The 43,970-nt window shown below is 63.6% G+C and carries 42 protein-coding genes, 1 other RNA gene and 1 pseudogene; 27 read left to right on the forward strand and 17 right to left on the reverse strand.

All coding sequences use genetic code 11. The features are described from left to right. Window positions 1-271: 271 nt before the first annotated feature. Window positions 272-1,552 (forward strand): 4-aminobutyrate--2-oxoglutarate transaminase, encoded by a 1,281-nt coding sequence (gene gabT, locus GSQ95_RS16720; protein WP_158891761.1) that lies wholly within the window; start codon window positions 272-274, stop codon window positions 1,550-1,552. 113 nt (window positions 1,553-1,665) lie between these two features. Continuing rightward, window positions 1,666-2,862 (forward strand): HDOD domain-containing protein, encoded by a 1,197-nt coding sequence (locus GSQ95_RS16725; RefSeq protein ID WP_158891763.1) that lies wholly within the window; start codon window positions 1,666-1,668, stop codon window positions 2,860-2,862. Here the strand turns inward: GSQ95_RS16725 and GSQ95_RS16730 are convergent. From GSQ95_RS16730 to oscA, 6 genes are all read right to left on the reverse strand, one after another. Next, entirely contained in the window at window positions 2,859-4,409 is a 1,551-nt protein-coding gene (locus GSQ95_RS16730) for a methyl-accepting chemotaxis protein (protein ID WP_158891765.1), read from the reverse strand. The genes GSQ95_RS16725 and GSQ95_RS16730 overlap by 4 nt on opposite strands. Window positions 4,410-4,552: 143 nt before the next feature. After that, window positions 4,553-5,521, reverse strand: a complete 969-nt coding sequence (locus GSQ95_RS16735) for a sulfate/molybdate ABC transporter ATP-binding protein (protein ID WP_158891767.1) — start codon at window positions 5,519-5,521, stop codon at window positions 4,553-4,555. Window positions 5,522-5,527: 6 nt separating this feature from the next. Then, window positions 5,528-6,394, reverse strand: a complete 867-nt coding sequence (gene cysW / locus GSQ95_RS16740) for a sulfate ABC transporter permease subunit CysW (RefSeq protein ID WP_158891769.1) — start codon at window positions 6,392-6,394, stop codon at window positions 5,528-5,530. Window positions 6,395-6,404: 10 nt separating this feature from the next. After that, a complete protein-coding gene (gene cysT, locus GSQ95_RS16745; protein WP_158891771.1) occupies window positions 6,405-7,217 on the reverse strand; it encodes a sulfate ABC transporter permease subunit CysT in 813 nt (270 codons plus the stop codon). A 106-nt stretch (window positions 7,218-7,323) separates the two neighbouring features. Continuing rightward, window positions 7,324-8,325: a sulfate ABC transporter substrate-binding protein gene (locus tag GSQ95_RS16750; protein ID WP_158891773.1), complete on the reverse strand. Its 1,002-nt coding sequence runs from the start codon at window positions 8,323-8,325 to the stop codon at window positions 7,324-7,326. Between the two features lie 77 nt (window positions 8,326-8,402). Next, entirely contained in the window at window positions 8,403-8,588 is a 186-nt protein-coding gene (gene oscA, locus GSQ95_RS16755) for a sulfur starvation response protein OscA (RefSeq protein ID WP_133861339.1), read from the reverse strand. A gap of 250 nt (window positions 8,589-8,838) precedes the next feature. On the opposite strand from oscA, the gene desA reads away from it, so the two are divergent. The 3 genes from desA (at window position 8,839) to GSQ95_RS16770 (ending at window position 13,269) form a co-directional block, all read left to right on the forward strand. After that, complete coding sequence (gene desA / locus GSQ95_RS16760) at window positions 8,839-10,032, forward strand: delta-9 fatty acid desaturase DesA (protein ID WP_158891775.1); 1,194 nt, start codon at window positions 8,839-8,841, stop codon at window positions 10,030-10,032. Window positions 10,033-10,145: 113 nt separating this feature from the next. Beyond that, window positions 10,146-11,123 carry a sensor domain-containing diguanylate cyclase gene (locus GSQ95_RS16765; RefSeq protein WP_158891776.1) on the forward strand — a complete coding sequence of 326 codons (978 nt, stop codon included), beginning with the start codon at window positions 10,146-10,148 and terminating at the stop codon, window positions 11,121-11,123. Window positions 11,124-11,904: 781 nt separating this feature from the next. Further along, window positions 11,905-13,269, forward strand: a complete 1,365-nt coding sequence (locus tag GSQ95_RS16770) for an OprD family porin (RefSeq protein WP_158891778.1) — start codon at window positions 11,905-11,907, stop codon at window positions 13,267-13,269. A gap of 60 nt (window positions 13,270-13,329) precedes the next feature. Here GSQ95_RS16770 and aguA read toward each other — a convergent pair whose 3' ends face one another. Then, window positions 13,330-14,427, reverse strand: coding sequence for an agmatine deiminase (gene aguA / locus GSQ95_RS16775; RefSeq protein WP_158891780.1), 1,098 nt, complete (start codon window positions 14,425-14,427; stop codon window positions 13,330-13,332). Between the two features lie 142 nt (window positions 14,428-14,569). Beyond that, window positions 14,570-15,946: a glutamine synthetase family protein gene (locus GSQ95_RS16780; protein WP_133861334.1), complete on the reverse strand. Its 1,377-nt coding sequence runs from the start codon at window positions 15,944-15,946 to the stop codon at window positions 14,570-14,572. 406 nt (window positions 15,947-16,352) lie between these two features. Between GSQ95_RS16780 and GSQ95_RS16785 the strand changes: the two genes are divergently transcribed. The 9 genes from GSQ95_RS16785 (at window position 16,353) to GSQ95_RS16825 (ending at window position 26,282) form a co-directional block, all read left to right on the forward strand. After that, the gene (locus GSQ95_RS16785; RefSeq protein ID WP_158891782.1) at window positions 16,353-17,102 is read left to right on the forward strand and encodes a gamma-glutamyl-gamma-aminobutyrate hydrolase family protein; all 750 of its coding nucleotides are present in this window, start codon (window positions 16,353-16,355) and stop codon (window positions 17,100-17,102) included. A 34-nt stretch (window positions 17,103-17,136) separates the two neighbouring features. Next, window positions 17,137-18,495, forward strand: coding sequence for a glutamine synthetase family protein (locus GSQ95_RS16790; protein ID WP_133861332.1), 1,359 nt, complete (start codon window positions 17,137-17,139; stop codon window positions 18,493-18,495). 22 nt (window positions 18,496-18,517) lie between these two features. Next, complete coding sequence (locus GSQ95_RS16795; RefSeq protein ID WP_133861331.1) at window positions 18,518-19,876, forward strand: aspartate aminotransferase family protein; 1,359 nt, start codon at window positions 18,518-18,520, stop codon at window positions 19,874-19,876. 105 nt (window positions 19,877-19,981) lie between these two features. Continuing rightward, window positions 19,982-21,079, forward strand: coding sequence for a polyamine ABC transporter substrate-binding protein (locus GSQ95_RS16800; protein ID WP_158891784.1), 1,098 nt, complete (start codon window positions 19,982-19,984; stop codon window positions 21,077-21,079). A gap of 148 nt (window positions 21,080-21,227) precedes the next feature. Then, on the forward strand, window positions 21,228-22,286 hold the full coding sequence (locus GSQ95_RS16805; protein WP_178118395.1) for a polyamine ABC transporter substrate-binding protein: 1,059 nt from the start codon (window positions 21,228-21,230) through the stop codon (window positions 22,284-22,286). A 55-nt stretch (window positions 22,287-22,341) separates the two neighbouring features. Further along, on the forward strand, window positions 22,342-23,496 hold the full coding sequence (gene potA, locus GSQ95_RS16810; protein WP_133861329.1) for a polyamine ABC transporter ATP-binding protein: 1,155 nt from the start codon (window positions 22,342-22,344) through the stop codon (window positions 23,494-23,496). Beyond that, complete coding sequence (locus GSQ95_RS16815) at window positions 23,493-24,401, forward strand: ABC transporter permease subunit (protein ID WP_158891788.1); 909 nt, start codon at window positions 23,493-23,495, stop codon at window positions 24,399-24,401. The genes potA and GSQ95_RS16815 overlap by 4 nt, the downstream gene beginning before the upstream one ends. An 82-nt stretch (window positions 24,402-24,483) precedes the next feature. Beyond that, on the forward strand, window positions 24,484-25,380 hold the full coding sequence (locus GSQ95_RS16820; protein ID WP_158891790.1) for an ABC transporter permease subunit: 897 nt from the start codon (window positions 24,484-24,486) through the stop codon (window positions 25,378-25,380). A gap of 107 nt (window positions 25,381-25,487) precedes the next feature. Further along, a complete protein-coding gene (locus GSQ95_RS16825; protein ID WP_158891792.1) occupies window positions 25,488-26,282 on the forward strand; it encodes a thymidylate synthase in 795 nt (264 codons plus the stop codon). Between the two features lie 17 nt (window positions 26,283-26,299). On the opposite strand, the gene GSQ95_RS16830 is transcribed toward GSQ95_RS16825, so the two are convergent. The 3 genes from GSQ95_RS16830 to GSQ95_RS16840 all read right to left on the reverse strand — a co-directional run bounded on the left by GSQ95_RS16830 (window position 26,300) and on the right by GSQ95_RS16840 (window position 28,113). Then, a complete protein-coding gene (locus tag GSQ95_RS16830) occupies window positions 26,300-26,794 on the reverse strand; it encodes a gluconokinase (protein ID WP_158891794.1) in 495 nt (164 codons plus the stop codon). A 41-nt stretch (window positions 26,795-26,835) separates the two neighbouring features. Next, window positions 26,836-27,699, reverse strand: coding sequence for an EamA family transporter (locus GSQ95_RS16835; RefSeq protein WP_158891796.1), 864 nt, complete (start codon window positions 27,697-27,699; stop codon window positions 26,836-26,838). 69 nt (window positions 27,700-27,768) lie between these two features. Further along, window positions 27,769-28,113, reverse strand: coding sequence for a hypothetical protein (locus GSQ95_RS16840; protein ID WP_158891798.1), 345 nt, complete (start codon window positions 28,111-28,113; stop codon window positions 27,769-27,771). A gap of 229 nt (window positions 28,114-28,342) precedes the next feature. On the opposite strand from GSQ95_RS16840, the gene GSQ95_RS16845 reads away from it, so the two are divergent. The 8 genes from GSQ95_RS16845 (at window position 28,343) to GSQ95_RS16880 (ending at window position 34,809) form a co-directional block, all read left to right on the forward strand. Beyond that, window positions 28,343-30,787, forward strand: a complete 2,445-nt coding sequence (locus GSQ95_RS16845) for a Lon protease family protein (protein ID WP_158891800.1) — start codon at window positions 28,343-28,345, stop codon at window positions 30,785-30,787. A gap of 161 nt (window positions 30,788-30,948) precedes the next feature. After that, on the forward strand, window positions 30,949-31,290 hold the full coding sequence (locus tag GSQ95_RS16850) for a hypothetical protein (RefSeq protein ID WP_007160783.1): 342 nt from the start codon (window positions 30,949-30,951) through the stop codon (window positions 31,288-31,290). Between the two features lie 80 nt (window positions 31,291-31,370). Continuing rightward, window positions 31,371-31,859 carry a TIGR00645 family protein gene (locus GSQ95_RS16855; RefSeq protein WP_133861321.1) on the forward strand — a complete coding sequence of 163 codons (489 nt, stop codon included), beginning with the start codon at window positions 31,371-31,373 and terminating at the stop codon, window positions 31,857-31,859. Window positions 31,860-32,005: 146 nt separating this feature from the next. Then, window positions 32,006-32,311 (forward strand): DUF6482 family protein, encoded by a 306-nt coding sequence (locus GSQ95_RS16860; protein ID WP_158891802.1) that lies wholly within the window; start codon window positions 32,006-32,008, stop codon window positions 32,309-32,311. After that, on the forward strand, window positions 32,308-33,858 hold the full coding sequence (locus GSQ95_RS16865) for a cryptochrome/photolyase family protein (RefSeq protein ID WP_158891804.1): 1,551 nt from the start codon (window positions 32,308-32,310) through the stop codon (window positions 33,856-33,858). The genes GSQ95_RS16860 and GSQ95_RS16865 overlap by 4 nt, the downstream gene beginning before the upstream one ends. Continuing rightward, window positions 33,855-34,013, forward strand: a complete 159-nt coding sequence (locus tag GSQ95_RS16870) for a DUF2256 domain-containing protein (RefSeq protein ID WP_158891806.1) — start codon at window positions 33,855-33,857, stop codon at window positions 34,011-34,013. The genes GSQ95_RS16865 and GSQ95_RS16870 overlap by 4 nt, the downstream gene beginning before the upstream one ends. 41 nt (window positions 34,014-34,054) lie before the next feature. Further along, on the forward strand, window positions 34,055-34,672 hold the full coding sequence (locus tag GSQ95_RS16875; protein WP_158891808.1) for an FKBP-type peptidyl-prolyl cis-trans isomerase: 618 nt from the start codon (window positions 34,055-34,057) through the stop codon (window positions 34,670-34,672). Window positions 34,673-34,733: 61 nt separating this feature from the next. Continuing rightward, window positions 34,734-34,809, forward strand: a non-coding RNA gene (locus GSQ95_RS16880) — sX9 sRNA. 12 nt (window positions 34,810-34,821) lie between these two features. Here GSQ95_RS16880 and GSQ95_RS16885 read toward each other — a convergent pair. Beyond that, the gene (locus tag GSQ95_RS16885; RefSeq protein ID WP_007160789.1) at window positions 34,822-35,076 is read right to left on the reverse strand and encodes a hypothetical protein; all 255 of its coding nucleotides are present in this window, start codon (window positions 35,074-35,076) and stop codon (window positions 34,822-34,824) included. Window positions 35,077-35,213: 137 nt separating this feature from the next. Continuing rightward, the gene (locus GSQ95_RS16890) at window positions 35,214-36,188 is read right to left on the reverse strand and encodes a polyprenyl synthetase family protein (RefSeq protein WP_133861316.1); all 975 of its coding nucleotides are present in this window, start codon (window positions 36,186-36,188) and stop codon (window positions 35,214-35,216) included. Between the two features lie 400 nt (window positions 36,189-36,588). On the opposite strand from GSQ95_RS16890, the gene rplU reads away from it, so the two are divergent. The 4 genes from rplU (at window position 36,589) to proB (ending at window position 39,658) form a co-directional block, all read left to right on the forward strand. Further along, entirely contained in the window at window positions 36,589-36,903 is a 315-nt protein-coding gene (rplU, locus tag GSQ95_RS16895) for a 50S ribosomal protein L21 (protein ID WP_007160791.1), read from the forward strand. A 26-nt stretch (window positions 36,904-36,929) separates the two neighbouring features. Further along, window positions 36,930-37,190: a 50S ribosomal protein L27 gene (gene rpmA / locus GSQ95_RS16900; RefSeq protein ID WP_007160792.1), complete on the forward strand. Its 261-nt coding sequence runs from the start codon at window positions 36,930-36,932 to the stop codon at window positions 37,188-37,190. 122 nt (window positions 37,191-37,312) lie between these two features. Beyond that, the gene (cgtA, locus tag GSQ95_RS16905) at window positions 37,313-38,524 is read left to right on the forward strand and encodes an Obg family GTPase CgtA (protein ID WP_133861314.1); all 1,212 of its coding nucleotides are present in this window, start codon (window positions 37,313-37,315) and stop codon (window positions 38,522-38,524) included. A 15-nt stretch (window positions 38,525-38,539) separates the two neighbouring features. After that, window positions 38,540-39,658: a glutamate 5-kinase gene (gene proB, locus GSQ95_RS16910; protein ID WP_017640856.1), complete on the forward strand. Its 1,119-nt coding sequence runs from the start codon at window positions 38,540-38,542 to the stop codon at window positions 39,656-39,658. A gap of 68 nt (window positions 39,659-39,726) precedes the next feature. Here the strand turns inward: proB and GSQ95_RS16915 are convergent, their stop codons facing one another. Next, window positions 39,727-40,635 carry a LysR substrate-binding domain-containing protein gene (locus tag GSQ95_RS16915; protein WP_158891810.1) on the reverse strand — a complete coding sequence of 303 codons (909 nt, stop codon included), beginning with the start codon at window positions 40,633-40,635 and terminating at the stop codon, window positions 39,727-39,729. 93 nt (window positions 40,636-40,728) lie between these two features. On the opposite strand from GSQ95_RS16915, the gene GSQ95_RS16920 reads away from it, so the two are divergent. Continuing rightward, a complete protein-coding gene (locus tag GSQ95_RS16920) occupies window positions 40,729-41,691 on the forward strand; it encodes an EamA/RhaT family transporter (RefSeq protein ID WP_158891812.1) in 963 nt (320 codons plus the stop codon). A 19-nt stretch (window positions 41,692-41,710) separates the two neighbouring features. Here GSQ95_RS16920 and GSQ95_RS16925 read toward each other — a convergent pair whose 3' ends face one another. The 3 genes and pseudogenes from GSQ95_RS16925 to GSQ95_RS27220 all read right to left on the reverse strand — a co-directional run. After that, entirely contained in the window at window positions 41,711-43,237 is a 1,527-nt protein-coding gene (locus tag GSQ95_RS16925) for an IS66 family transposase (protein ID WP_158891814.1), read from the reverse strand. Between the two features lie 50 nt (window positions 43,238-43,287). After that, window positions 43,288-43,647 carry an IS66 family insertion sequence element accessory protein TnpB gene (tnpB, locus tag GSQ95_RS16930; RefSeq protein WP_256664619.1) on the reverse strand — a complete coding sequence of 120 codons (360 nt, stop codon included), beginning with the start codon at window positions 43,645-43,647 and terminating at the stop codon, window positions 43,288-43,290. 113 nt (window positions 43,648-43,760) lie between these two features. Then, window positions 43,761-43,946 (reverse strand): annotated as a pseudogene (locus GSQ95_RS27220) (transposase); the annotation flags it as partial. Between the last annotated feature and the right edge of the window lie 24 nt (window positions 43,947-43,970).

Genomic DNA, 43,970 nt, shown 5'->3' on the forward strand with positions numbered 1-43,970 from the left:
GTACGGCATCGAGGACTACCTGGAGATCAAGTACCTCTGCCTGGGGATCTGATCGCTCTCGTTGGGCTTCGCGACTCAACCCAATCTAAGCTCTCGTAGGTTGGGTTGAGACGGCTTCATAGTCGAAGCCCGACAGCCCTTCAGCCTGACCCAAAGCTTTTCCCGGCGCGGACGCCGGGCCGTTGGCAGTCGATCATCGTATGCTGCCCGGAATCCGGTCCGCGCCTTTCCCGTAGCCGGCCGCCACGATGAGCGGCCATCGAGGACTGCAATGAGCCACACCAATGATTCCCTGATGCACCGCCGCAGCGCCGCCGTCGCCCGTGGCGTCGGCCAGACCCACCCGATCTTCGTCGCCCGTGCGGAGAACGCCAAGGTCTGGGACGTCGAGGGCAATGAATTCCTGGACTTCGCCGGCGGCATCGCCGTGCTCAACACCGGCCACCTGCATCCGCGCGTGGTGGCGGCCGTGCAGGAGCAGCTGACCAAGGTCTCCCACACCTGCTTCCAGGTGCTGGCCTACGAGCCCTATGTCGAGGTCTGCGAAAAGCTCAACGAACTGGTGCCGGGCAACTTCCCGAAAAAGACCGCACTGTTCAACTCCGGCTCCGAAGCCGTGGAGAATGCCGTCAAGATCGCCCGCGCCGCCACCCAGCGTGCCGGCGTCATCGCCTTCTCCAGCGCCTACCACGGCCGCACCATGATGACCCTGTCGCTGACCGGCAAGGTCGCGCCCTATTCGGCCGGCATGGGTCTCATGCCCGGCGGCGTCTATCGCGCGCTCTATCCCTGCGAACTGCATGGCATCAGCGTCGATGACTCCATCGCCAGCGTAGAGCGCATCTTCAAGAACGATGCGGCCCCTGGCGACATCGCGGCCATCATCCTCGAGCCGGTGCAGGGCGAGGGCGGTTTCTATGCCGCGCCGAAGGAGTTCATGCAGCGCCTGCGCAAGTTGTGCGACACCCATGGCATCCTGCTGATCGCCGATGAAGTCCAGTCCGGCGCCGGTCGTACCGGGACCTTCTTCGCCATGGAGCAGATGGGCGTCGACGCCGACCTGGTGACCTTCGCCAAATCCATCGCCGGCGGTTTCCCGCTGTCGGGCGTGACCGGTCGCGCCACGGTGATGGATGCCGTCACCCCCGGTGGCCTGGGCGGCACCTATGCCGGCAGCCCCATCGCCTGCGCCGCGGCCCTGGCGGTGATCGAGACCTTCGAGGAAGAGAAGCTGCTGGACCGCTCCAAGGCCGTGGGTGAACGCCTCACCGCGGGTCTGCGCGAACTGGCCACCAAGCATGTGCAGATCTGCGACGTCCGCGGCCTGGGCGCCATGATCGCTATGGAGCTGGGCAAGGGGGGCGACATCGAGCAACCCGATGCCGAGCTGACCAGCCAGATCGTGGTCCGGGCACGCCAGAAGGGGCTGATCCTGCTCAGCTGCGGCAGCTACGGCAACGTGCTGCGCATCCTCGTGCCCCTGACCGCCAGCGACGAAGAGCTGGATCGCGGCTTGGCCATTATCGGCGAGTGCTTCGCCGAATTGGCCTGAGTCCTAGCCGAACCGCCCTCCTGGAGGGCGGTTTTTTTGTGACACGCTTGGCATAAAGTCCGCTTTGACGCATCATCCGCCGCTTCGCTTTCCTCAAGCAGGAGTGGGTTGGGGTGCCGCCCCTGATACTTATCGTCGACGCCAATCCCTGGACCCGTGACCTGCTCAAGTCACTGGTGCTGGCCGTGTGTGCCGATGCCCTGGTGCATGAATACGGCCATGGCTATCAGGCCCTCGCCGAACTGGATCAGCGCAAGAGATGCGCGCTGATCATCGTCGAGCGACCGGCCGATGGCGATGGACTCGACCTGCTGCGCCGCATCCGCCAGCGCGGCGCCCAGCCGCTGCAGCCGGTGATCCTGCTGTCCGAACAGGCCGACGCCGCCTATGTGCGCGCGGCCCTGCGCCTGGCGCCCACCGCCTATCTGGTCAAACCCTATGCGGCGGAAGAGGTGTTGCGTCGTCTGCGCAGTCTGTTGCCACCCGCGGGAGACGCGTCTCAGGTGGCCAGTGCCGCCGTCCTGGGCTCCCTGGACGATCATCTGCAGCGCATGGCCGCCGAAATCGACGCCGTGCCGCTGTTCGCCGATCTGCCGGCCATCATCGAGCGCTGTCGCGAGAGCGAGAGTTGCAGCCTGGGCGAGCTGGAAACCGAATTCGGCCAGGATCCCCTGGTCACGGCGACCCTGATCGCGGCGGCCAACAGCGCTTCCCAGCGCGTCGGCCAATCCTGCCAGACCCTCAGCCAGGCCCTGCCGCGGCTGGGCGTCGGCTTCACCCTCAATCTGGTCCTGGGTCTGAGTCTGCGGCGGGCGACCCGCCTCGCCGAGCCGCTACTGGCCGGACGCGCCGAGGGCTACCTGCGCCTCGCCCAGCGCGCCGCCGACTGTGCCCGACTGCTGGCGCTGCGCTATGTGCGCGAAGACGCCGAACGCTGCTACACCGCCGGCCTGCTGCATCGCCTGGGCGAACTGGCGGTGCTGCAAGGCGTGCAGCGCTGGTGCGACGGAGGTGGCGTTATCGATGAGGCCGCGCTGGAGCGCGCGCTGCTGAGCTACAGCCTGGAGTTTTCCGCGGAATTGCAGCGGCACTGGCGGCTGCCACTGGAGTTGCGCGAGCTGGTGGCCGCGGTGCACAGCCTGCACGGCGTGCTGCCCAAGCCGTCGCTGATCCTGCACCTGGCGGCGCAGGCGGCGAATCCCGCCCCGGGCGAGTCTCTCGACACCCTGCTGGAGCACAAGGCCGGACGCATGCTCGGTCTGGAGGCCGCGGTCTGGCAACTGGCGGTCACCCAGCTCAAGCTGGGCTAGCGCGCGCTGTCGGGGCGATAGCCCAGGCGCAGTCCACCCCAATGGCGGCCGTTCACCAGGATCGGTACCGAGAGGTCGTGCATCACCTCGCCGGTGTCTCTCATGTAGGTCTGCAACAGCAGGCGGCGCTGATGGCTGCCGCAGCGCTTGCCGGTGCGATCGCTGAAGAGGCGCTTGCTGCGACTGCGCGCCGTATCCACCGCCACGTCGCCGGTGGGTGCCTGGGCGAAGGCGCGGTTGTGGGTGGGCACATAGCCTTCCGGCGTGCAGGCGATGGCGAAGACCAGACCGGGATGCTGGTCCAGCAGCGGCTCCTGGATCGCCGGTAGCACGCCATCGGTATAGCTGTCGAAACGGGTGCGGTACTTGGCCGGCTGACTGCCGGGCACGGGCTGGTACTGGCGGTCGAAGAGGGCGTCCTGGGTGATGCGCCCGGCGGCCAGGTCTTCCTCGAAGCGCCGGCCGATGGCATCCGCGCCCTGGCGCGCCAGTTCGAAGATGCGCTGGTGATAGCTGTCCAGGCCGACCTCGGCCAGGCGTTCGCTGCTGGCTTCGGCCATGTCCACCAGTTCGTCGGCGGCGCCGCTGAGCTGGCTGGTCTGGCGCTCGCTGTCGGCGAGGTCGCGGTGCACCTGCTCCACCGCCTGGGCCAGGCTTTCCAACTGGGCGAGATTGGCCGAGGTGCCCTGGGCGATATCCGCGGCCTGGCGCTCGGCGGTCTGCGCCAGCTGGGCGATCTCCTGCAGGCCTTCGCCGGTGCGCTCGACCTGGCGCACGCCGTCGTCCAGCGCCTGGGCCAGCTGCTGGATCTGCGCCACCACGGCGTCGGTCTGCTGGCTGATGTCGGCGACGATCAGCCCCACCTCGCCGGTCGCGCTGGAGGTCCGCGCCGCCAGGCCCCGGACTTCGTCGGCGACCACCGCGAAGCCGCGCCCGTGTTCCCCGGCGCGTGCGGCCTCGATGGCGGCATTGAGCGCCAGCAGGTTGGTCTGGCTGGCGATACCCTGGATGACCTCGGTGACCTGCTGGATCTTGTCGGTGCGGGCACTCAGGCCGGCGATCAGTTCGCGGCTCTGGCGGGCGTGCTCGCTGAGGGCGCGGATAGCGGCGATTGCCGTATTCAGGGCGTCCTGGCCGGCCTCGCTGCGCTGGTGCACCTGCTGCGCCACCGCCAGGGCCTGGCGGGCGCTGCCGGCGCTGTCGTGCTCGGTCTGGGTGAGGGCAGCGGCGCTGCTGGAGATCTGCGCCGCCGTGCTGGCCTGGGATTGCACCCGGGCCGCCAGTTGCTGGGCGGCAAAGGCCACGCCGGCGATGGCCACGGCGTTGCGCACCGTGCTGCGCGAAAGATCGCTGGTCAGCTCGTCGCAGGACGAGGCGGGCGCGGGCGGCGCTGCGGCCTTGCGCAGCAGCAACAAGGGCCAGAGCGCAGCGGCGAGCACCAGTCCCACGCCGGCGGCCATGGGTAGCGCCAGCCACTGCCAGAGCAGCAGCGTGGCCACGAGGAGGGCCAGGTGAAGCGACAACACGACGGGCCAGCGCCTGGGCATGCGACCTCCTTGTTATTCTGCTCGATCGAGGACGAAGTGTGATGGCTGTCAGCTTCGTCGATCATGGAGCTCGCTTTCCGGAGGTTGCAACCGCTGTCTGGTCCCGGCGGCTACGACTTTGGTCTTAGCCGCCGGCGGCGGACTCAGGGCGTACGCGGCAGGAAATGCAGCGGCGCACCCCGTTGCAGCCCGGCCAGCACCGGGTGGTCCCTGACCAGCTCCACCTCGACCACCTCGGTCTGCTCCGGCACCTTCAGGGTGACCCGGGTGGTAGCGCCCCGCGGCCGGATGTCGCGCACTTCGGCGGCGTGATAACCCGCTCGCGGCTCACGCTCCAGCTCCACCTCGTGCGGACGGAACAGCACCTCCTGCTCGCCCAGGGCCAGGCGGTTGGAGTCACCGAGGAAGTGATAGACGAAGTCGCTCGCCGGCTGTTCGTAGACCTCGGCGGGCGAGCCGACCTGCTCGATCTGGCCCTTGTTCATCACCATGATGCGGTCGGCCACCTCCATGGCTTCTTCCTGATCGTGGGTGACGAACACCGAGGTCAGGTGGATCTCTTCGTGCAGCCGTGCCAGCCAGCGACGCAGCTCCTTGCGCACCTTGGCATCCAGGGCGCCGAAGGGTTCGTCGAGCAGCAGGATCTTGGGCTCTACCGCCAGGGCGCGGGCCAGGGCGATGCGCTGGCGCTGACCGCCGGAGAGTTGCTCGGGATAGCGATCAGCCAGCCAGTCGAGCTGCACCATGTTCAGCAGTTCGTGCACCTTGCTGGCGATCTGCGCCTCGCTCGGCCGCTCGCGGCGCGGCTTCATGCGCAGGCCGAAGGCTACGTTGTCGAACACCGTCATGTGGCGGAACAGCGCGTAATGCTGGAAGACGAAGCCGACGTTGCGATCGCGCACGTCACGCCCGGAGACGTCTTCGCCATGGAAGCCGATATTGCCGGTATCCGGCGCTTCCAGGCCGGCGATGATGCGCAGCAGGGTGGTCTTGCCACAGCCCGAGGGGCCGAGCAGGGCGACCAGCTCGCCACTCTCGATGTGCAGGTTGATGTCCTTGAGCGCCTGGAAGGCGCCAAACCTCTTGTTGATACCCTGGATCTCGATACTCATGGCGCCTTATTCCTCGTCACGGTGCTGCAGTTGGCGGCTCAGGCGACTCTCGCTCCACTGCCGCAGCAGCAGGATCACCAGGGCCATCATCAGCAGCAGGATCGCCACGCTGAAGGCGGCGACGATGTTGTATTCGTTGTAGAGAATCTCGATGTGCAGCGGCAGGGTGTTGGTCAGGCCGCGGATATGGCCGGAGACCACTGACACCGCTCCGAACTCGCCCATGGCCCGCGCGGTGCAGAGCACCACGCCATAGATCAGTGCCCACTTCACGTTGGGCAGGGTCACGTGCCAGAACAGTTGCCAGCCACTGGCGCCCAGCAAGCGCGCCGCTTCTTCTTCCTGAGTACCCTGTTCCTGCATCAGCGGGATCAGTTCGCGGGCCACATAGGGAAAGGTGACGAAGATCGTCGCCAGCACGATGCCGGGCACGGCGAAGACGATCTGTACATCGACGCTCTGCAGGTAAGGACCCATCAGCCCCTGGGCGCCGAACAGCAGCACATAGATGAGACCGGCGATCACCGGCGAGACCGAGAAGGGCAGGTCGATCAGGGTGATCAGCAGACTCTTGCCGGTGAACTCGAACTTGGTGACGCACCAGGCCGCGGCCAGGCCGAAGGCCAGATTCAGGGGCACCGAGATGGCGGTGGCGAACAGCGTCAGCTTGAGCGCCGAGATCGCATCCGGTTCGCTGATGGCGTCCCAGAAGGCGCCGATGCCGTTGGCCAGGCCCTGGCTCAGCACCATGTACAGCGGCAGCACCAGAACCAGCAGGAAGATCAGCCAGGCGCTGGCGATCAGGGCGATGGCCACCGGGGTGCGCTGCTTGCTGGCGCGCGCATCGGCCTTGGTCGAAGTCATGAGGCTCATGCGGTCGTCCTTAGATGTTGGGCTGGATGCGGCGCTGCAGGATGTTGATCAGCAGCAGCATGACAAAGGACACCAGCAGCATGAACACGCCGATGCCGGTGGCACCGGTGTAGTCGTACTGGTCCAGCTTGGAGACGATGAGCAGCGGCAGGATCTCGGTCTTGAACGGGATGTTGCCGGCGATGAACACCACCGAGCCGTACTCGCCCACGCCGCGGGCGAAGGCCAGGGCGAAACCGGTCAGCCAGGCCGGCAGCAGGGTCGGCACCAGCACGTAGCGGAACACCTGCCAGGGGCGCGCGCCCAGGCAGGTGGCGGCTTCCTCGATTTCCTTGGGGATGTCCGCCAGCACCGGCTGCAGGGTGCGCACCACGAAGGGCAGGGTGACGAAGATCAGCGCCAGGGTGATGCCGATCGGGGTATAGGCGATCTTGAAGGGAAACAGCGAACCTATCATGCCGTTGGGCGCATAGAGCGCGGTCAGGGCGATGCCGGCCACCGCGGTGGGCAGGGCGAAGGGCAGGTCGACCATGGCATCGATCAGCTTGCGCCCGGCAAACTCGTAGCGCACCAGCACCCAGGCCAGCAGGGTGCCGAGGATGCCGTTGACCAGGGCGGCGAGCAGGGCCGTGCCAAAGGACAGCTGCAGTGCGGCCAGCACCTGGCGCCCGGTGATCAGTGACCAGAATTGCCCGAGGGTCAGCTGGTTGGCATGGAGGAACATGGCGCCCAGCGGGATCAGCACGATCAGCGCGAGGTAGGTCAGGGAGAATCCCAGGGTCAACCCGAAGCCGGGTATGACCGGGGAGAGACGGCGAGACATGAGACGTCCTTCTGCAAGGCGCCCCGGCGATGCATTCGCCAGGGCGCAGAGGGGTGGCACGATACCTGTTCCGGGCCGGTCAGCGTGAGCCGTCCCGGCTGGGGCGCTATTTGTTGATGTCGGCGAAGATCTTGTCGAACACGCCGCCGTCGGCGAAGTACTTCGGTTGCGCCGCTTTCCAGCCGCCGAATTCCTGGTCGATCGTCACCAGCTTGACCGGCTTGAACTGATCCTTAAATTCCGCTGCCACCTTGGCATCGCGGGGGCGATAGAAATTCTGCGCGGCGATGCGTTGGCCCTCGGGGCTGTACAGATACTGCAGGTAGGCCTCGGCCTGCTTGCGCGTGCCCTTCTTGTCGACCACCTTGTCCACCACGGCCACCGGCGGCTCGGCCAGGATCGACAGCGACGGGGTGACGATCTCCAGCTGGTCGCCGCCTTCTTCCTTCAGGGACAGATAGGCTTCGTTTTCCCAGGCGATCAAAACGTCACCCAGCTGGCGCTGCACGAAGCTGATGGTGGCGCCGCGTGCGCCGGTGTCGAGCACCGGAGCGTGGCGATAGAGTTCGGTAACGAACTTGAGCGCCTCGGCATCGCTGCCGTACTTGGCCTTGGCATAGGCCCAGGCGGCGAGGAAGTTCCAGCGGGCACCGCCGGAGGTCTTGGGATTGGGGGTGATGACCTGGACATCCTTCTTCACCAGGTCGTCCCAGTCCTTGATGCCCTTGGGATTGCCCTTGCGCACCAGGAAGACGATAGTCGAGGTGTAGGGGGTGCTGTTGTCCGCCAGGCGCCTCTGCCAATTCGAGTCGACCAGTTGCTGGTGCAGATTGAGGGCATCGATGTCGCCGGACAGCGCCAGGGTCACCACGTCGGCCTGCAGGCCATCGATCACCGAGCGCGCCTGCTTGCCGGAGCCGCCATGGGAATTCTTGATGGTCACGTCTTCGCCGGTCTCGGTCTTCCAGTGCTTGGCGAAGGCGGCGTTGTACTGCTGGTAGAGCTCACGGGTCGGATCGTAGGACACGTTGAGCAATTCGACGGCGTGGACCTGGGTGGCGAACAGGGCTCCGGCCAGCGCGGCCAGGGCGAAACGGCGAATCGACATGAAAAGGCTCCTTGACGTGGGAAAGCCGGACACCGTCTGGCGGGCACCTTGCCCGCTCGTCCGCTGACCGCGAGAACTCAGGGCTTGTTGGCTTGGCCGGTCTGAGGCCGGAATTTTTCCTTGCGCTCGATCTGCACCACCTGTCCGTTGTGCACGGTGATCTCGATGGCGCCGAATCTCAGTCCGCGCAAAGCCTGCTGGATATCGCGGAGCAGTGCGGTTTCGTCCTGGTTTTCCAGGCTGCGGAACGGAACGGAGCTCATGGGTGGCGTCCTCGGGTACAGCGGTGGGCGGGGAGGTGGCGCCATCTTAGAGGGCTGATCTTTATTTCTTAAAATTGCTAATAATGCTTTGTTTATTCACTTTTAGAATTAGCAGTCTGTGAAGGACACGTTGTGTAGCAAAAGGGAGGGCTGGATTTATCGCCCACCCCGGCAATAATGCGCGAACGCCTGTTCACTGAACTTTCCGTGACAGTTGCACCACACAACCCGCGCGAGGTCCTCTGCGTCCATGAGCTACAACGGCCTGCTTGACCTGTCGGTCTGGCAACTGGTGGTGGTCACCCTGCTGCTGACCCACCTGACCATTGTCAGTGTCACCGTCTACCTGCATCGCTACTCCGCCCACCGTTCGCTGGAGTTGCATCCCGCACTCAGGCACGCCTTCCGTTTCTGGTTGTGGCTGACCACGGCGATGAACACCCGTGAGTGGACCGCCATTCACCGCAAGCACCACGCCAAGTGCGAAACCGAAGAGGATCCGCACAGCCCGGTGCACAAGGGCCTCGCCACCGTGGTGCGGCGCGGCGCCGAGCTGTACAAGGCCGAAGCGAACAACGCCGATACCCTGCGCATCTATGGCAAGAACTGCCCGGATGACTGGATCGAGCGCAAGCTCTACTCCAATCCGCGCACCCGCAATATGGGGGTGGTGCTGTTGCTGCTGATCGACATCGCCCTGTTCGGTGCCCTGGGTCTCACCGTCTGGGCCGTGCAGATGGTCTGGATTCCCTTCTGGGCCGCGGGTGTGGTCAATGGCCTGGGCCATGCCGTGGGCTATCGCAACTTCGAATGCCGCGATGCCGCCACCAACCTCATCCCCTGGGGCATCGTCATCGGTGGCGAAGAGCTGCACAACAACCACCACACCTATCCCAACTCGGCCAAGCTGTCGGTCAAGCGCTGGGAATTCGACATGGGCTGGGCCTGGATCAAGCTGTTCACCTGGCTGCGTCTGGCCAAGGTCAACCGTGTCGCCCCCATCGCCCACCGCATCGAAGGCAAGGGGCAGCTGGACATGGACACTGCCATGGCCATCCTCAACAACCGCTTCCAGATCATGGCCCAGTACCGCCAGCAGGTGATCGGCCCGCTGCTGCGGCAGGAGCGGGGCAGTGCGGCGCCCTCCCAGCGTCCGCTGTTCCGGCGCGCCCGGGGTCTGCTGGCCCGCGAGACCAGTCTGCTCAAGGCTCGCCATCAGGTGCGCATCGACGAACTGCTCGAACACAGTCAGGCGCTGAGGCTGATCTACGAAAAGCGCCTGGCGTTGCAGCAGATCTGGGCGCGGACCAGTGCCAACGGCCACGACATGCTGGCCGCGACCCGGCAGTGGATCGGCGAAGCCGAAGCGAGCGGGATTCAGTCCCTGCGCGAATTCGCCGAACAGCTGAAAACCTATTCCCTGCGGCCGGCCGGAACCGCCTGAGAAAGGCTTCACAAAAGCCCACCGAAGCGGTGGGCTGCTCTATGCGGGGATTGAACCAGCCTGGTTTCAGCTGTCTCTAACTCCCTCAGGACCCCGCGTAGGCGCATGTGTATATGGATGAACAACCCTCTCTGTCTACTCTTCCCACTCCGGAAGAGAATCTGCTGGCTCTCCTGCATTCGCGGGCCGAGACAGATCGCCTGCGTGACCGGGAGCAGCTGTTCAGCGCACTGCTGGAAAGCGTCAACGCGGTGCTCTGGGCCCTGGACTGGCGCACTCGCCAGATCATCTATGTCAGCCCCGCCTACGAACAGATCTTCGGTCGCTCCCAGTCCCTGGTATTGAGTGACTACAGCACCTGGCTCAACAACATCTATCCCGACGATCTGGAGTACGCCCAGCGCACCCTGGAGCAGGTGATCGAGCAGGGCGCCGTGGAGTCACGCGAGTACCGCATCATCCGCGCCGATGGCGAGATCCGCTGGCTCAGCGACAAGTGCTTTGTCAGTCAGCGCAGCGAGGCCGGCATGCCGCTGCTGGTGGTGGGTATCGCCGAAGACATCACCGACAAGAAGCGCATGGAGGAGGAGCTGCAACGGCTCGCCACCACCGATGTCCTGACCCGCAGCAGCAACCGTCGACACTTCTTCGAAAGTGCCCAGCGTGCCTTCGAGTTTGCCCAGAGCGAAGGCGAGCCCCTGGCCTTCCTGCTGCTCGACATCGACGACTTCAAGAAGATCAACGACCGCTTCGGTCACCAGATGGGTGATCAAGTGTTGCAGCGTGTTGCCGAATGCGGCGCCCAGACCACCCGCCGCGGGGATCTGTTCGGCCGTATCGGCGGCGAAGAATTTGCCCTGCTGCTGCCGGGTTGTGACAGTGACCTGGCATTGCAGATCGGCGGGCGCCTGCAGCGTGCCGTGCGGCAGTTGGCGGTACCCAGCGCCCAGGGCCCGCTGAAGGTCACCATCAGTCAGGGCGTCACCGTCTTGCGAGAGGGCGATGAGTCCCTCGACACCCTTTATGTGCGAGCGGACGAGGCCATGTACCGCGCCAAGCGCCAGGGCAAGGACCAAGTCGTCCAGGGTTGAATATCCCTTGCCAGACCGCGCCGAGGGCCGCTCGGGCGGCCTGGTTCGCGGTTCCACCCACCGCTGTCACGTCCTCTTGCTCGGTCTTCCGTCCCCTTGCTTCCTTGTCCATCTGACCCGCAGCCGCTCTCTGCTCCTTGTCCTATTGGCCATCCCTGCTGACGCTGCGGCACCCCGTCGATTAGACGGAAGGTTTCTGCGCGACCGACTGGGCAAGGTTGCCCTCGCAGCAGGGCAGGCGCTGCGTCATACCGAGCGGTAGGCGTCGTCTTCAGGGCATATCGACTAGCAGAGCCGTCGCAAAAAATTACAAGTCCTTGAGGCAGATAGGGGATTCCTTCAGATCCTGCTTTTTTAATGCCGAAATTGGCCGTGTTCGAATACTTGGCCAGAGCCCCAGGAAGCCCGTTCCAGAGCCTCGGGGCGTATTGCTTTGGATGACGTCCTCTCGGGGAAAGGCAAGCCTTGCCATAGGCGTAGGCAGCGCAGGTTCCCTTTGGCCATGACCGAACAGTCAGAGCGGAAGACCACAGGGCGGGTTTTCAACCAGGTAGCGCTAGACGAAATGCTTTTTTGCAATTAGCTTTCGCAACGTGGAAGACGGTGGCAGGGGACCTGTGCTTGAAGTCGCAAGTTAAAAAGTCGACCAGGCCAGGGATAATTCTCCAAATTGAAATAAAAGCCCCCTAGCTTTCCCTTCCGCACGGCCCGTCGGGCATACCACCAGCAGGCGCTGACACCTCTGGTGGCCGCATAACAACGATTCACCCCTGGAGCACTCATGGTCAAGAAGCCACTGGTGGTCGCGGTCTCCGCGGCCTGTCTGAACCTGTCCCTCATTGCTGCGGCTAACGCTGCTGGCTTCATCGAGGACAGCAAAGCAACCCTTAGCCTGCGCAACTTCTATTACAACAGCGACAACCGCAACGAGGCTTCCTACGCTGCACGGAACCCCTCCAAGGTTGAGGAGTGGGGTCAGGGCTTCCTGCTGAACTATCAGTCGGGCTTCACCCAGGGCACCGTCGGCTTCGGCGTTGACGCCATCGGCATGCTGGGCCTGCGCCTGGATGGCAGCGGCCATGCCGGTCGTGGCACCAACTCCAACCAGCCGGGCACCATGTTCCCGCGCGAAACCGACAACAGCTCGGTTGATGAATTCTCCAGCGTTGGCGCTACCGCCAAGATGAAGATCTCCGAAACCGAATTCCGCTACGGCACCCTGTTGCCCAAGCTGCCGGTTGTGGTCTCCAACGACGGTCGTCTGCTGCCGCAGACCTATCAAGGCGCTCAGGTGACGTCCAAGGACATCAAGAACCTGACCCTGACCGGCGGCCAGCTGCAGAGCGCGAAGAATCGTAACTCCACCGACCAAGACCAACTGTCCATCGCTGGCTCCAACAGCGGCGCCACGGCGCGTGACAGCAACAAGTTCAACTTCGTTGGTGCTGATTACAAAGTCACCAAAGACCTGACCCTGCAGTACTACTTCGGTCAGCTGGAAGACTTCTACAACCAGCATTTCCTGGGTCTGACCCATGCGGTCAAGCTGGGCGACGGCACCTTCAAGACCGACCTGCGCTATTTCAACAGCAAGGGTAACGGCGACAACAAGGACGCCGATACCCAAGGTGCCTTCTATGGTTCTACCGGCTACTACGGCGGTACCCGTACCCGTGGTGAAGTGGACAACCGTCTCTACAGCGGCCTGTTCACCTACTCCATCTATGGTCACACCCTGGGCCTGGGCTACCAGAGCACCAGCGGCGACAGCAACTTCCCTTATCTGAACGAGGCGGGTGGTGCTTCGACCTACACCATCACCGACATCCAGATCAACAACTTCACCCGTTCGGGCGAAGACACCTGGCAAGCTCGCTACTCCTATGACTTCGGTCAGCTGGGTGTCAAGGGCCTGACCGCCGGCGTCATCTATCAGCGCGGTGACAACATCCGCACCTCCGCTGGTAGCGATTTCATGGAATGGGAACGCGACCTGACCGTCAGCTACGTGATCCCGGAAGGCCAGCTGAAAGGTCTGGGCTTCACCTGGCGTAACGCCATGCTGCGTACCGACCTGCCGGCCGCTACCCAGCGTGATCAGGACGAAAACCGTCTGATCGTCAGCTACACCCTGCCGCTGCTCTAAGCCGCGCTCAGGTCAGAAAAAAGCCCGTCGCAAGACGGGCTTTTTCGTTTCCGCCGGAAATCAGCGACCAGTCGGCTGCTGCTGGGTGATGCAGTGGATGTTGCCACCGCCGAGCAGGATCTCGCGGCCGGGAACCTGTACCACCTCGAGCTCCGGGAAGCAGGCCTGCAGCGTACGCAGGGCTTCGGCGTCCTCGGGAACGCCGAAGGTCGGGGCGATGATGCCGCCGTTGACGATGAGGAAGTTGACGTAGGAGGCGGCCAGCCGCTCACCGGCTCGGCGTGGCTGGGTGCCGAGGCAGGCATCAACGTCGCGGCATTCGTCTTCGCTGGCGAACAGCGGACCCGGGGTGACGATCCGATGCACCTTGAAGGTGCGGCCGCGGGCATCGGTTTCGCGCTCCAGCACGGCCAGGGCCTCGCGGCAGCGGCCATAGTTGGGGTCGGCCTGATCGTCGCACCAGCTCAGCAGCACCTCGCCCGGTCGTACGTAGCAGCAGAAATTGTCCACGTGGCCGTTGGTTTCGTCGTTGTAGAGACCGTGGGGCAGCCAGATGACCTTGTCCACCGCCAGGTAGTCGCTCAGGTAGCGCTCGATCGCCTCGCGATCCAGATGCGGATTGCGATTGGCGTTGAGCAGGCATTCCTCGGTGGTGATCAGGGTGCCTTCGCCATCGACGTGGATGGAGCCGCCTTCAAGGACGAAGTCCGGGGTGCGATAGCCCGGCAGATTCTCGATCGCGAGGATCTTGCCGGCGACCTGGTCATCGCGCTGCCAGGGGAAGTAGAGGCCGCCATCCAGGCCGCCCCAGGCATTGAAGCTCCAGTCCACGCCGCGCACGCCACCCTGGCCGTCGCTGACAAAGGTCGGGCCGGTATCGCGGCACCAGGCGTCGTCATTGCTGATTTCCACCACCCGGATGTTCGGGTGCTGCAGGCGGGCACGGGCATTTTCGTACTGATTCGCCGAGGCGCCGATGGTCACCGGCTCGAAACGGGCAATGGCCTGGGCGACTGCGCTGAAAGCGGCCTGGGCCGGCTTGCCGCCCAGGCGCCAGTTGTCCGGGCGCTCGGGCCAGACCATCCAGATCTGGCGCTGGTCGGCCCATTCGGCCGGCATGTGGAAGCCGTCGGCACGCGGCGTGGTGAGGGTGGTCATGGCGAAGCTCTCCGTCCAGAGTCGTCGTTGGCTGAGAAGGGGGAAAGGCCGGCAGGGCGCCGCGGGCGTGAACACGCGCAGGACTCCGGCGGTACCGCAGAACAGCTGCCGACCGGTGCGGGACCGGTCGGCCGTCAGGCCCCTACACGGTGTGCAGGTACCAGTTGTACTCGAGGTCGGAGATGGAGTGCTCGAACTCCTCCAGCTCGTGCTCCTTGCAGGCGACGAAGATGTCGATGTACTTCGGATCGATGTACTCCGCCATCACCGAGCTGTCGTCCAGGTAGCGCAAGGCATCGCGCAGGTTGTTCGGCAGGCTCTGCTCGTGCTGTTCGTAGGAGTTGCCCTCGGTGACCGGGCCGGGTTCGATCTGCCGGGTCAGGCCATGGTGCACGCCGGCCAGGACGCCGGCCAACAGCAGGTAGGGGTTGGCGTCGGCGCCGGCTACCCGATGCTCGATGCGGTGCGCCTCCGGTGTACCGGTGGGAACGCGCAGGGCGGTAGTGCGGTTGTCCAGGCCCCAGCTCGGCGCATTGGGCACGAAGAACTGCGAGCCGAAGCGGCGATAGCTGTTCACGTTGGGGCAGAGGAAGGCCATGCAGGCGGGTAGGGTCTCGAGCACACCGCCGATGGCATGACGCAATGCGGCGTTCTGCTCGGGATCCTCGCCAGCGAAGATGTTGCGGCCGTCCTTGTCCAGCAGGGAAATATGGACGTGCAGGCCGTTGCCTGCCTGGCCCGGATAGGGCTTGGCCATGAAGGTGGTGTCCATCTCATGGTCATAGGCGACGTTCTTGATCAGGCGCTTGAGCAGCACGGCGTAGTCGCAGGCCTTGATCGGATCGGCAACGTGATTGAGGTTGACCTCGAATTGCGCCGGAGCCGATTCGGCGACGATGGCGTCGGCCGGAATGCCCTGGGCGCGGGCGCCGTCGATGATGTCCTGCAGGCAGTCCGCATACTCGTCCAGATCGTCCATGGAATAGACCTGGACCGACTGGGGACGCTTGCCGGAAATGGGCGAACGCGGCGGTTGCGGGCGGCCGTTGATGTTCTCCTGATCGATCAGATAGAACTCCAGCTCGAAGGCGGCGCAGACGGTGAGTCCGAGCTCGTCGAAACGCTGGACGACCTGGCGCAGGACCTCGCGGGGATCGGCGAAGAAGGGCTCGCCTTCCATCTCGTGCATGGTCATCAGCAGCTGCGCGGTGGGGCGCTTCTGCCAGGGTTCCATGGAGAGGGTGTCGGTGATGGGAAAGCAGACGCGGTCGGCGTCGCCGATGTCGAGCCCGAGACCGGTGCTTTCGACGGTGGAACCGGTGATGTCGAGGGCGAACAGCGAAGCGGGGAGGTTGATTCCTTTCTCGAAGACTTTGGGCAGATTGGTGCGCTCGATGCGTTTGCCACGCACCACGCCATTCATATCCGCAATCAGAAGATCGACGAACTGGACCTCAGGGTGTTCCCTGAGGAAGTCGGTCGCTTCATCCAAACGAACGGCACGCGGGGGTACCGACATGATGAAACACCTTTGCTTTTGGCTGCGCTCGACAAAACGGTTAGCGCCTGATGCGCCTGTTTGCCCAGTGGGCCAACCGCAGTGAGGGCACGAGTGCCCGCTGTCGATCCGACAGCGACCTGAGAGTACGGTCTCGCCTGCGCTCCGACGCTTTGTCAGCGCCCCTGTTAAAAATATCAATCAGCGGAGTTACCACCCTGGAGTCAATCCGAAAGGCCGACCAAAGTCAACTGGAGGCAACCCTGCTCAGGGGTGGTGCGCAGGTGCCTGTTTTTGGCGCATTCAGCGGGGCGGGAGCGCCTCTGTTTCGCCGCTTCTGTGCAGAATCTCGAAACTTTTTGCCGGTGGTTGTGAAAAATAACGAACAAGACTAGGCTCGGATGATTCCTGTTCAACCCGGTGTCCCATGTCCGCGCTGCCCCTCATAGGTGTCACAGCCTGTACCAGGCAACTAGGCCTGCATCCCTTTCACATCGCTGGCGACAAGTATCTGCGCGCGGTGGTGGAGGGCGCCGAGGGCATGCCACTGGTGATTCCGGCGCTGGCCGATCTCATCGCCACCGAGGCCCTGCTCGAGCGCCTGGACGGTCTGCTGTTTACCGGTTCGCCATCCAACGTCGAGCCCCATCACTACCAGGGTACGCCCAGTGAGCCCGGCACCCTGCACGATGCGGCCCGCGATGCCGTGACCCTGCCGCTGCTGCGCGCCGCCGTGGCGGCCGGGGTGCCGGTGCTAGGCATCTGCCGCGGCTTCCAGGAAATGAACGTGGCCTTTGGTGGCAGCCTGCACCAGAAGGTGCACGAGGTCGGCTCCCTCATGGACCACCGCGAACGCGGCGAGACCCTGGAGGAGCACTATGGCCTGCACCATCCGGTCGAGGTCCAGCCCGGTGGCCTGTTCGAGTCCCTGGAGCTGCCGGCACGCTTCGACGTGAATTCCATCCATGGCCAGGGTATCGATCGCCTGGCACCGGGATTGCGCGCCGAGGCCCTGGCGCCCGACGGCCTGATCGAGGCCGTCTCGGTCCGCGAGGCCCGTGTCTTCGCCTGTGGCGTGCAGTGGCATCCGGAGTGGAAGGTGCGCAGTCACCCGGTCTATCTCGCCTTGTTCAAGGCGTTCGGCGAGGCCTGCAAGGCGCGCGCTGCCGAACGCTGATGCTGTTCACCCCGCTCGAACCTTCGAGGTCTTTATGAGCACCCCGCTTGACCGGCTCACCGCCTGGTTGAAAGAACGCAAGATCACTGAAGTGGAATGCCTGGTCGCTGATCTGACCGGCATCGCCCGCGGCAAGATTTCCCCCACCGCCAAGTTCCTCAACGAAAAGGGCATGCGCCTGCCGGAGAGCGTGCTGCTGCAGAGCGTGACGGGGGACTATGTCGACGACGACATCTACTACGAGTTGCTCGATCCGGCTGACATCGACATGCACTGCCGGCCGGACGATCGCGCGGTGTTCCTGGTGCCCTGGGCACTGGAACCCACTGCCCTGGTGATCCACGACACCTACGACAAGCGCGGCATCCCCATCGAGCTGTCGCCGCGCAACCTGCTCAAGAAGGTGCTCAAGCTCTATGCCGAGCACGGCTGGCAGCCCATCGTCGCGCCGGAAATGGAGTTCTACCTGACCAAGCGCAGCGACGATCCCGACTATCCGCTGCAGCCGCCGGTAGGCCGCTCCGGGCGCCAGGAAACCGGACGCCAGTCCTTTTCCATCGATGCGGCCAACGAATTCGATCCGCTGTTCGAAGACATGTACGACTGGTGCGAGGCCCAGGCACTGGATCTGGATACCCTGATCCACGAGGAAGGCACCGCGCAGATGGAGATCAACTTCCGTCACGGCGATCCGCTGCACCTGGCCGACCAGATCTTCGTCTTCAAGCGCACCCTGCGCGAGGCGGCGCTCAAGCACAACGTCACCGCCACCTTCATGGCCAAGCCCATGACCGGTGAGCCCGGCAGCGCCATGCACCTGCACCAGAGCGTGGTGGACCTTAAGACCGGCAAGACGGTGTTTTCCAACCCCGATGGCAGCATGAGCGAACTCTTCCTGCACCACATCGGTGGCCTGCAGAAATACATTCCCGAGGCGCTGCCGCTGTTCGCGCCCAATGTGAATTCCTTCCGCCGCTTCCTGCCCGACACCTCGGCGCCGGTCAACGTCGAGTGGGGCGAGGAGAACCGCACCGTGGGTCTGCGCGTGCCGGATTCCGATCCGCAGAATCGCCGGGTGGAGAACCGCCTGGCGGGCGCTGATGCCAATCCCTATCTGGCCCTGGCGGCCAGCCTGCTGTGTGGCTATCTGGGCATGATCGAGAATGTCTCGCCCAGCGCCCCGGTACAGGGCCGCGGCTACGAGCGTCGCAACCTGCGCCTGCCGCTGACCCTGGAAGCCGCCCTGGAGCGCATGGAGCAGTCGGCCACCCTGGAGCGTTATCTGGGGAGTCGCTTCACCCGCGGCTACGTCGCGGTGAAGCGCGCCGAGCATGAGAATTACAAGCGCGTGATCAGTTCCTGGGAGCGGGAATTCCTGCTGCTCAGCGTCTGACCGCGATTCAAGGAGAGGCTTCGTGACTACCTTTACCACCGCCCATTGGCAGGACCTGAGTCGCCGGCACCTGCTGGCGCCCTTCACCGATTATCGCCAGCTCAACGAGAAGGGCGCGCGCATCATCACCCGCGCCGAGGGGGTGCACCTCTGGGACAGCGAGGGTCAGCGCATCCTCGACGGCATGGCCGGACTCTGGTGCGTCAACGTCGGCTACGGTCGTGAAGAACTGGTCGAGGCGGCCAGCCGCCAGATGCGCGAACTGCCCTATTACAACCTGTTCTTCCAGACCGCCCATCCGCCCGTACTGGAGCTGGCCAAGGCCATCGCCGAGCTGGCACCGGAGGGCATGAACCACGTGTTCTTCACCGGTTCCGGCTCGGAGGCCAACGACACCGTGCTGCGCCTGGTGCGCCATTACTGGGCAACCAAGGGCCAGCCGGAGAAGCGCGTGGTCATCGGCCGCTGGAATGGTTACCACGGATCGACCCTGGCCGGCGCCAGCCTGGGTGGCATGGCGGCGATGCACGAGCAGGGCGGCCTGCTGCCCGACATCGTGCATATCCCGCAACCCTACTGGTTCGGCGAGGGCGGCGAAATGAGTCCGGAGGAATTCGGCATCTGGGCGGCCGATCAGCTGGAGCGGAAGATCCTGGAGGTCGGCGAGGAGCGCGTCGCCGCCTTTATCGCCGAGCCCATCCAGGGCGCCGGCGGGGTGATCATTCCACCGGAAAGCTACTGGCCTCGGGTCCGTCAGATCCTCGACAAGTACGACATCCTCTTCATCGCCGACGAGGTCATCTGCGGCTTCGGTCGCACCGGCGAATGGTTCGGCAGCCAGTACTACGGCAATGCCCCGGACCTCATGCCCATCGCCAAGGGTCTCACCTCCGGCTATGTGCCCATGGGCGGCGTGGTGGTACGCGACGAAGTGGTCAGGGTGCTCGACGAGGGCGGCGAGTTCTATCACGGCTTCACCTATTCCGGGCATCCGGTGGCCGCGGCCGTGGCCCTGGAAAACATCCGCATCCTGCGCGACGAAGGCATCGTCGACCGGGTTCGCAGCACCACGGCACCCTATTTGCAGAAACGCTGGGCGGAGCTGGCCGACCATCCACTGGTGGGCGAGACCCGGGGGGTCGGCATGGTGGCGGCGCTGGAGCTGGTGCGCGACAAGAAGACGCGGGCGCGGTACGAGGGAGGGGCGGGCATGCTCTGTCGCGAGCACTGCTTCCGCAATGGCCTGGTGATGCGCGCGGTGGGCGATACCATGATCATCGCGCCGCCGCTGGTGATCACGCCGGAGTCCATCGACGAACTGGTCACCCTGGCGCGGCTGAGCCTCGATCAGACCCATGAGCTGCTGCGCCAGCGTGGCTAATGGCCGCCAAGGCTTGAGCCTGGCGGCGGACCTTGCCAGACTGCGCGCGGGCGCTGGCCGCGCGCCGAATCAAAAGACCAACGATGACTTGAGGAGCACCACCGCATGAATGTTTTTGGCAAGACTCTTCTAGCGCTGAGCCTGGCCGGCCTCTTTGCCGGTAACGCCTCGGCGGACCCCAAGGTCCTGCACGTCTACAACTGGAACGACTACATTGCCGAAGACACCATCGCCAACTTCGAGAAGGAGTCGGGGATCAAGGTGGTCTATGACGTCTACGACAGCAACGAGACCCTCGAAGCCAAGCTGCTCGCCGGCCGTTCCGGCTACGACGTGGTGGTGCCGTCCAACTCCTTCCTGGCCAAACAGATCAAGGCCGGCGTCTACCAGCCGCTGGACAAGTCCAAGTTGCCCAATTACAGCAACCTGGATCCGCAGCTGATGAAGACCCTGGAAGTCAGCGATCCGGGCAACCAGTACGCCATCCCCTACCTCTGGGGCACCATCGGCATCGGCTACAACCCGGCCAAGGTCAAGGCCGCCCTGGGCGACAACGCCCCGGTGGATTCCTGGGACCTGATCTTCAAGCCCGAAAACCTTTCCAAGCTCAAGGGCTGCGGCGTGGCCGTGCTGGATTCGCCCACCGAGATCATTCCCGCCGGTCTGCACTACCTCGGCTACAAGCCGGATAGCCAGGATCCCACGGAGATCAAGGCGGCCGAGGAGCTGTTCCTCAAGGTGCGTCCGTACATCACCTACTTCCACAGTTCCAAGTACATCTCGGACCTGGCCAACGGCAACGTCTGCGTGGCGGTCGGCTATTCCGGCGACATCGCCCAGGCCAAGGCCCGCGCGGCCGACGCCAAGAACGGCGTGACCGTGGCCTACAACATTCCCAAGGAAGGTGCCGGCACCTTCTTCGACACCATGGCCATTCCCAAGGATGCCGAGAATCCCGAGGGCGCGCTGAAGTTCATCAACTACATCATGGAGCCCAAGGTGATCGCGGCGGTCAGCGACTACGTGCAGTATCCCAACGGCAACAAGGAGGCGACCCCGCTCGTAGCTGAAGCGATCCGCACCAACCCGGGGATCTATCCGACCCAGGAAACCATGGCCAAGCTGTACGCCTTCCCGGATCTTCCGGCCAAGACCCAGCGTCTGATGACCCGTACCTGGACCACCATCAAGTCCGGCAAGTGAGTTCCGCCGCCGCGTGCGGCTGAAAGAACGGCACGCCGGAGTCACTCCGGCGTGCCGTCCGTCTGTATGGACCGCTGAAAGGGTGTCGCCCTGATGCCCACCATGAAAGGAGCCGCCCGTGCTTTCGTTGCGTAAAACCCTGCTGGCCATGACCACCCTGACCGTCATGGGAACCGCCGTCGCCGAGCCGACGGTACGCGTCTACAACTGGAGCGATTACGTCGGCGAGACCACGCTCGAGGATTTCCAGAAGGCCACCGGCATCACGCCGGTCTATGACGTCTTCGATTCCAACGAAACCCTCGAAGGCAAGCTCCTGGCCGGTCACACCGGCTATGACGTGGTGGTGCCCTCGAGCAACTTCCTGGCCAAGCAGATCAAGGCGGGCGCCTTCCAGAAACTGGACAAGAGCCAGCTGCCGAACTGGCAGAATCTCGATCCGGCGCTGCTCAAGCAGCTGGAAAAGAGCGATCCGGGTAACCAATACGGCGTTCCCTACCTGTGGGGCACCAACGGCATCGGGTACAATGTCGACAAGGTCAAGGCCGCGCTGGGCACCGACAAGCTCGATTCCTGGGCCATCCTGTTCGAACCCGAGAACCTCAAGAAGCTGAGCAAGTGCGGCGTCTCCTTCATGGACTCGCCCGACGAGGTCTATCCGGCAGTCCTGCAATACCTGGGACTCGATCCCAACAGCACCAATCCCGACGACTACAAGAAGGCCGAGGCCCAGCTGCTCAAGGTGCGGCCATACATCACCTATTTCCATTCCTCCAAGTACATCTCGGATCTGGCCAACGGCAACATCTGCGTGGCCTTCGGCTATTCCGGCGATGTCTTTCAGGCGCGTTCGCGTGCCGAGGAAGCGAAGAAGGGCGTCAACATCGGCTACGCGATTCCCAAGGAGGGCGCGAACCTCTGGTTCGACCTCCTGGCCATCCCCAAGAATGCCAAAAACGTGAAGGAGGCCCATACCTTCATCAACTATCTGCTGCAGCCCGAAGTCATCGCCAAGGTCAGTGACTATGTCGGCTACGCCAACCCCAATCCGAAGGCGGGCGAGCTGATGAATGCCGAGCTGCGGCAGGACGAGACGGTCTATCCGCCACAGGCGGTGATGGACAAGCTGTACGTCATGAAGGAACTGCCCCCCCAGATCCTGCGCCTGGAAACCCGCAGCTGGACGCGGGTCAAGTCCGGCAAATAACCAACGCTAAAGCGGACCGGCCCGGCCGGTCCCCGATTTTCCTGGGGAGATGTACATGGCGACTGCCACCAGTGCCTTCAAGAAAGCCGCCACCGGCGACAAGAAAGCCAAGGAAGTCCTGGTCAAGATCGACCGGGTCACCAAGAAATTCGACGAAACCGTCGCTGTCGACGACGTCTCCCTGACCATCAACAAGGGCGAGATCTTCGCCCTGCTCGGCGGCTCGGGTTCGGGCAAGTCGACCCTGCTGCGCATGCTGGCCGGTTTCGAGCGACCCAGCGAAGGGCGCATCTTCCTCGATGGCGTGGACATCACCGACATGCCGCCCTACGAGCGGCCGATCAACATGATGTTCCAGTCCTATGCACTGTTCCCGCACATGAGCGTGGAGCAGAACATCGCCTTCGGCCTCAAGCAGGACAAGCTGCCCAAGGCCGAGATCGACGCCCGTGTGGCCGAGATGCTCAAGCTGGTGCACATGACCCAGTACGCCAAGCGCAAGCCGCACCAGCTCTCCGGTGGCCAGCGCCAGCGGGTGGCCCTGGCGCGCTCCCTGGCCAAGCGGCCCAAGCTGCTGCTGCTCGACGAACCCATGGGCGCCCTGGACAAGAAGCTGCGCTCGCAGATGCAGCTGGAACTGGTGGAGATCATCGAGCGCGTGGGCGTGACCTGCGTGATGGTGACCCACGACCAGGAAGAGGCCATGACCATGGCCGAGCGCATCGCCATCATGCACCTGGGCTGGATCGCCCAGGTGGGCAGCCCCATGGACATCTACGAGACCCCGGCGAGCCGGCTGGTCTGCGAGTTCATCGGCAGCGTCAACGTCTTCGACGGCGAGCTGACCGACGACGGTGCCGACCACGCCATCATCCACAGTCCGCAACTGGAGCGACCGATCTACATCGGTCACGGCATCAGCACCCGCGCCCAGGAAAAGCAGGTCACCTTCGCCCTGCGCCCCGAGAAGCTGCTGATGGGCACCAGCCTGCCGGCGGATCACGAGCATCCCGACTACAACTGGTGCAGCGGCACCGTGCACGACATCGCCTACCTGGGCGGGCACTCGGTCTATCACGTCAAGCTGGGCACCGGTCCCATCGTCCAGTGCTTCATCGCCAACGCCGAGCGTCTCGGCAAGCGACCCACCTGGGATGACGCCGTGGTGGTGTACTGGGAAGACGACAGCGGCGTGGTACTGCAAGCATGACCAGACCTCCCTTGCTCAAGCGCCTGCTCGATGGCCGCCGCCTGACCATCGGCGTGCCCTTCGTGTGGCTGTTCCTGTTCTTCCTGCTGCCGTTCCTGATCGTGCTCAAGATCAGCTTCTCGGTCGCGGACGTGGCCATTCCGCCCTATACCGAGCTGTTCACCTACGCTGACCAGCAACTGGATATCGCGCTCAACTTCGGCAACTACCTGATGTTCGCCGACGATCCGCTGTATCTGGACGCCTACCTCGGCTCGCTGAAGATGGCCGGCATCAGCACCCTGATCTGTCTGCTGATCGGCTATCCCATGGCCTATGCCATCGCCCGGGCCAGTCGCGAGAAGCAGACGGTGCTGCTGCTGCTGATCATGATGCCGACCTGGACCGCCATCCTCATCCGCGTCTATGCCTGGATGGGGCTGCTATCCACCAATGGCCTGATCAACAGCTTCCTGATGAGTCTGGGGATCATCAGCAGTCCGCTGCAGATGCTCAACACCAACTTCGCGGTGTACCTGGGGATCGTCTATTCCTATCTGCCGTTCATGATCCTGCCGCTGTTCGCCAACCTGGTGAAGCATGACCTGACCCTGCTGGAAGCCGCTGGCGACCTGGGTGCCAGTCGCTTCACCAGCTTCTGGAGGATCACCGTGCCGCTGTCCAAGAACGGCATCATCGCCGGCTGCATGCTGGTGTTCATTCCGGCAGTGGGCGAGTTCGTCATTCCCGAGCTGCTGGGTGGCCCGGAGACCCTGATGATCGGCCGCGTGCTCTGGCAGGAATTCTTCAACAACCGTGACTGGCCGGTGGCCTCGGCCCTGGCGGTGGTGATGCTGGTGATCCTCATCGTGCCCATCGTGCTGTTCAACAGAAACCAAGCCAAGGAACTGGAGGGCAAGCTGTGAGCCAGAAAGCCGCTCTGCGCCCATCGTGCTGTTCAACCGGCTCTCCAATCTGGAGCCGAGCCAAGGAACTGGAGGGCAAGCTATGAGAGGCCTCAAGTTCACCAACCTGATGCTGGTGCTCGGGCTGCTGTTCATCTATCTGCCGATGGTCATCCTGGTCATCTACTCCTTCAACGAGTCGCGCCTGGTGACCGTCTGGGGCGGCTGGTCGGTGAAGTGGTACGTCGGCCTGCTGGACAATACCCAGCTGATGAGCGCGGTGTTCCGCTCGCTGGAGATCGCCCTCTACACGGCCATCTCCTCGGTGATCCTCGGCACCCTGGCGGCCTTCGTGCTGACCCGCATCCCGCGCTTCCGCGGCCGCACCGTCTTCGGCGGCATGGTCACGGCGCCGCTGGTGATGCCCGAGGTGATCACCGGTCTGTCGCTGCTGCTGCTGTTCGTCTCCATGGCGCAACTGATCGGCTGGCCGCAGGACCGCGGCGTGACCACCATCTGGATCGCCCACACCAGCTTCTGCTCCTCCTATGTGGCGGTGGTGGTCTCCTCGCGCCTGCGCGAACTGGACCTGTCCATCGAGGAGGCAGCCATGGACCTGGGCGCCCGGCCGTGGAAGGTGTTCCTGCTGATCACCATTCCCATGATCGCGCCCTCGCTGGCGGCGGGCGGCATGATGTCCTTCGCCCTGTCGCTGGACGACCTGGTGCTGGCAAGCTTCGTCTCGGGCCCCGGCTCGACCACCCTGCCGATGGAGGTATTCTCCGCGGTGCGTCTGGGCGTGAAGCCGGAGATCAATGCCATCGCCAGCCTGATCCTCCTGGCGGTCTCGCTGTTCACCTTCTTCGCCTGGTACTTCACCCGCCGCGCCGAGAAGAAGCGCCTGCAGGGCCTGCAGGAAGCCATGGACGCCACGGCCTCGGAGATCACCCGGCGCGAACGCGAAACGGCCACCCTCATGGCGCCGCCGGCCAACAGCTAGGTCGCGTTTTGTCCCCTCTCCCTCCGGGAGAGGGTTAGGGTGAAGGCCGTTGTTTGCTAAAATTCCAGGCACTGCAACGAAATGCACTGCAACGATAAGCGGCCCCCATGAAACAGTACCTCGACCTGATGCGCCACGTGCGCGAACACGGCACCTTCAAGAGCGACCGCACCGGCACCGGGACCTACAGCGTCTTCGGCTACCAGATGAGATTCGATCTGGCCGAGGGCTTTCCCCTGGTCACCACCAAGAAGTGCCATCTGCGATCCATCATCCACGAACTGCTGTGGTTCCTGCAGGGCGAGACCAACATCCGCTACCTGAAGGACAACGGCGTGTCCATCTGGGACGAGTGGGCCGATGAGAACGGTGAGCTGGGCCCGGTCTACGGCTACCAGTGGCGCAGCTGGCCGGCACCGGACGGTCGCCATATCGACCAGATCGCCGGGGTGGTGGACATGATTCGCGCCAAGCCCGACTCGCGGCGCCTGATCGTCTCGGCCTGGAATCCGGCGCTGGTGGACGAGATGGCGCTGCCGCCGTGCCATGCGCTGTTCCAGTTCTATGTCGCCGATGGCCGGCTGAGCTGCCAGCTGTATCAGCGTTCCGCGGACATCTTCCTCGGCGTGCCCTTCAACATCGCCAGCTACGCGCTGCTGACCCTGATGGTGGCCCAGGTCACCGGACTGCAACCGGGCGAATTCATCTGGACCGGCGGTGATTGCCATCTCTATGCCAATCACCTGGAACAGACCGATCTGCAGCTGACCCGCGAACCGCTGCCGCTGCCGACCATGAAGCTCAATCCGGCGGTCACGGACCTGTTCGCCTTCCGCTTCGAGGATTTCGAACTGGCAGGCTACCAGGCCCATCCGCACATCAAGGCGCCGGTCGCGGTCTGAACAAGCGGCCGCCGCGCTCAGGTGCCGTCGCCGTGCTCAAGCACCTCGTCCACCAGTTGCTCGGGCGCCTTGCGTACGTCCAGCACCTGGGCTTCCAGGTGATCCGGCGCCTCCAGGGTGTCGAGCTGGCTCTGCAGGAGCTTGGGATCGAAGAAATGCCCGCGGCGACTGCCGATGCGCTCGGCCAGCAGCTCGGGTGAGCCCTTGAGGAACAGCAGCCGGACGCCTTCCAGGCCGTTCAGCAGGCGATCGCGATAGACCTTCTTCAGCGCCGAGCAGGCGAACACCCGGGTGGTGCCTTCGGCCTGTGCCTGCTGCATGGCGTCGTGGATGGCATCCAGCCAGGGCCAGCGATCCTCGTCGGTGAGGGCGATGCCCTTGGCCATCTTGTCCTTGTTGGCCTGGCTGTGAAAGGTGTCGGCATCGTCGAAACGGCAGTCCAGCCGGCTGGCCAGGAGTTCACCCAGGGTGGTCTTGCCACTGCCCGAGACGCCCATTATCAGATAGATCATCGTCGTCGCTCCACGTGAGGATTCGCCTCGCTATAGAGTGTCTAGAGCGGCGTTTGCTCCGGGGTCAGGCGGCTGCTCCAGGTGGCGCCGATGGACGCGACGATGATGCAGGCGAGGGCGAACCACTGGGCGACGCCCAGGATCTCGCCGAGGAATACCCAGCCGGAAAGGGCGCCCAGCGCCGGTTCCAGACTCATCAGGGTGCCGAAGGTGGCGGCCGGCAGGCGGGTCAGGACGACCATTTCCAGGGCATAGGGAATGGCCGTAGACATCAGCGCCAGGGCCAGCGCCAGCGGCCAGATTTCCGGTTGCAAGAGATTGCTGCCGCTATGGACGATGCCGATGGGCAGCACGACCAGGGCGGCGATGGTGGCGCCGAAAGCCACCGTGCCGGTACCGTGAACCGCGCCGGCGCGCTTGCCCAGGACGATGTAGATCGCCCAGCAGGCGCCGGCACCCAAGGCCAGGGTGGTGCCCAGCGGATCCAGGGCCGAGGCGTTGTGGCCGAAGGGCAGGAGCACGGCCAGGCCGGCCACCACCAGCACGATCCACAGCAGGTCCAGCCCGCGGCGCAGGGCGCACAGCGCCACTACCAGCGGACCGACGAATTCCAGGCCGACGGCGATGCCGATCGGCAGCCGCTGCATGGCCAGGTAGATGGTCAGGTTCATCACGCCCATGGCGACGCCATAGCCCAGCAGGCTGCCCAGCGCCGCGCGGCGGAAGTTGCGCCAGGGGCGCAGCACGATCAGCAGGACCAGGGCCGCGAAGATCAGCCGCAGGGTGGTGACGCCCACCGGATCGAGACGCAGGAACAGGGTCTTGGCCAGGCTGGCGCTGGTCTGGATCGAGGTCATGGCGACCAGCAGCAGGGCGACGGCGAACAGCGGAGAGCGGGCAGACATCGGCAGGGCTCGACTAGCGGGCCCGCCAGCATAGGTCATCCAGTCAGGGTCGCAAGGTTGGCTGCGACCTCAACGTGTTCTCGAGCGCTGCAGCAGCGATTCGGCGCTTTCGCGATTTTCCCGGACCTGCTCGACGAAGCGCTGCTGCTCTTCGCGCTGGGCCACCTGCACGCATTGCGCGTAGCCCGCGTCCCACCCTTGCTGGTAGGGCTTTTCCGCGGCGAAGCGGCGGGCGTCCTTGTGCTCGTAACCGATGCCATTGACCGCCTGCTTGCCGGTCTGGCAACCGTCACTGAAGCCATCGGCATAGGCCGGGGGATAGCCCTTGGCGATGAGCTGGTCGTGGTAACTGGTGCAAGCCGTGAGACTGGCCAGCAGGACGAACAACGAGGCGAGACGACGAGAGACAGCCATGGGAGCCTCCTCACGGGATACTACGTCTGATCCCTATGGAGAAAGCTTAGTTGGCGCCTGGTGAGAATTTCGTCAAAAAACGCCTGGGTTGAAAAATACCGACGGACGTCATGGCGAGCCCCTCGAACCGCTGCGCTTAAATACGCGGCGGAGCGACGCTTGCCTTGCTTCGGCTGTCATCCCGGTCGCAGAATGCGGGCACTGCTTGCATGCCTGACAAGGACTTACGATGCACGATCCCGTCGCAGCCGGTCTCCCGCTCGCCCCTGATGAGCTGACCCGCCCCTTCGCCCCCGAACAGTTTTCCTTCGCCGATACCGATCAGCTCGAGCCCTTCCGCGGCATCCTGGGTCAGGAGCGTGCGGTGGAAGCCCTGCAGTTCGGCGTGGCCATGCCGCGGCCCGGCTATAACGTCTTCGTCATGGGCGAGCCGGGCACCGGTCGTTTCTCCTTCGTCCAGCGCTATCTCAAGGCCGAAGCCAAGCGCCAGCCGACGCCCAACGACTGGGTGTACCTGAATCACTTCGAAGAGCCCCGGGCGCCAAGCGTGCTGGAGCTGCCCCCCGGCGAGGGCGAGGCCTTCGTGGCCGACATGGCCCATTTCATCGACAACCTGCTGGCTACCTTTCCGGCGGTGTTCGAGCATCCGGCCTTCCAGCAGAAGAAGAGCGCCATCGAGCGCGCCTTCAACCAGCGCTATGACCAGGCGCTGGACGTGGTGGAAAAGCTCGCCCTGGAAAAGGAAATCGCCCTCTACCGCGACGCCAACAATGTCGCCTTCACCCCGATGAAGGAAGGCAAGGCGCTGGATGAAGCCGACTTCGCCCAGCTGCCCGAAGCCGAGCGCGAGCGGTTCCACGCTGACATCTCCAGCCTGGAAGAGCGCCTCAACGAAGAGCTGGCCAGCCTGCCGCAGTGGCGGCGCGAGTCGAGCAACCAGCTGCGCGCCCTGAACGAAGACACCATCATCCAGGCCCTACAGCCGCTGCTGGCGCCGCTCTCGGAAAAGTACAACGACAACCCCGGGGTCTGCGCCTACCTGCAGGCGATGCAGGTGGATCTGCTCAAGACCGTGGTCGAGCAACTGGCCGACGACGCCAAGCCCGACATGCAGCGGCGCAAGGAGCTGCGCGAGCAATACGAGCCCAATCTGATCATCGGCCACCACGTCACCGGTGGTGCCCCGGTGGTGTTCGAGTCCCACCCGACCTACGACAACCTCTTCGGTCGCATCGAATACCAGTCCGATCAAGGCGCCCTCTACACCAACTACCGCCAGCTGCGCCCCGGCGCGCTGCACCGCGCCAATGGCGGCTTCCTCATCGTCGAGGCGGACAAGCTGCTGACCGAGCCCTTCGTCTGGGACGCCCTCAAGCGCGCCCTGCATTCGCGTCAGCTGAAGATGGAATCGCCGCTGGCCGAGCTGGGTCGGCTCACCGCCATGAGCCTGGCGCCGCAGCAGATCCCGCTGCAGCTCAAGGTCATCATCATCGGCTCGCGCAACATCTACTACACCCTGCAGGAGCTGGATTCGGACTTCCAGGAGATGTTCCGGGTACTGGTGGACTTCGACGAAGAGCTGCCGCTGCGCGACGAAAGCCTCGAGCAGTTCGCCCAGCTACTCAAGACGCGCACCTCGGAAGAGGGCATGGCGCCCCTGACCTCGGCGGCCGTGGCGCGGCTGGCCACCTACAGCGCGCGGCTGGCCGAGCACCAGGGCCGGTTGTCGGCGCGTATCGGCGATCTGTTCCAGCTGGTCAGCGAAGCCGACTTCATCCGCCACCTGGCCGGCGACGAGCGTACCGACAAGGGTCATGTCGAGCGGGCGCTCAAGGCCAAGGAAACCCGCACCGGTCGCGTCTGCGCCCGGGTGCTGGACGACATGCTGACCGGCCTCATCCTCATCGACACCCAGGGCGCCGCGGTGGGCAAGTGCAACGGCCTCACCGTGCTGGAGGTGGCCGATTCCGCCTTCGGCATGCCGGCGCGCATCTCCGCCACGGTCTACCCGGGTGCCAGCGGCATCCTCGACATCGAGCGCGAGGTCAGTCTGGGCCAGCCCATCCACTCCAAGGGCGTGATGATCCTGACCGGCTACCTGGGCAGTCGCTATGCCCAGGAATTCCCGCTGTCGATCTCGGCCAGCATCGCCCTGGAGCAGTCCTATGGCTATGTCGACGGCGACAGCGCCTCCCTCGGCGAGGCCTGCACCCTGATCTCCGCGCTGTCGCGCACGCCGCTCAAGCAGTGCTTCGCCATCACCGGCTCCATCAACCAGTTTGGCGAGGTGCAGCCGGTCGGCGGCGTGAACGAGAAGATTGAGGGTTTCTTCCGCCTCTGCCAGGCCCGTGGCCTGACCGGCGAGCAGGGCGTGATCATCCCGCGTGCCAACGTTACCAACCTGATGCTCGACGAGACCGTGCTGGAAGCGGTTCGCGCAGGGCTGTTCCATGTCTATGCCGTGCGCCAGGCGGATGAGGCGCTGTCGCTGCTGGTGGGCGAGCCCGCCGGGGCCCCGAATGCCAAGGGTCGCTTCCCGGACGGTAGCGTCAATGCGCGCGTGGTACAGCGTCTCAAGGAAATCGCCGAGCTCGAGCTGGAAGATGAACTGGCCGACAAACTCAGTGATAACTCCAAGGCAAAAGGGAAAAACAACGACGCGCAGGAGAACTGAGCTCCAGGGGGCAGGTCGGATTTTGTACAAGGCGTCGCAGCCCAAGTAGCACGGCGCCCAGACCCGCTTGCCCCCTGTTGACCAACAGGGTTGTCCACAGCCTTTGTGGATACCTCTGGCCTAGGACCGGCGAGCATTGAGCGCTTCGAGAGGATGACGCCATGTCCCGCACCATTACCCTGATCCGTCCCTGCCTGGGCCTCGTCACCCGTATCGAATGCGAAATCAAGCCGCTCGGTCAGGAGCAGGGCCTCTGGACCCTGTTGTGCGCCGCCGGCCTGAATGGCCAGCAGCCCACCGCGATCAAGGCCCAGGGGCCTTTCCACGGACCCAAGGCGGCCGAAGGCGTCATGACTGCCATCGCCGAGAACCTGGTGGAACAGGGCTATATCCAGGTCGAAGAGACCCAGATCTGGCGCCTGCACATGCAGAGCGAGCTGCGCAAGATGAACGGCGAGCGCGCCCACCAGCAGGTGCGTTTCCAGGTCGGTCCCGACGCCTGAGTCAGGTACAACCTGCCGCATTGGTCCGCCTGCAACGCCCCGGTATACTCGCCCGGCCCTGGTAATCCGAGCGAGTCTGCATGGAACGTCTGATCGAAAAAGCCCTTTACGCCTCCCGCTGGCTGCTGGCCCCCATCTACCTGGGGTTGTCCCTGGCACTTGTCCTGCTGGCGCTCAAGTTCTTTCAGGAAGTCTTCCACGTCCTGCCGCACATCTTCCAGTCCACCGAAGCCGAACTGATCCTGCTGGTCCTGTCGCTTATCGACATGGCACTGGTGGGTGGCCTGCTGGTCATGGTGATGATCTCCGGCTACGAGAATTTCGTCTCCCAGCTGGATATCGACGAAGGCTCGGAAAAGCTCAGCTGGCTGGGCAAGATGGATTCGGGCTCGCTGAAGAACAAGGTGGCTGCCTCCATCGTCGCCATCTCCTCGATCCACCTGCTGCGCATCTTCATGGATGCCCAGAACACCAATCCCGAATATCTCAAGTGGTACGTGATCATCCATCTGGTGTTCGTCGTCTCGGCCTTCGCCATGGGCTATCTGGATCGGCTAACCAAGCACTGACGGGCCGGGCGGCCATTCGTCCGCCGCCGGCAGCTTTCGTTTACGCTTTGTGGATTGCGCCGCTGCGCTGGCTTGTCCTAGGTTGTCGAATGCTTACAGCTGCCGATCGACGCCTCCCTGGCGTCGATCTCGACCCGGAGGTTTCCATGCAATTGCCGGAATTGATCCAGCGCGCCCAGGCCGGCGAGGTCCGTGAACTCAATCTGCTGTCCATCGAAGGCGGCTTCTATGTGCTCGAGGTGCTCACCCAGGGCGGTCGCACGCGGCTGACCGGGCGGGATGGCCACTTCTACCGCCTGGGCTCCGCTGCCCAGGCCCGCCGTCTGCTGGCCGACCTGCCGCCGCTGCCGTGCTTTCTCATCCAGCACAGTGCCTATGACGAGATGGTCGGCATGGCGCCACGCTCCTCGGAACCCCTGAAGATCCCGCTGAACTACCGGAACGCCTCTTGAGCGACGGCGCCGTCCGGCGCCTGCTGCCGGTCCTTGGCGATCAGCTGTCGCCCCGGCTGGCCTCCCTGCGTGATGCCGATCCCGCCCAGGACGTACTGCTGCTCGCCGAGGTCCAGGAAGAAGCCAGCTACGTCCCGCACCACCCGCGCAAGATCGCGCTGATCTTCAGCGCCATGCGCCACTTCGCCAGCGAGATGCGCACGCGTGGCTTCCAGGTCCATTACCGCACCCTGGATGACCCGGACAACCAGGGCTCGCTGCCGGCCGAGATCGCTTTCTGGGCAAAGAAGACGGGCGCGCGTCAGGTTCATCTGACCGAGGCCGGCGAATGGCGTCTGGAACAGGCCTTGCGAGGGCTCGCTCTGGCAATACCTGTGCAGTGGTACGGCGACGACCGATTCCTCTGCAGCCGCGCCGCCTTCGCCCGCTGGGCCGGAGCCCGCACCGAGTTGCGCATGGAGGCCTTCTACCGCGGCATGCGCAGGCGACACGGCTGGTTGATGGACGGGGAGGACGAACCCTGTGGCGGGGTCTGGAATCTGGACAAGGACAATCGCAAGGCCCTGCCCAGGGACCATTCTGTCCCCGAGCCCTTCAGCTGTCCGCCCGATGCCTGTACCCGGGAGGTGCTCGACCTGGTCGGGCAGCGCTTCGCCCACCACTATGGCCGGCTGGAGGGTTTCGACTATCCGGTGACCCGTACCCAGGCCGAGCGCCTCTGGCAGCAGTTCCTGGCGTCGGGCCTGCGCGACTTTGGCCGCTACCAGGACGCCATGGCCCATGGCGAGCCCTATCTGCATCACGCGCGGATCAGCGCGGCACTCAATATCGGGCTGCTGGACCTGCGTCAGCTCTGCGCCGACGTGGACGCCGCCTATCGCGAGGGCAGGGTGCCGCTCAACAGCGCCGAGGGTTTTCTGCGTCAGCTGATCGGCTGGCGGGAGTACGTCCATGGCGTCTACTGGCTGCGCATGCCCGACTACCGGGAGCTCAATGTGCTGGGCAATAGCCGGCCGCTACCGGAGTTCTACTGGACCGGGACGACCCGCATGGCCTGCCTGCGCGAAGCCATCGGCCAGACCCTGGCGCTGGGTTACGCCCACCATATCCAGCGGCTGATGGTCACCGGCAACTTCGCCCTGCTGGCCGGCATCGCGCCCCAGGCCATCGGCGAGTGGTACCTGGCGGTCTATCTGGATGCCTTCGAGTGGGTCGAGCTGCCCAACACCCAGGCCATGGTAATGCACGCGGACGGTGGCTATCTGGCGAGCAAGCCCTATTGCGCCAGCGGCCAGTACATCCGTCGCCAGTCCGACTACTGCAAGGGCTGCCACTATCAGGTCGGCGAGGCCCTGGGCGAGCGGGCCTGCCCCTTCAATGCCCTCTACTGGCATTTCCTGATCCGCCATCGCGGGCGCTTCGCCCACTATCCGCGCATGCTCAATCTCTATCGCAATCTCGATCGTCAGACGCCCGAACGGCAGCAGGCGCTGTGGCAGCGGGGAGAGGCACTGCTGGCGCGTCTCGACGCAGGAGCATCCCTATGAAGAAGGCCGATCTGCCCACCAAGCTCTGTCCGGTCTGCCAGCGGCCCTTCACCTGGCGCAAGAAGTGGGAGCGCAACTGGGACGAGGTGCGCTACTGCTCCGAGCGCTGTCGCCGGCAGCGTGGCAGCCTGGGCGGCGGCGAGTCGAGTCCCTGATGTGCTAGGCTCGGCTCCTTTTTGACGATGGAAAGGCTGCTATGAACGACATCCTGCTCGACACCGACGAAGCCCGCGTCAGCTATGGCATCGGCCGCCAGCTGGGCGATCAGCTGCGCCAGAATCCGGTCCCCGGCATGCAGCTGGCAGCCGTGCTCGCCGGTCTCAACGAGGCCTTCGACGGCCAGGAGTCCCGGGTGGACGTCGAGTCGCTGAACGCCAGCTTCCGTGTCATCCGCGAGCGCATGCAGGCGGAAGCCCAGATCAAGGCCGCCGCGGCCGCCCAGGAAGGCGTCGACTACCTGAAGGCCAATGCCGAGCGCCCTGGCGTCGTGGTGCTGCCGTCCGATCTGCAATACGAGGTGCTCACCCAGGGTGAAGGCGCTACGCCGACTCGCGAAGACCAGGTGCGTACCCACTACCACGGCACCCTCATCGACGGCAGCGTGTTCGACAGCTCCTACCAGCGTGGCCAGCCAGCCGAGTTTCCGGTGGGCGGCGTGATCGCCGGCTGGACCGAAGCCCTGCAACTGATGCCTGCCGGCAGCAAGTGGCGCCTGCATGTGCCCAGCGAACTGGCCTATGGCGCCCAGGGCGTCGGCGGCATCCCGCCACATAGCGTGCTGGTGTTCGACGTCGAGCTGCTCGACGTCCTTTAAGAGCGACCAACAAAACTACTGCGCGTCCGCCAGGCGGGTGCGTGCCGTGCTCGAAATCCTCATGTACCACTTGTACATTGCGGTTTCTGCGCTCTGCGCACACCCGCCTAACAACCGCTCGCTACGTTCTGTTGGCCACTCTTCGGCCCTCAGCAGTCCAGCCGCAGCGCCTCGTTGTCCGGGCGCAGCGCCAGGGCATAGCTGAACAGAAAGACCTGGCGGATCTGCTCCTTCACCACCCGCGGTTCGCTGGAGGTGAGGCTGTGCAGGTCCAGCTCGCCCAGGTCCTTGAGTTCTTCCAGCGCCGTCTCGTCCAGTTCCGCGCAAACCTTGCCGGTTTCCCGGTTGAGGATGCGCAGATAGGGGTGCGGCCGGTCCAGCCAGGCGTCGATCAGATAAGTCATGGCAAGAGCTCCTGCTGTGCTATTCATGAGAATAATTCTTATTCGCTAAATAGCAAGCCGATTACCTGACTTTTTTAGTAGGACATGAAAAAGCCCGCAGTCTGGCGACAGCGGGCTTGGTCAGTCGACGTCAGGCCTCAGTGGGTACGGGCCACCGAGAAGCGACCCAAGTCGGCGAGCGCGTCGCGATATTCGCTGGCGGGCAGGGCATCCAGGCAGGCGATGGCCCGCTCGGCGAATTCCTGCGCCTTGCGCGCGGTATAGTCGAGGGCGCCGGCAGCTTCGACGGCGGCGCGCACGCCTTCCAGATCCTGACTGCCGCCCTGGCGGATCGCCTGGCGTACCAGCGCGGCCTGTTCAGCAGTGCCTTCGCGCATGGTCACGATCAGCGGCAGGGTCGGTTTGCCTTCAGCCAGGTCGTCACCGACGTTCTTGCCCAGGGCCACGGCGTCGCCCTGGTAGTCGAGCAGGTCGTCGACCAGCTGGAAGGCCACGCCCAGATGATCGCCATAGCGGCGCAGGGCGTCCGCCTGTTCGGCGCTGGCGTCGGCCAGGATCGCCGCGCTGTGGGTGGAGGCCTCGAAGAGCATGGCGGTCTTGCCGCGAATGACCTCCATGTAGATCTCTTCGGTGGTGCTGGCGTCGCGGATCTTCGACAGCTGCAGCACCTCGCCCTCGGCGATGACGCGAGTGGCCTGGGAGATGATGCGCATCACCTCCATGGAGCCCAGCGCCACCATCATCTCGAAGGAGCGGGCATAGAGGAAGTCGCCGACCAGCACGCTGGGGGCGTTGCCCCAGAGGGCGTTGGCAGTGGAACGGCCGCGGCGCATCCCCGAGGCATCGACGACGTCGTCGTGCAGCAGGGTGGAGGTGTGCAGGAATTCGATGGTCGCCGCCAGCAGCTGCAGATCGTGGTCGGCGCGCCCGAGCGCCTTGCCGGCCAGCAGCACCAGCAGCGGACGCAGGCGTTTGCCGCCCGCAGAGACGATGTAGTCGCCAATCTTCTCGACCAGCGGCACGCGCGAGGTCAGCTGCTGGCGGATGATGCCGTCTACGGCGGCGAAATCGTCCGTCACCACGCGATAGAAGGACTGGGATTGCTGCGTCATTGAGAGGTGTCCACTGGAGGTCCGGGCAATATTCAGGCGGCCGGATGGCGCATGACCGCCAGACTATGCCCTAGGGACCGGCACGAGTGCCATGCCCAGGGATTGCCATCGCGCTCCCGCGGCTCGCCGCTCCTGCCGATTCGGCTGGGCACCGGCCCGGCATGGCCGCTGAACGAGGTTGCGCGGCATGCTAGGGGTGGGGTGGGGGGCTGTCAAGGCGCGGGCGGACGGCTCTTGCCTCCTGGCCCGGGCTTGCGTAGAATCGCGGGCCCTGAACATTCCTAGGGTTGACCCCCTGTCTTACGCAATTGCGCGGCGGTCCTTCCGGTCCCGTGCAGCCATGCCGGTCGACGATACCTCCTATAAAGCACCGGGTGAGCAGGTTTAACGGAGATTTACCATGTCCTACGCAGTTATCGTTACCGGTGGCAAGCAATACAAGGTCGCCGAAGGCGAATACCTGAAGGTCGAGAAGCTCGACATCGCCACCGGTGAAACCGTCACCTTCGACCAGGTTCTGCTGGTTGGCAACGGTGACGACGTCAAGATCGGTCTGCCGGTCGTTGATGGTGCCAAAGTGACCGCCGAAGTGACCGCCCAGGGCCGTCACGACAAGGTCACCATCATCAAATTCCGTCGTCGTAAGCATCACATGAAGCGTCAGGGCCACCGTCAGTGGTTCACCGAAATCAAGATCACTGGCATCCAGGCCTGATCTCGCCTCTAACGGAGAATTGACTCATGGCACACAAAAAAGCGGGTGGTTCTACTCGTAACGGTCGCGATTCCGAAAGCAAACGCCTTGGCGTGAAGCTGTACGGCGGCCAGGTCGTCAAGGCCGGCAACATCATCGTGCGTCAGCGCGGCACCCAGTACCATGCCGGTTACGGCGTGGGCCTCGGCAAGGATCACACCCTGTTCGCGAAAGTGGACGGCGTGATCAAGTTCGACGTGAAGGGCGCCTTCGGTCGTCGTTACGTGAGCATCGTCGCCGCCGCCTAAGGCCCGTGACGAAAGAAAAGCCCTGTCTACCCGACGGGGCTTTTTCGTTTGTAGTTAAGCTATTTCCCTTGTAGTTAAGCTATTTCCTTGTTTGCAGCGGCCCGCGAGCGCGGGAGGTCCAGATGAAATTCGTCGATGAAGTATCCATACACGTAAAAGCGGGTGACGGCGGCAACGGCATGATGAGTTTCCGCCGGGAGAAATTCATCGAGAAGGGTGGCCCCAATGGCGGTGACGGCGGCGATGGCGGGTCGATCTGGCTTGAAGCCGACATCAACCTGAACACCCTGGTCGATTACCGTTACACCCGACGTTTCACCGCGCAGAACGGTGAAAAGGGCGGGAGCACCGAGTGCACCGGCGCCAAGGGTGAAGACCTGGTGCTGCCGGTACCCGTGGGCACCACGGTGATCGATGCGGCGACCCAGGAGATCATCGGTGACCTGACCCAGCCCGGTCAGCGCATCCGGGTGGTCCAGGGTGGCTGGCACGGCCTCGGCAATACCCGTTTCAAGTCCAGCACCAATCGTGCGCCGCGGCAGACCACACCCGGCAAGCCCGGCGAAGAGCGTGATCTCAAGCTGGAGCTCAAGGTGCTGGCGGACATCGGCCTGCTCGGCCTGCCCAATGCCGGCAAGAGCACCTTCATCCGTGCGGTGTCGGCTGCCAAGCCCAAGGTGGCGGACTATCCCTTCACCACCCTGGTGCCGAATCTGGGTGTGGTCAGCGTGGGGCGCTTCAAAAGCTTCGTGGTCGCCGACATTCCGGGGCTGATCGAGGGTGCCTCCGAAGGCGCCGGTCTGGGGATCCGTTTCCTCAAGCACCTGGCGCGAACCCGCCTGCTGCTGCACCTTGTCGACATGGCACCGCTGGATGAGAGCGATCCGGCCGAGGCTGCCGAGACCATCATCAACGAGCTGACCAAGTTCAGCCCGGCGCTCGGCGAGCGTGACCGCTGGCTGGTGCTGAACAAGGCCGACCAGTTGCTCGACGACGAGCGCGAAGAGCGCCTCAAGGCGGTGGTCGAGCACCTGGATTGGCAGGGTCCGGTCTTCGTCATCTCCGCGCTGGAGCGCGAGGGGACCGAGCAGCTCTGCCAGGCGATCATGCAGTATCTCGACGAGCGCACCCTGCGCCTCGCCGAGGATCCGGCCTATGCCGAAGCGCTGGAAGAACTCGATCAGCGCATCGAGGATGAGGCGCGGGCACGGCTGCAGGCGCTGGATGACCAGCGTGCCCTGCGTCGTTCCGGGGTCAAGGCGGTGGACGATGCCGATGACGACTTCGATGACGAAGACGACGGCGACGGTCCGGAAATCTTCTACGTACGGTAAGAAAGGAGCTTGCCCATGCGTGATCAGGTGTCTGGCGCCCAGCGCTGGGTGGTGAAGATCGGCAGTGCCCTGCTGACCGACGACGGTCGTTGTCTGGACGGTGGGGCCATGGCTGGTTGGGTCGAGCAGATGGTGGCCCTGCACCAGGCGGGCATCGAGCTGGTACTGGTGTCCTCGGGTGCGGTAGCGGCTGGCATGAGCCGGCTCGGCTGGGCGCAGCGCCCGACCGCCATCAACGAGTTGCAGGCGGCCGCGGCGGTGGGGCAGATGGGGTTGGTGCAGGCCTGGGAATCCAGTTTTGCCGAGCACCAGGTGCAGACCGCGCAGATCCTGCTGACCCATGACGACCTGTCCGATCGCAAGCGCTATCTCAACGCCCGCAGTACCTTGCGGACGCTGGTGAGCCTGGGCGTGGTGCCGGTGATCAACGAAAACGATACCGTCGTGACCGACGAGATTCGTTTTGGCGACAACGACACCCTGGCGGCCCTGGTGGCCAACCTGGTCGAGGCCGATCTGCTGGTCATCCTCACCGATCGCGATGGCATGTTCGACGCCGATCCGCGCAACAACCCCGACGCCAGCCTCATCAGTGAGGCGCGTGCCGACGATCCGGCGCTGGATCTGGTCGCTGGCGGTACCGGCGGTGCCCTGGGGCGTGGCGGCATGCAGACCAAGCTGCGTGCTGCTCGTCTGGCGGCACGTTCCGGTGCCTATACCGTCATCGTCGGTGGGCGGATCCAGCAGGTGCTCAGTCGCCTGCAGCAAGGCGAACAGTTGGGGACCCTGCTGTCACCCGAGCGCGGCCTGGTGGCGGCGCGCAAGCAGTGGCTGGCAGGGCATCTGCAGGTGCGTGGCACCCTGCGCCTGGATGCCGGTGCAGTGCAGGCCCTGGTAGGCGGTCATCGCAGTCTGTTGCCGGTGGGTGTACGGGAGCTGGAAGGCAGCTTCCGGCGTGGCGAGATGGTCGCCTGCGTCGGTCCGGATGGGCGCGAGGTGGCGCGTGGTCTGGTCAACTACAGTGCGACCGAGGCGCGGCGCATCCTGGGGCGGCCCTCGGATGCCATCGTTGTCGAGCTGGGCTACGTCTACGAGCCCGAACTGATCCACAGGGACAATCTGGTCCTGGTCTGACGATTGTCGGTAAGCGTCTGCCGAAGGCACCTTGCTCATGCTGAAGTTTCCTGTGCTCTGGAAGACGGTCAGGCCTTCATGCACAAATGTTCTTGGAGCCACCTCAGTAGCGCTTGCACTTCGATCCGTTCATCTCCGCTATTTTTTTTGTAAACAGAAATCGCATGGGGCAGAGGCACGCTTTCTGCGCAAGCTTGCATCAAAGCGCCCTCTTCAATAAGTTTTTTGGCAGTTCGACGCCAACCTAATGCAATACCATGCCCCGCGACTGCCGCCTGAAGCATCAGCGGGTAGCTATCAAACACCGTACCTCGCGGATGATCTGCCATCGTATTTCCAAATACCTTCAACCAGTCTTCCCAAGTCATGAAGTCTAGGGGCGTAGAACGATAGTGCAAAAGACTGTGCGCGCGCAGCTCTCCAAGGCTTAGAAACTTACCAGTCGCAAGGTAGTTCGGACTGCACACTGGAAAGACTTCGTCGGCAGCTGTAAATACTAGAGTATACGAGCCGCTAGCGCGCCCGGTGGTTTGCAGGGCAACATCGAAGTGATCATTGAATTCGGCAATGGGCCGCGTCGAGGTCACAACTTGAACCTCAATTCCCGCATGTTGATCTTGGAATATAGAGAGACGAGGCATCATCCAATAAAAGGCTTCACATAATTGGCACAGTAAAACCACACGATTTTTGCGGTGCGTTTTTCGAAGCGCCACAGCACCGTCGCTGATACGTCCCAATGCCGCGCTCACCACGCCTGCCAGCGTGCGCCCCTCCTCCGTCAAAAACACAGCTCGATTACGGCGGATAAAGAGCTTCACGCCAAGATCTTCTTCAAGGCCACGGATTTGCCGGCTGATGGCGGCCTGGGTGATGTGCAACTCATCAGCGGCCTTCGAGAAGCTTTCCAGCCGGGCAGCCGCCTCAAAAGGCAGCAAACTGGTGAGCGGTGGCAATGTCTTCCTAAGCTTATTCATAATCAGCCGTTATGCATCCTGAACCGAGAACTCGTTTGTAGCACACCCGCGACGGTGGGCAATATGAACGGAACACCTCCTGGATTTCAGCTAATGGTCACCGCCCGTTCAACTATCATCTCCGGAGTGATACTTGCCGTTTTTGCAACGCTGGCATGGGCGCTTAACTTCATAGCCCCTTACGTGACTGGCCCCTACAGCATCTACGACCTTACGATCATCAGGTTTCTAATCGCCGGCGCCTTGGGGGCACTAGGGGTAATGCTGTCTCGCGCCCAGCGGCGGCTATTGCAACGCTCCCAACAGTTGCTCGCCGCAGGGCTGGGCGCAATCGGATATTTAGGGTACAGCAGTTGTATTGCCGCAGGCGTGATTTACGGTGGCCCGGTGCTGACGGCGGCGTTCGTCGGGTTCGTACCTGTTCTACTCGCCTTATTCGGCAATGCGAGAGAAAAGACGCTGCAGTGGCACTCCCTTGCCCTACCACTGACGTTCTTGATGGCTGGGATCGTCCTTTCAACTATCAGCAGCATGAATCTGCCGCAGACAGGTGAAACGTCTTGGCGAGCGGGAACCGTCTTTTCTGGCTTGGCGGTAACCCTGTGGTTAGCCTTCAGTCTGCTGAATCAAAACGCCATGGGGAAAATTTCCCGTGCTGCAACAGGCGTCTGGACAGGGTTGATGATGGCGGGGGCTGGCATAGGCACCTTGTGCCTGATCCCCGCTGTACAAGCGCTAGGCCTCTTTAAACTCCCGAGCATTGGTTTCAGCATCGCCTTGGCGGGACATCTTTATACCTGGAGCTTCGTTATTGCGGTTATGTCTTCGGTGATCGGCGCGTGGACATGGAACGCAGCAACACGACGTCTCCCGATGGTGCTTTCCGGTCAGTTGATTTCGCTGGAGTCTTTGTTCGCAGCTTTACTCGGTTTACTCTTTAACGGCAGGCTGCCTACCCCCATAGAGGCTGCAGGCCTTATTGCCGTGCTCATAGGTGCAGCCATAGCAGTTCACAACATTCTCAATGTAGATGATGGGTCTGCCACAGGTAGATGACTTAAACCACCCGCCCGAGTTAGTAAGGAATCCATTGATGCGGTAGCAGTTGCTCGATGTCACTAGCCTTCTGCATCGGTAACCGCGTCAGCACATCCTTGAGATACGCGTACGGATCATGCCCGTTCATGCGCGCCGACTGGATCAGGCTCATGATCGCCGCTGCCCTTTTACCGCTGCGCAGCGACCCAGCGAAGAGCCAGTTCGACCTACCGAGCGCCCACGGCCTGATTTGGTTCTCGACCGCATTGTTATCAATGGGCACAGCACCATCATCCAAGTAGCGCGTCAGCGCTACCCAGCGTTTCAAGCTGTAATTCAGTGCCTTGGCCGTGGCCGAGCCCTCGGGCACAAGCACGCGCTGAGCCAGCATCCAAGCATGCAACTTTTCAGCGATAGGCATCGCCATTTCCTGTCGTAATCGCCAGCGATCTTCGTCGCTCATGTCCTTGGCCTGCCGTTCGACTTCGTACAAGCCGCCGATGGAGTGCAGCGCTTGCTCGGCCAACTGGCTTTTATTCGCCATATGCAGGTCGAAAAACTTGCGCCGGGCATGGGCCATGCAGCCGATTTCGGTAATGCCCTGCTCGAAGCCGGCTTTGTAGCCTGCGAAGTCATCGCACACCAGCTTGCCGCTCCAGGTGCCCAGGAAGTTACGCGCATGTTCACCTGCACGGCTGGGGCTGAAGTCGTAGACCACAGCCTTCAGTGCCGAGAACGGCGTGGTGCAATAGGCCCAGACATACGCGCGGTGCGTTTTCTTTTCGCCCGGGGCCAGCATCTGCACCGGTGTTTCATCAGCATGGACGACTTGCCGGGCCAACACGGCATCGCGCAATGCATCTACCAGCGGTTGCAGTTGTACGCCGGTTTGGCCCACCCACTGAGCCAGCGTCGAGCGCGGGATCGCCAAGCCGGCACGGCCGAAGATCTTTTCCTGCCGGTACAGCGGAAGGTGGTCGGCGAATTTGGCCACCATCACGTGCGCCAGCAGGCCGGCAGTGGGGATGCCCTTATCGATCACCTGTGACGACACCGGCGCTTGGATCAGTGTTTCGCACTGCCGGCAGGCCCATTTCCCACGAACGTGCTGTTCGACGGTGAACACGCCCGGCGTGTAGTCCAGCTTCTCGCTGACGTCTTCACCGATGCGCTGAAGCTGGCAGCCGCAAGCGCACTGGGTGCTGCCCGGCTCGTGATGGATCACAGTGCGCGGGAACTGCGACGGCAGCGGCGCACGCTTGGGTTGCTGGCGTGGTTCTGCCTGCGCGGGCGCGGGATGAAGTGCTTTCAACTCGGCCTCGATGGCTTCGAGGTCGGTATTGAGTAGGTCATCCAGCAAGCTGCCTTGCGCCGGGCTGATCTGCTCGCTGCGTTTGGCGAACTTGTGCCGCTTGAGAATGGCTATTTCGTGAGTGAGCTGCTCGATGATCGTCTCATCACGATGGATCTTTCTACCCATGGTGTCGACCTTGGACATCAACTGCGCAGCCAGCGCGCGCAGTTGTTCAGGAGGCATTTGGTCGAGATCGGGCAAGGAAGTCATGCCGTGGATTTTACCAAAGCAGTCCTCCGGTCACAGCTAAAAGCCAGGTATTAGAGCAATGTAATTGCGCCGCCTGCACCTACTCGCTGCCAAGGCAATCCAAGTACCAGCGCCAGGAGTTGTTCGGGGTCGAGTTCGACCTCCGCGCCACGATGGATGCCCGGCCAATGAAACTTGCCCTGATTCAAGCGTCGCGCCGCTAGCCAAATACCAACGCCGTCATGCACCAGCACCTTCATGCGGTTGCCCCGGCGGTTGGCAAAGAGGTAGGCGCAGTGCGGCTTCGCCGCACCGAACACGGCAACGACCCGGGCCAGTGCAGTGTCAGTACCGGCCCGCATGTCCATGGGCTGGGTGGCGAGCCAGATGGAGTCGATACGAATAATAGGGCCAGGCCACGAATAAAACACGCGCAGCCGTCCGGATCTGAGGCTGGCCATTTTACGGTGACGGATTTATCGCCCAGAGCCAGTGAGATGATCACCGTCTCTTCTGTTGCTCGCTTAGGTGCAGCTTGTACGGGGACGAAGGCCGGCAGAGTTGCGGGTGATTGATCCCGGTAAACAGGTAGCCACTTGCGGATCACGTTGGCGTTGATGCCGTGATGGATGGCTACGCTGGAAATCGTCGCTCCAGGTTGCAGGCATTTCTGGACGACCTGGGCTTTGAACGGTTTGGGGTGTGGATTCAACCGGTGAACGCAACACACTAGATTCTGCGTAAGCAGGAGGGT

It is taken from the genome of Pseudomonas sp. BAV 4579 (genome assembly GCF_009765395.1).
Classification (GTDB): domain Bacteria; phylum Pseudomonadota; class Gammaproteobacteria; order Pseudomonadales; family Pseudomonadaceae; genus Chryseomonas; species Chryseomonas aestiva.

Excerpts from the sequence above, each read along its gene's own strand:
- GSQ95_RS16855 (WP_133861321.1), top strand. The coding sequence starts at position 31,371 with ATGGAACGTCTGATCGAAAAAGCCCTTTACGCCTCCCGCTGGCTGCTG.
- gabT (WP_158891761.1), top strand. The coding sequence starts at position 272 with ATGAGCCACACCAATGATTCCCTGATGCACCGCCGCAGCGCCGCCGTC.
- cgtA (WP_133861314.1), top strand. The coding sequence starts at position 37,313 with ATGAAATTCGTCGATGAAGTATCCATACACGTAAAAGCGGGTGACGGC.
- GSQ95_RS16800 (WP_158891784.1), top strand. The coding sequence starts at position 19,982 with ATGAATGTTTTTGGCAAGACTCTTCTAGCGCTGAGCCTGGCCGGCCTC.
- GSQ95_RS16820 (WP_158891790.1), top strand. The coding sequence starts at position 24,484 with ATGAGAGGCCTCAAGTTCACCAACCTGATGCTGGTGCTCGGGCTGCTG.
- GSQ95_RS16815 (WP_158891788.1), top strand. The coding sequence starts at position 23,493 with ATGACCAGACCTCCCTTGCTCAAGCGCCTGCTCGATGGCCGCCGCCTG.
- GSQ95_RS16835 (WP_158891796.1), bottom strand. The coding sequence starts at position 27,699 with ATGTCTGCCCGCTCTCCGCTGTTCGCCGTCGCCCTGCTGCTGGTCGCC.
- GSQ95_RS16925 (WP_158891814.1), bottom strand. The coding sequence starts at position 43,237 with ATGACTTCCTTGCCCGATCTCGACCAAATGCCTCCTGAACAACTGCGC.
- rpmA (WP_007160792.1), top strand. The coding sequence starts at position 36,930 with ATGGCACACAAAAAAGCGGGTGGTTCTACTCGTAACGGTCGCGATTCC.
- GSQ95_RS16770 (WP_158891778.1), top strand. The coding sequence starts at position 11,905 with ATGGTCAAGAAGCCACTGGTGGTCGCGGTCTCCGCGGCCTGTCTGAAC.
- aguA (WP_158891780.1), bottom strand. The coding sequence starts at position 14,427 with ATGACCACCCTCACCACGCCGCGTGCCGACGGCTTCCACATGCCGGCC.
- GSQ95_RS16735 (WP_158891767.1), bottom strand. The coding sequence starts at position 5,521 with ATGAGTATCGAGATCCAGGGTATCAACAAGAGGTTTGGCGCCTTCCAG.
- rplU (WP_007160791.1), top strand. The coding sequence starts at position 36,589 with ATGTCCTACGCAGTTATCGTTACCGGTGGCAAGCAATACAAGGTCGCC.
- GSQ95_RS16920 (WP_158891812.1), top strand. The coding sequence starts at position 40,729 with ATGGTCACCGCCCGTTCAACTATCATCTCCGGAGTGATACTTGCCGTT.
- cysW (WP_158891769.1), bottom strand. The coding sequence starts at position 6,394 with ATGAGCCTCATGACTTCGACCAAGGCCGATGCGCGCGCCAGCAAGCAG.
- potA (WP_133861329.1), top strand. The coding sequence starts at position 22,342 with ATGGCGACTGCCACCAGTGCCTTCAAGAAAGCCGCCACCGGCGACAAG.
- GSQ95_RS16875 (WP_158891808.1), top strand. The coding sequence starts at position 34,055 with ATGAACGACATCCTGCTCGACACCGACGAAGCCCGCGTCAGCTATGGC.
- GSQ95_RS16890 (WP_133861316.1), bottom strand. The coding sequence starts at position 36,188 with ATGACGCAGCAATCCCAGTCCTTCTATCGCGTGGTGACGGACGATTTC.
- GSQ95_RS16730 (WP_158891765.1), bottom strand. The coding sequence starts at position 4,409 with ATGCCCAGGCGCTGGCCCGTCGTGTTGTCGCTTCACCTGGCCCTCCTC.
- GSQ95_RS16790 (WP_133861332.1), top strand. The coding sequence starts at position 17,137 with ATGAGCACCCCGCTTGACCGGCTCACCGCCTGGTTGAAAGAACGCAAG.
- proB (WP_017640856.1), top strand. The coding sequence starts at position 38,540 with ATGCGTGATCAGGTGTCTGGCGCCCAGCGCTGGGTGGTGAAGATCGGC.
- GSQ95_RS16785 (WP_158891782.1), top strand. The coding sequence starts at position 16,353 with ATGTCCGCGCTGCCCCTCATAGGTGTCACAGCCTGTACCAGGCAACTA.
- cysT (WP_158891771.1), bottom strand. The coding sequence starts at position 7,217 with ATGTCTCGCCGTCTCTCCCCGGTCATACCCGGCTTCGGGTTGACCCTG.
- GSQ95_RS16860 (WP_158891802.1), top strand. The coding sequence starts at position 32,006 with ATGCAATTGCCGGAATTGATCCAGCGCGCCCAGGCCGGCGAGGTCCGT.
- GSQ95_RS16830 (WP_158891794.1), bottom strand. The coding sequence starts at position 26,794 with ATGATCTATCTGATAATGGGCGTCTCGGGCAGTGGCAAGACCACCCTG.
- GSQ95_RS16780 (WP_133861334.1), bottom strand. The coding sequence starts at position 15,946 with ATGTCGGTACCCCCGCGTGCCGTTCGTTTGGATGAAGCGACCGACTTC.
- GSQ95_RS16915 (WP_158891810.1), bottom strand. The coding sequence starts at position 40,635 with ATGAATAAGCTTAGGAAGACATTGCCACCGCTCACCAGTTTGCTGCCT.
- GSQ95_RS16885 (WP_007160789.1), bottom strand. The coding sequence starts at position 35,076 with ATGACTTATCTGATCGACGCCTGGCTGGACCGGCCGCACCCCTATCTG.
- GSQ95_RS16845 (WP_158891800.1), top strand. The coding sequence starts at position 28,343 with ATGCACGATCCCGTCGCAGCCGGTCTCCCGCTCGCCCCTGATGAGCTG.
- GSQ95_RS16750 (WP_158891773.1), bottom strand. The coding sequence starts at position 8,325 with ATGTCGATTCGCCGTTTCGCCCTGGCCGCGCTGGCCGGAGCCCTGTTC.
- GSQ95_RS16870 (WP_158891806.1), top strand. The coding sequence starts at position 33,855 with ATGAAGAAGGCCGATCTGCCCACCAAGCTCTGTCCGGTCTGCCAGCGG.
- oscA (WP_133861339.1), bottom strand. The coding sequence starts at position 8,588 with ATGAGCTCCGTTCCGTTCCGCAGCCTGGAAAACCAGGACGAAACCGCA.
- GSQ95_RS16850 (WP_007160783.1), top strand. The coding sequence starts at position 30,949 with ATGTCCCGCACCATTACCCTGATCCGTCCCTGCCTGGGCCTCGTCACC.
- GSQ95_RS16840 (WP_158891798.1), bottom strand. The coding sequence starts at position 28,113 with ATGGCTGTCTCTCGTCGTCTCGCCTCGTTGTTCGTCCTGCTGGCCAGT.
- GSQ95_RS16765 (WP_158891776.1), top strand. The coding sequence starts at position 10,146 with ATGGATGAACAACCCTCTCTGTCTACTCTTCCCACTCCGGAAGAGAAT.
- GSQ95_RS16805 (WP_178118395.1), top strand. The coding sequence starts at position 21,228 with ATGACCACCCTGACCGTCATGGGAACCGCCGTCGCCGAGCCGACGGTA.
- desA (WP_158891775.1), top strand. The coding sequence starts at position 8,839 with ATGAGCTACAACGGCCTGCTTGACCTGTCGGTCTGGCAACTGGTGGTG.
- GSQ95_RS16825 (WP_158891792.1), top strand. The coding sequence starts at position 25,488 with ATGAAACAGTACCTCGACCTGATGCGCCACGTGCGCGAACACGGCACC.